General features: G+C 44.9%; 48 protein-coding genes (1 of these 48 running past the window's edge). 23 read left to right on the forward strand and 25 right to left on the reverse strand.

Annotated elements, in window-relative coordinates:
- Positions 1-222 precede the first annotated feature (222 nt).
- Together ACVBIL_RS01800 and ACVBIL_RS01805 are read right to left on the reverse strand one after the other, a co-directional pair.
- A complete protein-coding gene (locus ACVBIL_RS01800; RefSeq protein WP_447165281.1) occupies positions 223-1,479 on the reverse strand; it encodes a sensor histidine kinase in 1,257 nt (418 codons plus the stop codon).
- On the reverse strand, positions 1,451-2,119 hold the full coding sequence (locus ACVBIL_RS01805) for a response regulator transcription factor (protein ID WP_447165282.1): 669 nt from the start codon (positions 2,117-2,119) through the stop codon (positions 1,451-1,453). The genes ACVBIL_RS01800 and ACVBIL_RS01805 overlap by 29 nt, the downstream gene beginning before the upstream one ends.
- 93 nt (positions 2,120-2,212) lie before the next feature.
- Between ACVBIL_RS01805 and ACVBIL_RS01810 the strand changes: the two genes are divergently transcribed.
- The 3 genes from ACVBIL_RS01810 (at position 2,213) to ACVBIL_RS01820 (ending at position 6,655) form a co-directional block, all read left to right on the forward strand.
- Entirely contained in the window at positions 2,213-3,394 is a 1,182-nt protein-coding gene (locus tag ACVBIL_RS01810; protein ID WP_447165283.1) for a DUF5666 domain-containing protein, read from the forward strand.
- A 396-nt stretch (positions 3,395-3,790) separates the two neighbouring features.
- Positions 3,791-5,344 carry a methyl-accepting chemotaxis protein gene (locus ACVBIL_RS01815; RefSeq protein ID WP_447165284.1) on the forward strand — a complete coding sequence of 518 codons (1,554 nt, stop codon included), beginning with the start codon at positions 3,791-3,793 and terminating at the stop codon, positions 5,342-5,344.
- Between the two features lie 351 nt (positions 5,345-5,695).
- Positions 5,696-6,655: a LysR family transcriptional regulator gene (locus ACVBIL_RS01820; RefSeq protein WP_447165433.1), complete on the forward strand. Its 960-nt coding sequence runs from the start codon at positions 5,696-5,698 to the stop codon at positions 6,653-6,655.
- A gap of 396 nt (positions 6,656-7,051) precedes the next feature.
- On the opposite strand, the gene ilvY is transcribed toward ACVBIL_RS01820, so the two are convergent.
- Positions 7,052-7,924, reverse strand: a complete 873-nt coding sequence (ilvY, locus tag ACVBIL_RS01825; protein WP_447165285.1) for an HTH-type transcriptional activator IlvY — start codon at positions 7,922-7,924, stop codon at positions 7,052-7,054.
- Positions 7,925-8,137: 213 nt separating this feature from the next.
- Between ilvY and ilvC the strand changes: the two genes are divergently transcribed.
- The 7 genes from ilvC to ACVBIL_RS01860 all read left to right on the forward strand — a co-directional run bounded on the left by ilvC (position 8,138) and on the right by ACVBIL_RS01860 (position 18,495).
- A complete protein-coding gene (gene ilvC, locus ACVBIL_RS01830) occupies positions 8,138-9,619 on the forward strand; it encodes a ketol-acid reductoisomerase (RefSeq protein ID WP_447165286.1) in 1,482 nt (493 codons plus the stop codon).
- 573 nt (positions 9,620-10,192) lie between these two features.
- Positions 10,193-11,872, forward strand: coding sequence for an acetolactate synthase 2 catalytic subunit (ilvG, locus tag ACVBIL_RS01835; protein WP_447165434.1), 1,680 nt, complete (start codon positions 10,193-10,195; stop codon positions 11,870-11,872).
- A gap of 102 nt (positions 11,873-11,974) precedes the next feature.
- Complete coding sequence (gene ilvM / locus ACVBIL_RS01840) at positions 11,975-12,241, forward strand: acetolactate synthase 2 small subunit (protein WP_447165287.1); 267 nt, start codon at positions 11,975-11,977, stop codon at positions 12,239-12,241.
- 4 nt (positions 12,242-12,245) lie between these two features.
- Positions 12,246-13,175, forward strand: a complete 930-nt coding sequence (locus tag ACVBIL_RS01845) for a branched-chain amino acid transaminase (RefSeq protein WP_447165288.1) — start codon at positions 12,246-12,248, stop codon at positions 13,173-13,175.
- A gap of 374 nt (positions 13,176-13,549) precedes the next feature.
- Positions 13,550-15,397 carry a dihydroxy-acid dehydratase gene (gene ilvD / locus ACVBIL_RS01850; RefSeq protein ID WP_447165289.1) on the forward strand — a complete coding sequence of 616 codons (1,848 nt, stop codon included), beginning with the start codon at positions 13,550-13,552 and terminating at the stop codon, positions 15,395-15,397.
- A gap of 33 nt (positions 15,398-15,430) precedes the next feature.
- A complete protein-coding gene (gene ilvA / locus ACVBIL_RS01855; protein ID WP_447165290.1) occupies positions 15,431-16,984 on the forward strand; it encodes a threonine ammonia-lyase, biosynthetic in 1,554 nt (517 codons plus the stop codon).
- A 374-nt stretch (positions 16,985-17,358) separates the two neighbouring features.
- Positions 17,359-18,495 carry a pyridoxal-phosphate-dependent aminotransferase family protein gene (locus ACVBIL_RS01860; RefSeq protein WP_447165291.1) on the forward strand — a complete coding sequence of 379 codons (1,137 nt, stop codon included), beginning with the start codon at positions 17,359-17,361 and terminating at the stop codon, positions 18,493-18,495.
- Positions 18,496-18,573: 78 nt separating this feature from the next.
- Here ACVBIL_RS01860 and ACVBIL_RS01865 read toward each other — a convergent pair whose 3' ends face one another.
- The gene (locus tag ACVBIL_RS01865; RefSeq protein ID WP_447165292.1) at positions 18,574-19,506 is read right to left on the reverse strand and encodes a LysR family transcriptional regulator; all 933 of its coding nucleotides are present in this window, start codon (positions 19,504-19,506) and stop codon (positions 18,574-18,576) included.
- A gap of 496 nt (positions 19,507-20,002) precedes the next feature.
- Between ACVBIL_RS01865 and ACVBIL_RS01870 the strand changes: the two genes are divergently transcribed.
- A complete protein-coding gene (locus ACVBIL_RS01870) occupies positions 20,003-20,335 on the forward strand; it encodes a hypothetical protein (protein WP_447165293.1) in 333 nt (110 codons plus the stop codon).
- A 39-nt stretch (positions 20,336-20,374) separates the two neighbouring features.
- Here the strand turns inward: ACVBIL_RS01870 and ACVBIL_RS01875 are convergent, their stop codons facing one another.
- The 8 genes from ACVBIL_RS01875 to ACVBIL_RS01910 all read right to left on the reverse strand — a co-directional run bounded on the left by ACVBIL_RS01875 (position 20,375) and on the right by ACVBIL_RS01910 (position 29,146).
- A complete protein-coding gene (locus ACVBIL_RS01875) occupies positions 20,375-22,294 on the reverse strand; it encodes a methyl-accepting chemotaxis protein (RefSeq protein ID WP_447165294.1) in 1,920 nt (639 codons plus the stop codon).
- A gap of 42 nt (positions 22,295-22,336) precedes the next feature.
- A complete protein-coding gene (locus ACVBIL_RS01880) occupies positions 22,337-23,380 on the reverse strand; it encodes an inorganic phosphate transporter (RefSeq protein ID WP_447165295.1) in 1,044 nt (347 codons plus the stop codon).
- A gap of 11 nt (positions 23,381-23,391) precedes the next feature.
- Complete coding sequence (locus tag ACVBIL_RS01885) at positions 23,392-24,060, reverse strand: DUF47 domain-containing protein (RefSeq protein ID WP_447165296.1); 669 nt, start codon at positions 24,058-24,060, stop codon at positions 23,392-23,394.
- 101 nt (positions 24,061-24,161) lie between these two features.
- Positions 24,162-24,986, reverse strand: coding sequence for a hypothetical protein (locus tag ACVBIL_RS01890; protein WP_447165297.1), 825 nt, complete (start codon positions 24,984-24,986; stop codon positions 24,162-24,164).
- A 14-nt stretch (positions 24,987-25,000) separates the two neighbouring features.
- The gene (locus ACVBIL_RS01895) at positions 25,001-26,359 is read right to left on the reverse strand and encodes an OprO/OprP family phosphate-selective porin (RefSeq protein WP_447165298.1); all 1,359 of its coding nucleotides are present in this window, start codon (positions 26,357-26,359) and stop codon (positions 25,001-25,003) included.
- A gap of 341 nt (positions 26,360-26,700) precedes the next feature.
- Positions 26,701-27,969: a hypothetical protein gene (locus tag ACVBIL_RS01900; RefSeq protein ID WP_447165299.1), complete on the reverse strand. Its 1,269-nt coding sequence runs from the start codon at positions 27,967-27,969 to the stop codon at positions 26,701-26,703.
- A 56-nt stretch (positions 27,970-28,025) separates the two neighbouring features.
- Positions 28,026-28,496, reverse strand: coding sequence for a CYTH domain-containing protein (locus ACVBIL_RS01905; protein ID WP_447165300.1), 471 nt, complete (start codon positions 28,494-28,496; stop codon positions 28,026-28,028).
- 14 nt (positions 28,497-28,510) lie between these two features.
- Positions 28,511-29,146 (reverse strand): hypothetical protein, encoded by a 636-nt coding sequence (locus ACVBIL_RS01910; protein ID WP_447165301.1) that lies wholly within the window; start codon positions 29,144-29,146, stop codon positions 28,511-28,513.
- A 317-nt stretch (positions 29,147-29,463) separates the two neighbouring features.
- Between ACVBIL_RS01910 and ACVBIL_RS01915 the strand changes: the two genes are divergently transcribed.
- Both ACVBIL_RS01915 and ACVBIL_RS01920 read left to right on the forward strand, forming a co-directional pair.
- Positions 29,464-31,152, forward strand: coding sequence for an SLC13 family permease (locus tag ACVBIL_RS01915; protein ID WP_447165302.1), 1,689 nt, complete (start codon positions 29,464-29,466; stop codon positions 31,150-31,152).
- A 24-nt stretch (positions 31,153-31,176) separates the two neighbouring features.
- Positions 31,177-32,211 (forward strand): helix-turn-helix domain-containing protein, encoded by a 1,035-nt coding sequence (locus ACVBIL_RS01920; protein WP_447165303.1) that lies wholly within the window; start codon positions 31,177-31,179, stop codon positions 32,209-32,211.
- A gap of 21 nt (positions 32,212-32,232) precedes the next feature.
- On the opposite strand, the gene ACVBIL_RS01925 is transcribed toward ACVBIL_RS01920, so the two are convergent.
- Complete coding sequence (locus ACVBIL_RS01925) at positions 32,233-33,606, reverse strand: ATP-binding protein (RefSeq protein ID WP_447165304.1); 1,374 nt, start codon at positions 33,604-33,606, stop codon at positions 32,233-32,235.
- On the reverse strand, positions 33,607-34,290 hold the full coding sequence (locus tag ACVBIL_RS01930) for a response regulator (RefSeq protein WP_447163500.1): 684 nt from the start codon (positions 34,288-34,290) through the stop codon (positions 33,607-33,609).
- A gap of 231 nt (positions 34,291-34,521) precedes the next feature.
- On the opposite strand from ACVBIL_RS01930, the gene ACVBIL_RS01935 reads away from it, so the two are divergent.
- Together ACVBIL_RS01935 and fieF are read left to right on the forward strand one after the other, a co-directional pair.
- Positions 34,522-35,010 (forward strand): Spy/CpxP family protein refolding chaperone, encoded by a 489-nt coding sequence (locus tag ACVBIL_RS01935; RefSeq protein ID WP_447165305.1) that lies wholly within the window; start codon positions 34,522-34,524, stop codon positions 35,008-35,010.
- A 149-nt stretch (positions 35,011-35,159) separates the two neighbouring features.
- Positions 35,160-36,029: a cation efflux pump FieF gene (gene fieF / locus ACVBIL_RS01940; protein ID WP_447165306.1), complete on the forward strand. Its 870-nt coding sequence runs from the start codon at positions 35,160-35,162 to the stop codon at positions 36,027-36,029.
- 320 nt (positions 36,030-36,349) lie between these two features.
- On the opposite strand, the gene glnG is transcribed toward fieF, so the two are convergent.
- From glnG to ACVBIL_RS01955, 3 genes are all read right to left on the reverse strand, one after another.
- Positions 36,350-37,759: a nitrogen regulation protein NR(I) gene (gene glnG, locus ACVBIL_RS01945; protein ID WP_447165307.1), complete on the reverse strand. Its 1,410-nt coding sequence runs from the start codon at positions 37,757-37,759 to the stop codon at positions 36,350-36,352.
- 16 nt (positions 37,760-37,775) lie between these two features.
- On the reverse strand, positions 37,776-38,816 hold the full coding sequence (gene glnL, locus ACVBIL_RS01950; protein ID WP_447165308.1) for a nitrogen regulation protein NR(II): 1,041 nt from the start codon (positions 38,814-38,816) through the stop codon (positions 37,776-37,778).
- Between the two features lie 149 nt (positions 38,817-38,965).
- Positions 38,966-39,514, reverse strand: a complete 549-nt coding sequence (locus ACVBIL_RS01955; protein WP_447165309.1) for a DUF4124 domain-containing protein — start codon at positions 39,512-39,514, stop codon at positions 38,966-38,968.
- Between the two features lie 215 nt (positions 39,515-39,729).
- On the opposite strand from ACVBIL_RS01955, the gene ACVBIL_RS01960 reads away from it, so the two are divergent.
- Positions 39,730-40,404, forward strand: a complete 675-nt coding sequence (locus tag ACVBIL_RS01960; RefSeq protein WP_447165310.1) for an MliC family protein — start codon at positions 39,730-39,732, stop codon at positions 40,402-40,404.
- 211 nt (positions 40,405-40,615) lie between these two features.
- On the opposite strand, the gene ACVBIL_RS01965 is transcribed toward ACVBIL_RS01960, so the two are convergent.
- The 5 genes from ACVBIL_RS01965 to ACVBIL_RS01985 all read right to left on the reverse strand — a co-directional run bounded on the left by ACVBIL_RS01965 (position 40,616) and on the right by ACVBIL_RS01985 (position 44,611).
- Positions 40,616-41,239: a glutathione S-transferase family protein gene (locus ACVBIL_RS01965; RefSeq protein ID WP_447165311.1), complete on the reverse strand. Its 624-nt coding sequence runs from the start codon at positions 41,237-41,239 to the stop codon at positions 40,616-40,618.
- Positions 41,240-41,353: 114 nt separating this feature from the next.
- Positions 41,354-42,031, reverse strand: a complete 678-nt coding sequence (locus ACVBIL_RS01970; protein ID WP_447165312.1) for a type 1 glutamine amidotransferase domain-containing protein — start codon at positions 42,029-42,031, stop codon at positions 41,354-41,356.
- A 129-nt stretch (positions 42,032-42,160) separates the two neighbouring features.
- Complete coding sequence (locus ACVBIL_RS01975; protein WP_447165313.1) at positions 42,161-43,318, reverse strand: iron-containing alcohol dehydrogenase; 1,158 nt, start codon at positions 43,316-43,318, stop codon at positions 42,161-42,163.
- Positions 43,319-43,470: 152 nt separating this feature from the next.
- A complete protein-coding gene (locus tag ACVBIL_RS01980) occupies positions 43,471-44,082 on the reverse strand; it encodes a TetR/AcrR family transcriptional regulator (RefSeq protein WP_447165314.1) in 612 nt (203 codons plus the stop codon).
- A 76-nt stretch (positions 44,083-44,158) separates the two neighbouring features.
- A complete protein-coding gene (locus ACVBIL_RS01985) occupies positions 44,159-44,611 on the reverse strand; it encodes an Lrp/AsnC family transcriptional regulator (protein WP_447165315.1) in 453 nt (150 codons plus the stop codon).
- A 183-nt stretch (positions 44,612-44,794) separates the two neighbouring features.
- Here ACVBIL_RS01985 and ACVBIL_RS01990 point away from each other — a divergent pair, with 183 nt between their 5' ends.
- Together ACVBIL_RS01990 and ACVBIL_RS01995 are read left to right on the forward strand one after the other, a co-directional pair.
- Positions 44,795-45,970, forward strand: coding sequence for a PrnB family protein (locus tag ACVBIL_RS01990; protein WP_447165316.1), 1,176 nt, complete (start codon positions 44,795-44,797; stop codon positions 45,968-45,970).
- Between the two features lies 1 nt (position 45,971).
- Complete coding sequence (locus tag ACVBIL_RS01995) at positions 45,972-47,087, forward strand: aminotransferase class V-fold PLP-dependent enzyme (protein ID WP_447165317.1); 1,116 nt, start codon at positions 45,972-45,974, stop codon at positions 47,085-47,087.
- A 101-nt stretch (positions 47,088-47,188) separates the two neighbouring features.
- Here the strand turns inward: ACVBIL_RS01995 and ACVBIL_RS02000 are convergent, their stop codons facing one another.
- Positions 47,189-47,494, reverse strand: a complete 306-nt coding sequence (locus ACVBIL_RS02000) for a hypothetical protein (protein ID WP_447165318.1) — start codon at positions 47,492-47,494, stop codon at positions 47,189-47,191.
- A 244-nt stretch (positions 47,495-47,738) separates the two neighbouring features.
- On the opposite strand from ACVBIL_RS02000, the gene ACVBIL_RS02005 reads away from it, so the two are divergent.
- A complete protein-coding gene (locus tag ACVBIL_RS02005; protein ID WP_447165319.1) occupies positions 47,739-48,752 on the forward strand; it encodes a WD40/YVTN/BNR-like repeat-containing protein in 1,014 nt (337 codons plus the stop codon).
- A 104-nt stretch (positions 48,753-48,856) separates the two neighbouring features.
- Here ACVBIL_RS02005 and glnA read toward each other — a convergent pair whose 3' ends face one another.
- Positions 48,857-50,266, reverse strand: a complete 1,410-nt coding sequence (glnA, locus tag ACVBIL_RS02010; RefSeq protein WP_012157107.1) for a glutamate--ammonia ligase — start codon at positions 50,264-50,266, stop codon at positions 48,857-48,859.
- A gap of 703 nt (positions 50,267-50,969) precedes the next feature.
- Here glnA and typA point away from each other — a divergent pair.
- The 4 genes from typA to pdxY all read left to right on the forward strand — a co-directional run bounded on the left by typA (position 50,970) and on the right by pdxY (position 56,058).
- Entirely contained in the window at positions 50,970-52,778 is a 1,809-nt protein-coding gene (gene typA, locus ACVBIL_RS02015; RefSeq protein ID WP_447165320.1) for a translational GTPase TypA, read from the forward strand.
- Positions 52,779-53,255: 477 nt separating this feature from the next.
- Positions 53,256-53,423 (forward strand): hypothetical protein, encoded by a 168-nt coding sequence (locus ACVBIL_RS02020; RefSeq protein WP_447165321.1) that lies wholly within the window; start codon positions 53,256-53,258, stop codon positions 53,421-53,423.
- A gap of 7 nt (positions 53,424-53,430) precedes the next feature.
- On the forward strand, positions 53,431-54,882 hold the full coding sequence (locus tag ACVBIL_RS02025) for a disulfide bond formation protein B (protein ID WP_447165322.1): 1,452 nt from the start codon (positions 53,431-53,433) through the stop codon (positions 54,880-54,882).
- 312 nt (positions 54,883-55,194) lie between these two features.
- Entirely contained in the window at positions 55,195-56,058 is an 864-nt protein-coding gene (gene pdxY / locus ACVBIL_RS02030) for a pyridoxal kinase PdxY (protein WP_447165323.1), read from the forward strand.
- A 1,190-nt stretch (positions 56,059-57,248) separates the two neighbouring features.
- Here pdxY and ACVBIL_RS02035 read toward each other — a convergent pair.
- Positions 57,249-57,671: the end of a 4Fe-4S binding protein gene (locus tag ACVBIL_RS02035; RefSeq protein ID WP_447165324.1), read on the reverse strand. The gene runs 792 nt beyond the window's last position; only the last 423 of its 1,215 coding nucleotides appear in the window; the start codon falls outside the window, past its right edge; the stop codon is at positions 57,249-57,251.

The raw sequence follows: 57,671 nt of genomic DNA on the forward strand, positions 1-57,671 counted from the left end.
ATCAAAGGTTCATCGATGTAGATTTAAAGCCTGCGTTAGTTTCACGCCAATGGAACCCTTAACCTCTGTACATACGCTGGCCGCAGGCCATTGGAACCACGAATAACAAAATTTAGTTTGACGCCTCAAATGGCTATGAGGCGATAGGTTCACAGCTTTAGCTTTAAACGGTGCAACAGTTTCAACCACAGCGTCAAACCAACCACCAAAAAAAGGGAATAGCTAAAGGGCATCCCCTTTGGCAGAAAACACCAAAGTGGTGCAAAACTCAACCCCGTTATCTTGAGGCTGATAACTCCACCCCATGCGTTCACAGATGCGCTCGACAATCACCAAACCAACACCATAACCAGCATTGTAAGTTTCGTTACCGTCATGACGATTGGTGATCGTCAGCGTATGTCCAGTGAGTACAATCTTGATATCGCCAACGCTGTAGCTAAAGGCATTCTTGATGACATTGTTAAGCACGATAGCGATAAAGCTTTGCGGTGAATGTATTAACTTTGGATCATTCACGCTTAGGCTATAATGGGTGTCTTGCCTAGCGAAGAGCTCTTTCATTTCGCTGAGCTGGTTACCTAGTGCAGCCTCTAGACTGACATCTGCAAAATAGCGTTGGCTAATCGACTCCTTACCCAATAATAAAAAGGTTTCGGTGAGCACCTGCATCTCGTCACTGGCTCGCTGTAGCCGCTTAACTGCATTGACCGCTAGCGGGTGCTGGTCGGGGATTTTTGCCAACAACTCAGCTGAGCCTTTTATCACCGTAATCGGGGTTCTTAGCTCATGGGAGGCAAAGTGGCTGAACTCTTTTTCACGCTGAAAGAAGCCGTTGATATCATTGCGACTATCTAACAGCGTCTGCTCGATATTACGGGTTTCGACAAATTTGGTGTCAACACCAAAAGGCGGATCGTCGGGTGACATCTGGCTGATCTTTCGTTCAATAATGGTCAACGGTTTTGACAGCGTACGAATAAAGTACAGGCTATACACAGTCATAAACAATCCGATTATCAGACCAAGAAATATGATGTATTCGTGTAGATGTTCTTCATAGTCATCAAGGTAGTCATCGGCGTCATCTTGAAACAGTATGTACATTAACCCCTTGTTTGACGGGTGGGGCTTAACAATAAAGTGTTTATCTTCCTTTCCCAGTTGGTGTTCATAAAAGCCAGGTTTTTGGTAGGCTTTTAGCCACTCAGGAATCGACTTTTCACTCCAATAGGTTGTGAACTCGGTATCACTGGGTAGCGTTGCTTGTTCGCCGTGAGCTTGATAGTTACGACTATAGCGTGAGGCTTCAGTATCTAACCAGTGGTGTAAGCTGATAATTTCAATTTGATTCTCAGCGATGTAAATCACCGACCAAAACAAGCTGAACATGGTAAAGGTCATCAAACCGAAACTCCAACGGATCTTTCGGTAGATGCTAGGGAACTGCTTATGCTTTAAGGCGGTAACCTTGTCCATGTATTGTCTCTAATCGTGATTGTTCGAAGCCTTTATTAAGGGCTGTTCTTAGACCGTAAATATGGCTACGCAGTGCATCACTCGGTGGTGATTCATCTCCCCAAACCGCATCGCTGACATCTTGGCGGCTAACAACACTCGGCGCGCGTTTGATCAGCACTTTTAATATCTTCAGCTGAATACGACTCAGTTTAATGGGCAGTTCTGCGCGGGTAACCATATTAGTTTGGGTGTTAATATTGATATCAGCAAATGACAGTGTGCCGATATCTTGCCTTGGGCCGCGGTTACTCAGGGCATGCAGGCGCAGGCTGAGCTCCTCCATGGCAAAAGGTTTAAGCAGGTAGTCATCTCCACCGGCTTTAAATGCGGCGATTTTATCCTCAAGACTGTCTTTGGCGGTTAAAAATAAAATGGGCGTGTTGCAATACAGGTCTTCGCGTAGTTTGCGCACTGCGCTGATGCCATCAAGTTTTGGCATCATGATATCCATAATAATCACATCGTAACTATTTTCAGAGAGTAAATTGATTGCCGCTTCACCGTGATAGGCACAGTCAATCACCATGCCCTCAAGTTCCAAGTAGTCGGCGATGGTTTCACTTAGGTTATGGCTGTCATCAACAATTAGCACTTTCATAAATTATTTTTCTTTTCTTCACGATCGCTTCACGGTTCAAGTTTTAACATACGGCCATATTTGATAATCATCTTACAAAATAAGGGTATTTAGATGAAGAAAATAGCTTTAGTTTCAACAATTGCTCTGATTTTAACTGCTTGTGGTGGTGGAAGCGATAGTTCTTCTGACAATAGCGGTGATAACGGTAATGGTGGTGGTAGCATACCTACTGTACCGACAGCTCCGACAGCGGTTAAAGGCACGATTGATACAGTCGATGCAGCGCAAAACAAAGTTGTTGTAAACGGTTATAGCTATGATGTTGCTGGCGTATCTTACGGTGACGTTAAACTAAATATTAACAATTTGCAGCCTAACATGATGGTGCAGATTGGCGGCGCACAAAAAGCGGCTGCTGTTCAAGTAAGTCTTGAGCCAACTATTACTGGTAAAGTGACAGCAATCGACCCTGCTGCGGGTACATTTGCTGTTAACGGTATGACGTTGACTTATAAGTTATCTAACGAAATTCAAGTGGGTGACTGGGTAATGGTGTCGTCATTACCAACAGCTGATGCCGGTTACAAAGTGCTTTCAGTCGTTAAGTTTGAAAACGATGACCTAGTAAACCACTATGAAGTGGAAGGTCGTTTATCTAGCTTAGATGTGAATAATGAAACCTTTAAACTTGGTGCTGGTATCACAGTTGTTTATACCGGTGCACAAATCGAAGACAATGCGACACTAGCTAATGGCCAGTGGGTTGAAGTTGAAGGCTCTCTAGGTAATGGCGAGTTTAATGCGACTAGCGTTGAAGTTGAAGATTATAGCGAACTCGCTAACGACACTGAAGTTGAAGGTATCGTGACTTGGGTTGACGCACAGCAAACTGCGTTTGAACTTAACTATCAAGGTCGCTTTGTTGTTAATGCTCAAACTAAGTTTGAAGATGGTCCAAAGTCAAAGCTGGTACAAGGTGCTTTAGTTGAAGTCACCTCTGTTAAGCAAGGCACGCAGCAAGTGGCAACTGAAGTTGAGTTCGATGATGATAGCTCAACGGGTAACGATAACACTGGTAACTGGAAAGAGTTTGAACAAGAAGGTCAAGCTTCTGTGTTTGATTCTAGTACTCAGAGCTTTGTGATTAACGGCATGACAGTCTTCGTTGATGCTAAAACAGTATTTGAAGATGGTATTAAGCTAGACACGATTAACCAGCAACGCATCGAAGTTGAAGGTGTGGTGATTAACGGTCAAAACATCGCACGTGAAATTGAAGCAGATAACGACTAATCGTTTTCTTGCCTCGGATTATGTTTGCAACGGAAGTTAACAAACTGTCCTTTGAAAACACTTAGTGAAAAGAGTCCTGTAGGCTAGTGTAGATTTGATACTAGATTAGCCGATGAAAATGCCCTCCTTCTATGGAGGGCATTTTTGTATCTGCTTTTGCGAGGAGAAAAGGGCTGAATATATTGACCTAAAACGCGTTATTCGCTGTGCTGTCTCTTCTTCAAGAAGCTTGCTTTCAAGAACTTTGCCGCTTGTTATCATAAGCCTGCCAGCGTGCACAAAATAGCCCCCAATAATGCAACTGAAAATAAATAAACATATTTGTTTTATCTAATGTAAATATAAGTACTACACTGAAGCGGAGAGTTTTTAGGCCATTACATAAAGGATTATATTATGGATGAAGAGTACCAGTATCCCGCTAATTACAATTTAATTTCCATTACCACGCCTTCTAGTCATATCAAATACGCCAGTCCTCATTTTGCTGAAGTTGCGGGTTTTGAACCTAATGAGCTTAACGGGTTACCTCATAACGTGGTTCGTCATCCAGATATGCCTAAAGCAGCATTTAAAGACTTATGGGGCCATCTTCAATCAGGCAAGCACTGGATGGGAATGGTGAAGAACCGTCGAAAAGGTGGCGGTTATTACTGGGTGGATGCATTTGCTTCACCGATAAAAAATAATGGCGAAATTGTTGAGTTACAATCGGTTCGCTTTAAACCTGAGCGAATTCATGTCACCAGAGCAGAGTCGATATATAAGCAATTATCAAATGATAAAAAACCATTTCGTTTAAGCATGGGTTTGCGAACAAGGCTTTGGCAGCGCAGCGCTTTTTGTTATGTGATTGCCGCGCTTATTGCATACGCCGTTGCTATGTTCACCCAAAGTACCGAACTGACCATTGCTGCATTCTTTGTACTCGCAACATTAACCAGCTACTTATTAACTCGCCCCCTAGAACGACTCGCCAAGGAAGCGCGTAAAGATTTTAACAACCCGCTTATGGAATTGATTTATACCGGTAAGGTTAATGATTTTTCTGAGATTGAGTTAGCAATGAAAATGCGCCAGCAGCATGTTAAGGCACTCATTGGTCGAGTCAATATCTCTGTAATGGAGGCCTGCGACAAAACCTCAGATAATGCAAAATTAGCGACACAGAATAATCATAAAGTGACAGAGCACTTGAATACGCAGAAAACAGAGATTGAAATGGTCGCCACTGCGGTGAATGAGATGCAAGCAGCCTCGACTGAAATTTCCCAGAATGCACAGGGCACAGCCGAAGCCACGATGAAGACTCAGAGCACCATGTCGGATAACTTGGATTGTATTAATCAGGTGAATAAGTCGATGTTGGAGCTGGTCGAAGAGCTGGCTTCGATATCAAATACTGTTGTATCACTCGATAAGCAGACTCAACAGATAAGTTCAGTAATCGATGTGATTAATAGCATTGCTGAACAGACCAATTTATTAGCATTAAATGCCGCGATTGAAGCGGCCCGAGCGGGCGATTCAGGCCGTGGTTTTGCTGTGGTATCAGATGAGGTGCGTACCTTGGCGCAGCGGACTCAGGTGGCAACAACAGAAATTCAAACTGCGATCGAACAGATCCAAGATAATAGCCAAGTTGCGGTTAAGTCTCTAGAAATCGGTAATGACAAGTCGAGTAAAACAGTGAGTATTATCAATACATCACTGGCCAAAATTGGTGAGTTAGAGGAACTTATAGAGGGCATTGTTGAGCGTAACCAGCAGATTGCCGTGGCGATTGAAGAGCAGGTCTACGTGTGTAATGAAGTGAACACCAATGTACAGATGGTGAATTGTAAGGTGTCAGAATCTTATGATCTTATTACCGTCACCAATACACTCAACCAAGAAGTTGAAAACAGCACCACTGAATTATCCGATACCATTCGAAACTTCAATATGTAGCCTTGTTGGTCCAGTCTGCTATTACGGCATTTGTAAATTTAAATGCCGTAATAGCAGACGGCAGCCACCGAGTGGCTGATGTTAGATGCACGGCATTGGGTATTTATAGGCTTGTGGCTCCAATTTTGACAAATACAAATACAAATACAAATACAAAAGCGACATAACAGTTTGTTTGAATCTTCTTCCCTTCCAGATAACTCCGAGCTGGCTCCATGCTTATACCGACAGCCATTATATTGATTGGTGATAGTTGGCAAGTCTCGCTTTTATTCGAATGAATACCCATAGCGTAAATTTGCAAACTCTTTATTATAGTGAGATATAACTTAGGCTATCCCTAGAAGGTTGATTGTGAAACAGCTGGACTTCAATTTACTCAGAGTGTTAGAAGTGCTGCTCGAAGAGCAGAGTGTGACTGCGGCGGCCTCACGGCTACACTTGAGTCAATCTGCGGTCAGTAAGCAGTTGAGTAAGCTACGTGAAACTTTTGATGATCAATTATTTGAGCGAACAGCTTATGGCTTAAAGGCCACGCCTCGGGCACTGCAATTAGCGCCAGAGCTACGGAGCGTGCTGCAAAAACTGGATCAATTTACTCGTCCTAGCACCTTTGAACCCGCCGAGAGTCAGCGTCGTTTTCGTATGCATATCGTCGAAACAGCTTACTCACTGACTTACCCCTATTTTATGCCAAAGCTGCTAAAACAAGCGCCGCAGGTGAGCATTAATGGCCATACTTGGTCGCATTCTAGTATGGAACAGTTATTACGCTGTGAAATTGATATGGGCATTATCTGCCGTGAGTGGGATAAACGTTCTTTGCTGCATATGAATAACTTGCCGGAGGAGTTAGGCGCGGCAGAGCTTATTCGTGACTACCCAGTGTGTTTGTTAAGACGCGATCACCCTGCGCTAAAAGAGCCATGGAACTTAGAGACTTTTCTCAAATACCGTCATCTGCAGGTAGCTTTTGGTGGTTTGGAGCATTGGCTGCTCGATGACGTATTACGTTTAGATCACTTGCAGCGTGATATAGCGGTCAATATGACCGACTTTAATTGCGCAATGGATTTATGCGAAAACAGCGATCTGATCTTGTGTGCGCCGCGAAAATATATCCAGCAGATGATGGTTAATTATGACTTGGTCTGCCTCGATGTGCCTGTGCATGTTGAGCCCGGTGCCTATGTGTTAGTTTGGCATAAACACTTTAACCTCGACCCGAGCCATAGCTGGCTGCGTAACTTAATTATTGATGGCGTACAGGCCCATACAAAAAGTGTGAGTAGCGAACAGCTTTCTTTTTAAAGCATATATCGCTCGCAGGAAAGCCTCAATAAGTGGCAATGCCGATCACTTAATGCCGTTACTCAGAGAAAATTTGATAACCATTACAGACTTCGAAAGACAAGAATGAACCACGGAGAACACGAAGAGCACGGAGAAGAGCAATGCCGAGCTTTTGCTTTTCTTCGTGTCCTCTGTGTAGCAAACGAAGTGAGCGCTTCGTGGTTTTTGGCTGTTAACGCAAAGAACCCCGTTTGTGTTGGAGCCTTAGTTTTTTGTTTTGAATCAGGTTTGGGCTTAACTTGCCTACATGACTTAATCAGTGGCTGTTGTAAGCGTTTACTCTTACAACAGCAACCTAATTCAATATGAGCAGATATGGATGGCGTATGACTCTAATATCAATGGCGTACTCGGTTATATCGCTTGCAGAAAGGCTGCTATTACCGGTTCATCGAGCCGCTTACTCTTACAACAGCAGCCTAGCTCAAAGGGCGGAATATCAATAGGCGAGGTCAGTAACTGAATGCGGTCTCTGACTGGGCTATTGTTGATCACCACCTCTGGCGTAATACTCACGCCACAGCCGAGCGCCACCATAGAGGCGATCGCCTCTTGCCCCGATACCTGAGCATAGATATTGGGAATTAACCCCAATGACTTAAACCAGTTATCGATACGTTTTCGACCAGGCCCATGTTCTGGCACGATAAAGGGCAGCCTGTCCCAAGGGATATAAGATTCGGTTAATAGTTTTTGTACTTGGCACCTAAAGGTCGGTGCGATAATCGACAGCGGCACATCGTCTATCTTGGCAAAGTGCAGGTTTTCGGGAAACGGATCGGGCAGGGCGGCGATGGCGATATCGGCGCGGTTGTTGCGCACCTCATTAACCGCATTGGCAGCATCTCCTGTGGTAAGGGCTATCTCAACTTGTGGGTGCTCACGTCTAAACCGATCGAGTAATCCCGGCAGGTGACTATAAGCGGCCGTTACCGAGCAATATAGATTGAGTTTACCTCTGAGGATATCCTGCTTAGGATCTATTTTAATTTTAAGCTTTGCCCACTGATCTAAGGTTAACTCGGCAAAGTGTCGATATTCCACTCCAGCATTGGTGAGCGTCACACTACGGTTATCGCGTTGAAACAGCTGCGCGCCGACCTCCTCTTCTAACCTTTGCATCGCACGGCTTAAGGTCGATGGGCTTACATGCATCGCTTGGGCGGTTCTAGCAAAGTGCAAACTATTGGCGAGATGTAGATAGAGCTTGATAGTACGAATATCCAAAGTGATCTCTCCGATAGTCCAATTTACTTGGTGGGTATTGCTCAGGTTTATATTAACAATGATGACCCTAGTCATATTGCACAAAACGCAACGTGATGTTTCGAATATATCATTTTAAGCAATAAGATGCTTGCGCTATAGTGAATTCAATCACAGCGTGACTCGCTATTGAGTCAGCCCGTTTAACTATCCAGAATCAAGGTGGTATATCAGATGGCTAACTATTTTAACTCTCTGAATTTGCGTCAACAATTACAGCAGCTGGCACAATGCCGCTTTATGGATCGTAGTGAGTTTAGCGAAGGCTGTAACTTTATTCAGGGTTGGAACATCGTCATTCTTGGTTGTGGGGCTCAAGGTCTTAACCAAGGCTTGAATATGCGTGACTCTGGTCTAAACATCTCTTTTGCATTACGTGAGCAAGCGATTAGCGAGAAGCGTGAGTCTTACCAAAAAGCGACGGGCAACGGTTTCCGTGTCGGTACTATCGAAGAGCTGATTCCTGATGCGGATTTGGTGTTAAACCTAACGCCAGATAAGCAGCACACTAACGCCGTTAACACGGTTATGCCGTTGATGAAGCAGGGCGCAACCTTATCTTATTCTCACGGTTTCAACATCGTTGAAGAGGGAATGCAGGTTCGTTCAGATATTACCGTCATCATGGTTGCACCTAAGTGCCCTGGTACTGAAGTACGTGAAGAATACAAGCGTGGCTTTGGTGTACCAACACTGATTGCAGTTCACCCAGAAAACGATCCTAAGGGTGAAGGTTTTGATACTGCGAAGGCTTACGCAAGTGCAACCGGTGGCGATCGCGCCGGCGTTCTACACTCCTCTTTCATCGCTGAAGTTAAGTCTGATTTGATGGGTGAGCAAACCATTCTTTGCGGCATGCTACAAACGGGCGCCATCTTAGGTTATGAAAAGATGGTTGCCGACGGCATTGAGCCTGGTTACGCGGCCAAGCTTATTCAGCAAGGCTGGGAAACCACCACTGAAGCGCTGAAGCATGGTGGCATCACTAACATGATGGACCGACTATCAAACCCAGCTAAAATCAAAGCCTTTGATATGGCCGAAGAGTTAAAGGTTATTCTTAAGCCATTGTTTGAAAAGCATATGGACGACATCATCGGCGGTGAATTTTCTAAAACTATGATGGCCGACTGGGCTAACGATGATGCCAACCTACTTAAGTGGCGCAGCGAAACTAACGACACTGGCTTTGAGAATGCACCGACGTGTGACGAGCATATCGACGAGCAGGCTTATTTCGATAAAGGTATCTTCTTGGTCGCTATGATCAAAGCGGGTGTAGAACTCGCATTTGATACCATGGTTGCGGCTGGTATCGTTGAAGAGTCGGCTTATTACGAGTCTCTACATGAAACGCCACTTATCGCCAACACGATTGCACGTAAGCGTTTGTATGAGATGAACGTAGTGATTTCAGATACGGCTGAGTACGGTTGTTACCTATTTAACCATGCGGCATTACCACTACTAAAAGACTATGTTGCAAGCATGTCTGCTGAGTACTTGGGTGGCGGTTTACAAGACAGCAGCAACGGCGTTGATAACCAGCGACTCATCGAAGTTAATGCGGCTATTCGCGGCACTGCAGTTGAAGATATCGGCGCTGAGCTTCGCGGTTACATGACTGAAATGAAGCGCATTGTAGAAGAAAGCTAATCGCTTTCTAACCAAGAGTCTACGCATCGATTTGTGCAGACTCTCGGTGTCTTAAACGGAATTTCAGATAAAAAGTTATATCGACAAATCATTAACGATTAACAACTTAGTGACAGTAATTAAGTCAGGCAGAGCATCAAATGTCTACTGAGGTTGGCGGACTAGACCGCTTGCACAAGATGATAAATTTTGATGTTAACAAGTTTTTATTGTGTTTTTTATAGGCTTTGTGGTATTTCTTAATAGTCGATTTTTAGACGACACCGAATTTAAGCAAAGTCCCAGATTAGGAACCCAGTCGAATATGTTTAAACAAGCTGCCCAGCTGATTATTGTGATTATTACCGTCGTGATTATTAAATCACAGTGGGGGCTGCGCATATTGAATCGACACACCTAACCTAGGTTTAAGATTGCAAAAACCCCCGCTCCGCAAGGAACGGGGGTTTTTTCGTTTAAGGGCTTAGGTAAGGTAAAGCTTCTATCTAAGTCCTTAATAAAAAGTTAATTGTAGTGGAGCGCTGATATATGGAACAAGGGCCGATGGAGCACAAGCAGATGGATCATAGTCAAATGGAATCGGGGCAGATGATACGAGGCGCAGATGCCGTCATAAAGGCGATTGCAGCACACGGCGTTACCACTGTGTTTGGCTATCCTGGTGGGGCGATTATGCCTATCTACGATGCGCTCTATGGTAGCTCGGTAGAGCATCTTCTTAGTCGTCATGAGCAAGGCGCAGCATTTGCAGCGGTAGGTTACGCTAGAGCAAGCGGTAAAACTGGAGTTTGTTTTGCTACATCGGGCCCCGGCGCAACCAACCTTGTGACCTCATTGGCTGATGCCTTATTAGATTCAGTTCCTGTTGTTGCTATCACCGGCCAAGTATCTACTAGCGTAATCGGCACTGATGCCTTTCAAGAGATTGACGTGCTAGGTATGTCACTGTCGTGCACTAAGCACAGCTTTATGGTGACCCATGTCGATGAGCTTGTTCCTACTCTGTACAAAGCGTTTGAAATTGCTGCTTCTGGTCGCCCTGGCCCCGTATTAGTTGATATCCCTAAAGATGTGCAAATTGCCATGCTTGAATATAAGGCGCCATTGCAAGCGGTTAGCGTTGAGCCTGAGCACACCGCCGAACAGCTTAATGAGGCAAACCTGCTGATTGAGCAAGCTCGTCAGCCGATGTTGTATGTGGGTGGCGGCGTAGGTATGGCCAGCGCGGTTGAGCAGTTACGTGATTTTATCAAAGTGACCGGTATTCCATCGGTTGCCACCCTAAAGGGGTTAGGCGCTATTAATCCAAATACATCAGGTTATTTGGGCATGCTGGGTATGCACGGTTCTAAAGCGGCTAATTTAGCGGTGCAAGAGTGTGATTTATTGATTGTGGTTGGCGCTCGTTTTGACGATAGAGTGACTGGGCGCTTAGCCAGCTTTGCTGAAAATGCCAAGGTGATCCATCTGGATATCGACGCCGCTGAGCTTGGCAAACTACGTCTACCTGAAGTGGCCATCGCGGGTGATTTGCGCCAAATCCTGCCAGCGCTAACTCAAAACCTAGGTGAGCAGTTTGCCCCATGGCAAGCCAAGGTTGCACAGATGAAGCATAAGCACCAATGGCGTTATGACCGCCCGGGTGAGCTTATTTACGCGCCTGCCATGCTCAATCGCCTAGCGCAAAAGTTGCCACAAGACAGTGTGGTGTCCTGTGATGTAGGCCAGCATCAGATGTGGGTAGCGCAGCATATGTTCTTTAATCGCCCCGAAGATCACCTATCAAGTGCAGGCCTTGGCACTATGGGCTTTGGCTTACCTGCAGCGATTGGCGCTAAAGTTGCCCGCCCCGACGCTATGGTGGTTGCGGTTTCGGGTGATGGTTCTTTTATGATGAATGTACAAGAGCTGACCACCATCAAGCGTAAGCGTCTACCGGTTAAAATCTTACTTGTTGATAACCAAAAGCTTGGCATGGTTAAGCAGTGGCAGCAGCTGTTTTTTGAAGAGCGTTACAGTGAAACCGATCTGTCTGATAACCCCGATTTCGTCAAGATGGCGTCGGCATTCGATATCCCGGGACGTAACATTACCAAAACCTGTGAAGTTGAAGCTGGGCTCGATGAACTGCTCAATAGTGAAGGCCCTTTTTTACTGCACGTATCGATAGATGATGCCCATAACGTATGGCCGTTAGTACCGCCAGGGGCGTCAAACCAAGACATGATGGAAGAGATGGATAAGCAAACTTAACAGCAAGACACGGCGATTTTGACACACAATTAGTATTAAAGCATGAGCATTAAAGCATGAGCATTAAAGCATGAGCGATAAAGCCAGATGGAGAGCCTAAATATGAACAACTACTCATTAGCGTTAAACGTGCAGCAAAGACCAGAAGTGTTAGAGCGCGTGCTACGCGTAGCTCGCCATCGCGGATTTAAAGTCGCTAACCTCAGCATGCAGCTCAATAGTAATAACAGTGCCAGCATCGACATGCTGGTGGAAAGTGAGCGCGAAATCGGTTTGCTAACCAACCAACTAAATAAGCTTATTGATGTGATTGATTGCCAAGTGCTGGTAAGCAACACCGCAGAAGCATTTGCACAAGATAAAGGGTGAGAATATGGCCGCTAAAACAGCAGAGTTAATTTGGTTCAATGGTGCAATGATGCCTTGGGGTGATGCTAAGGTTCATGTCATGTCTCACGCGCTGCACTATGGCACGTCAGTATTTGAAGGCATTCGTGTTTACGATACTCAGCGGGGGCCTGCAGGGTTTCGTTTAACAGAGCATGTTCAGCGTCTATTTGATTCTGCCAAGATTTACCGTATGCCTATTCCCTATAGCTTCGATGATGTCATGCAGGCATGTCGAGACGCTACATTGGGCAATGGTTTAAAAAGTGCATACATCCGCCCCTTGGCCTTTTATGGCGATGTCGGTATGGGGATCACGCCACCTACTGATGCTCAGTGCGACTTGTTAGTAGCCGCATTTCCGTGGGGTGCGTATTTAGGTGAAGACAGCATGGATGCGGGGGTGGATGTAGCCGTGACCTCTTGGAACCGTTTAGCGCCTAACACCATTCCAACTGGAGCCAAAGCGGGCGGGAATTATCTTTCTTCGCTACAGATCTCTACTGAGGCTAAACGCAACGGTTTTGATGAAGGCATAGCGCTCGATACAAACGGTTTAGTCAGTGAAGCGGCCGGGGCGAATATTTTTGTCATTAAAAAGAACAAGATCTACACACCACCGGCAACAGCCGCTATTCTGATGGGACTGACTCGGGACAGCATTATTACTCTTGCACGAGATAAAGGTTATCAAGTGGTTGAAGAGCAGATGTCACGCGAGTTTCTCTATCTTGCCGATGAGATCTTTATGACAGGCACAGCGGCCGAAATTGTTCCTGTACGTAGTGTCGATCGCATCGAAGTCGGCAGTGGCAAGCGCGGCGAGATCACTAAAGAGATCCAGCAGAGCTTCTTTGGCTTATTCAGCGGGGAAACCGAAGATAAATGGGGTTGGTTGGAGACTTTAGAAGGTTAAAAGCAGGCCCTAGGTGCTAGGAAAAGCTAAGAAAGGTCCTAGGAAAGCACAGGCTAAGACGAACGCTGCGCTGACGGATAGCGGAACGTTCGCAGGCTCACTGACGGAAAATGGAAAATGGAAAATGGAAAAGCAGAACCTAGAACCTAGGTGCTAGGAAAAGCCAAGAAAGGTCCTAGGAAAGCATAAGCTAAGATGAACCGCGTTCGGAAAGGCCGGACAAGCCAAGACGGTAAAGAGCCGGAAAAGCTTAGACGAAACACAAAAGCTGAGAACGATATCTCAGGTTAACGAATTAGAAAATTGAAGGTGAGACAGATTTTTTAGGGCCTAGGACCTAGGACCTCAACCCTTCTTTAAAAAAGGATAAAGTAATGCCAAAACTACGTTCAGCAACCAGTACCGAAGGCCGTAATATGGCGGGCGCACGTGCATTATGGCGCGCAACGGGTGTTAAAGATAACGACTTCGGTAAGCCGATTATCGCTATCTCTAACTCATTTACTCAGTTTGTACCCGGCCATGTGCACCTAAAAGATATGGGCTCCTTGGTTGCGGGCGCAATTGAGGAAGCGGGCGGCATTGCTAAAGAATTTAATACCATCGCAGTCGATGACGGTATTGCGATGGGGCACGGCGGCATGCTGTACAGCTTGCCTTCGCGTGAGCTGATCGCCGATAGCGTGGAGTATATGGTTAATGCTCACTGCGCCGACGCATTAGTGTGTATCTCAAACTGTGACAAGATCACCCCTGGCATGCTGATGGCATCACTCAGACTGAATATCCCGGTGATATTTGTCTCTGGCGGACCGATGGAAGCGGGTAAAACTAAATTGTCTGACAAGATAATTAAGTTGGATCTGGTCGATGCCATGGTTGCTGGTGCTGACTCTCGCGTATCGGATGCTGATAGTGAACAGATTGAGCGCAGCGCGTGTCCAACGTGTGGCTCATGCTCGGGCATGTTTACCGCTAACTCAATGAACTGCCTAACCGAAGCGCTAGGCTTGTCATTGCCAGGCAATGGTTCAATGCTTGCTACCCATGCCGATCGCCGCGAGCTATTCCTTGAGGCGGGTCGCCGTATTATGGATTTAGCGACTCGTTATTATAAGCATGATGATGAGTCGGCACTGCCGCGCAACATAGCGAACTTTAACGCATTTGAAAATGCCATGACGCTTGATATCGCCATGGGTGGCTCAAGCAATACCGTACTGCATTTATTGGCGGCGGCGCATGAAGCTGAAGTCGATTTTACCATGGCGGATATCGACCGTTTGTCTCGCCTAGTGCCCCATCTTTGTAAAGTGGCTCCGGCAACGCCTAAATACCATATGGAAGATGTACACCGCGCGGGCGGGGTAATGGGTATTTTGGGTGAGCTTGACCGAGCGGGTTTATTACATAATGACGCCTACCATGTTGCTGGCGAAAACCTTGCGGCGGTATTGGCTAAATATGATATTGCTCAAAGTGATGACGCCGCAGTACGTAAGTTCTTTTCGGCGGGCCCTGCAGGCATTCCAACCACAAAAGCCTTTAGTCAAGATTGCCGCTGGGACAGTGTGGATGATGACCGCAAAGAAGGCTGTATTCGTAGTCGTGAGTTTGCCTTTAGCCAAGAAGGTGGCCTCGCCGTATTAGCGGGCAACGTCGCCCTTGATGGTTGTATTGTTAAGACCGCGGGTGTTGAAGTTGAAAACCATACCTTTATCGGTAGTGCTCGGGTTTACGAGAGTCAAGATGACGCGGTTGCCGGGATCTTAGGTGGTGAAGTGGTTGCGGGTGATGTAGTGGTGATCCGTTACGAAGGCCCTAAAGGCGGCCCCGGCATGCAAGAGATGCTCTATCCAACCAGTTACTTAAAATCACGCGGCTTAGGCACTCAATGTGCGCTGATCACCGACGGCCGTTTCTCGGGTGGCACTTCGGGTTTATCTATCGGCCATGTCTCTCCCGAAGCGGCAGCTGGTGGCACTATTGCTCTAGTACAAACAGGCGATCGCATTGAGATTGATATTCCTGCTCGCTCAATCAAGCTGGCAATAAGTGATGTAGAACTCGCTGCGCGCCGTACAGCAATGGAAGCATTAGGCGCGGATGCGTGGAAGCCACTTGGCCGTGTAAGGCAAGTATCGATGGCGCTTAAAGCCTATGCATTACTCGCAACCAGCGCCGATAAGGGCGCGGTGCGCGATACCAGTAAATTGGTGTAATCAATTTCACTGGATTAAGAGAAGAGGTCGTTTATGTTGGCTCTAGCATCACAATCGCAACTGGATTTAGCCCATTATTATTTGCAGAAAATTTTGCTGTCATCGGTTTATGATGTGGCAAAAGTCACCCCCCTATCGAGCTTAAATAAGCTATCGGCGCGTCTGGGATGTCAGGTTTTTTTAAAGCGTGAAGATCTGCAGCCGGTGCACTCTTTTAAGCTTCGCGGTGCTTACAATAAGATTGCCGAGTTAACTAAAGATGAGTGCGAGCGTGGCGTGGTGTGTGCCTCTGCGGGTAACCATGCTCAAGGCGTGGCGATGTCGGCGGCCGCACGTGGAATAAGCGCGGTTATCGTGATGCCAGAAACAACGCCCGATATTAAGGTGGATGCGGTTAGGCGTTTAGGCGGTGAGGTGGTGCTCCATGGTCAAGCATTCGATCAGGCCAATGCTTATGCACAGGACTTGGCGAAGAATGAGGGGCGAGTCTATGTCGCGCCTTTTGATGATGAAGCAGTTATCGCTGGTCAAGGCACGGTGGCACAAGAGATGTTGCAGCAGCAGCGCGATCTTGAGGTGGTGTTTGTGCCTGTTGGCGGTGGTGGCCTGATTGCAGGGGTTGCCGCTTACTACAAGGCGGTGATGCCACAGGTGAAAATTATCGGCGTTGAGCCAGAAGATTCAGCCTGTTTAAAAGCGGCACTTGAGGCTGATGAGCGGGTAATATTACCTCAAGTTGGCCTATTTGCTGATGGTGTGGCGGTTAAACAAATTGGCGCCGAGCCGTTTAGATTAGCTCGAGAGTATGTCGATGATGTGATCACCGTGAGCTCAGATGAGATCTGCGCCGCGGTGAAAGATATCTTCGAAGATACGCGCGCGATTGCCGAGCCGTCGGGGGCACTGTCGCTTGCTGGGCTGAAAAAGTACATGGGTAGCACAGGTAAGGGCGAGAAAGTGGGCGCGATTTTAAGTGGCGCTAACGTCAATTTTCATAGTCTACGTTATGTGTCTGAGCGCTGTGAACTCGGCGAGCAGAAAGAGGCGATTTTGGCCGTTAAAGTGCCTGAACGACCCGGTGTGTTCCTGCGTTTTTGTGAGCTGCTAGGCAAGCGAGCCATGACCGAGTTTAACTACCGTTTTAGCAGTCGTGATAAAGCTGTGGTGTTTGCCGGCATTCGTCTGACTCAAGGGCAAACTGAACTGGATGAAATTATCGCTAATCTTGAGTCTGAAGGCTTTGAAGTCAAAGACTTGTCGCAAGACGAAACCGCCAAGCTGCATGTGCGTTATATGGTGGGGGGGCATCCACCAGAGCCGTTAGAAGAGCGTTTGTTTAGCTTTGAGTTCCCTGAGCATCCAGGCGCCCTGTTTAAGTTTTTAACTACCTTGCAGAGTAAGTGGAATATCAGCTTATTTCATTATCGTAACCATGGCGCCGCTTATGGTCGTGTGTTAGCGGGCTTTGAAGTGCCAGAAAGTGATGCTTTGGCTTTTCAACAGTTCTTAACAGAGTTAGGTTTTGTCTATCAGGAAGAGACTGATAGCCCGGCTTATCAGCTGTTTTTAGATAACCGCAGCCAGTAGAACTTAATCTGTAACGGAAGTTAGCGACATACGTCCGTAATAAGTAGGCAGTAAAGGCAGCATAGCGTTTCTATGCTGCCTTTTTTATTAAGCTATCTTGAGCCTATCCTTATTTTTTTGACTCAAGTCGATACAATCTTTATCAGCTATCGACTTGATATTTTCTGGGCTTTTTTTGTAGTATGGCTCGCGTCGGTTTTTTATACTGACGCATACCGATTGCTATTACATAATGGTATGAGATAAAACCACAATAATAATATTTCACTAAAGACTGACTAACACGTAGGGGCTTGGCGATATTTGTCGTTATAGCAGCATGGCAGCAGTCAAACCTTAACCTTATCAATGCGCCTAGTTTTAGAGGAAATATCATGTTACCTGCACCTTTTATCGAGCCTTTTAGTCCGCCACGTCGAACCTTGATGGGGCCTGGACCTTCAGATGTATATCCTGAGGTGCTCGCTGCTCAATCTAAGCCAACAATCGGCCACTTAGACCCGCTATTTGTCGAGATGATGGATGAGCTTAAAGCGCTTATTCAATATGCTTTTCAGACTGAAAATGAGATGACTCTAGCTGTCTCTGCGCCAGGTAGCGCTGGCATGGAAACGTGCTTTGTTAATCTGGTTGAGCCCGGCGAGAAAGTGATAGTTTGTCGCAACGGTGTGTTTGGCGATCGTATGCGCCAGAATGTTGAGCGCGTTGGCGGCGTGGCCGTCGTGGTTGATAATGAGTGGGGTGAGGCGGTTGATACCGACCAAGTAGCCAGTGCATTGGCGGCCAATCCTGATGCTAAGTTCTTAGCCTTTGTCCATGCTGAGACTTCAACGGGCGCATTATCAGATGCTAAAGCCTTATGCGCACTGGCAAAACAACATAATTGCTTATCAATTGTCGATGCGGTTACCTCTTTAGGCGGCGTGGAGCTACTTGTTGATGAATGGGGCATAGATGCTATTTATTCAGGCTCTCAGAAGTGCTTATCTTGTGTGCCTGGATTATCGCCGGTGTCATTTTCACCTGCGGCAGTGGCTAAGTTAAAAGCACGTAAGACACCAGTACAAAGCTGGTTTTTAGATCAAACCTTGGTAATGGGTTATTGGGATGCGTCTAGCGATGGTAAGCGAAGCTACCACCATACCGCCCCGGTTAATGCGCTTTATGCGCTACATGAATCGCTACGCTTATTGTCAGTTGAAGGGCTTGAGCTTGCATGGCAGCGCCATGCCGATATGCACCAAGTGCTGCGTCACGGACTACAGCGTTTAGGGCTTAAATTTGTGGTGGCAGAAGAGCAGCGTTTACCGCAATTAAATGCGGTGTATATTCCACAAGATATTGATGATGCCAAGGTTAGAAAGCAGTTATTAGAAAACTACAATCTTGAGATTGGTGCTGGTCTTGGTGCGTTAGCGGGTAAAGCTTGGCGTATCGGTTTGATGGGCTATGGTGCACGCCGTGAAAACGTGGCGTTGTGTTTGAAAGCGTTGGAAGAAGTATTGGCTTAGTAAACGCTTTAAGTTTGCTATAAAGGCCGCTCATTACGTAATGAGCGGCCTTGTTGTTTTTGCTATATCTGTAAACCGTTATAGATTTTGTGGCGTCTGGGATAAAAGGCGTTGAGTGGCCTTAATAATTTCATCTCTTAACCACTTCTGTGCCTTATCTTGCTCGCAGCGAGAATGCCAAAATAGGTTGTAGTCTAAGCTTTGTAGTTTAAACGGCAGCGGCTTTACTTTTAGTCGATGACGCTCGGCGGCAATCGCAGCCATGCCTTCAGGTAACGTAATGATTAGTGGGTTGATTGATTGCAGCGCCAAAGCGCTATCTAAATGTGGCGTTCTAAGCAGCTCCTTACGCGCAGGATATTGGCTAATGGCTTCATCGAGCAGGGCTTTTACGCCGTCGCTAATCGCAATCGTGGCATGGGGATAATGCAGATAATCTTCTAAGCTGATATCGCTATTAGCCAGTGGGTGATTGGGAGACAGTAAACAACTGACGCCGACCTTCCCGAGAAAGGTGTGCTGCAGATTCCCAGTTTGACCAATGGCGCGACAAATTGCCATGTCAGCCCCTTTAACACTGAGCTGTGCCTGTAGCTCTTTTTGTTGTACAGGCACGATCTCTAACCTGATCTGTGGTGCTTTTCGGTAAATATCGGGCAGGATAAATGGTACTAACGCCTGCATGGCGTAATCTGTCACCGCGATTGAAAATTGTTGCTGGCACTCCTCGGGCACAAAAGCTTTTGGAGTCAGCAGTTCTATGAGTTGCCCGGTTGGCTGACGTAGCTGCTGGTAACATTCAAGCGCAAAAGAAGTGGGCACTAATTGCTGTCCGACACGTGAAAATAGCGGATCGTCGAGCATCTCTCTTAGGCGCGACAGAATACGGCTGGTGGCCGACTGACTTAGATGTAAGCGTTTGGCTGCTTGGGTGACACTGCGCTCTTCAACCAGAATTTGCAGCGCTATCAATAGGCTTAGATCCTGGCGGTAGATCTCTTCTAATTCCATAATGTCCTTTGCGGGTCATACTCAGCGATATTCGCTTTTTAATGTGACGTGATAATTTGATAGTTTAATGCACTCAATCCTAATGATGGCATAGAAGTGAATAGGCGGAAAATAATATCCTCAAATGCTGGTGAACACTCTGATTTGAGGTGAAATATCAGCTTGTTGCTTACAAAGATTTAACGCATGCTTAGGTTATGGCAAGTGCTGTTCAAGGCTCAATAATCGCTAAAGTTCAGTGATGGTCATAAATCAAATAAAATAGTGTTAAGTCAGAGCTATATTGGCTTTGTTTTTTGATATCTTGCGATTGCTCAGGGTTTGGAACGAGTTCCAAAACACCCCTAAAGTAGTAAAAGGCTCAAACATTAGATCTAGCTTTGAGTTTATAAATGTTATTTTCTTGTTTTAAATAAAGCCTTGCTCAACTCCCGTTTTGGAACGGGTTCCAGCCCTATGATTATTGCGTCTAATAAAACTAATAGGGTGATGACAGATGAGCAATAACAATCTGCTAGAGCAGGTAACTGACGACAACCGTGCTGCATTTAAGCAAGTGTATGGCGAGTATATTCAATGGAATAATGAGTTAATTAAAGCTGTCGGCGTCGTCGAGGGCTTTAACCGCGCAGAGCTGGTTGCCAACTATCTGCGCGGCGCTCAAATCAACTGCGACGATACGGGCAAACAATATGATGACGCAGGTTTGTACTATCAATTTAGCTATGCCCTTGCGCAGTTGATGGGACACTCAGATAAGCGTATTCCTAAACAGACAGATTACGCAAGCTGGTTGGTCAAACTCGAACCTGCGGCAAACGCTGCTTAAGCATGGTTTGCCGCGGCTAAATTTTAGAGGCTTTTAGTCTCAAAGGGTAAACTTTTTACAGTCATCAGTGAGTTGTGTGCTTAGCTGGTTAAGCTGGGATGATTGCTCTGCGACTTTATCTGAAACTGTAGTTAAATCTAGGCTGACTACTTCTATCTGGGCGAGGTTGTGAGTGAGCTCAGAGGTGGCATCGGCTTGCTCTTTGCTGCCAGAGGCAATAGAAGCAAGCTGCCTAGTTGAGTCATTCATCTGTCTCATAATATGATCGAACTTTGCTTCGGTTTTTTCTGCAATATCGTTACCTTGTGACATCTTTTCTAGTGAGTTATCGACCAGCTTTATGGTTCTAGACGCCGCCGTTGCAGTGCGGTTAGCTAGGCTACGAACTTCATCAGCGACTACAGAGAATCCGCGGCCAAACTCACCAGCTCGGGCGGCTTCAATTGCTGCATTAAGGGCGATTAAGTTGGTCTGTTCGGCGATATTGGTGATCTCATTCATGATACTGGCGATTTCACTGCCTGAATGATTAATGCTCTCGAGTGAGACAAGTAGTGACTGCATCTGTTCATGGCCAGCATTCGCTTGCTTGAGGGTCTCGACTCCTTGCGAATTCATACTATCTGATGAGCCAGCGGTGATTTGGGTTTGGCTTTCAATTTCATGTAGAGCCGAGCTCATAGATGAAACTAGGCTTAGCTGATGACTGGAGCCTTTTGACAGCAAGGCGCCATCTGCGCTTAGTGCAGTAGAGGTTTGCTGAATCGCATCAGAACAGGTTTTCACAGAGTGCACGAGAGTGGAAAGGTGGTTGAGCATTTTGGTTAATGCATGCCCAAGTAGGTCTTTCTCTCCGGCTAATGTGACTTGGCAAGAGAGGTCACCTTGAGCGATGGTTTCAGCCGTATTGACTTGCTGGCGTTGATTATCGATTAAGTTAGATAGCGCATTGGCAATGTGACCCAATTCATCTTTTCTGTGGAGTAACCGCTGCCAGGCACCGCGATCTAAATGGCTTAATTCAATATCCCCCACTGAAAGATCGGTAATGGCTGTGGAGACAGTGCCTAGACCTTGGGTTATTAGGTTGACGAGTTTAAAAATTAATAGCGAAATAATGATAATAGCCGCTATAGCAACAATACTGCTTATGACGATCAACTTGCTTTGATTCGCTTTAATAGCCTGCTCTTTCACAGCACTAATCACTTTCCAGCCACTAACAGGATCCTGTTTTACCCAGCCTAAGTAATTTTCTCCTTGTTCTGTAAATTCGATGAGCTGATTATTCGTTTTACATAAATTGGTAAAACTATGCTGGCCTTCTGTAAGAGAGTTTACAGCTCTATGTGCGATGAGTTGGCATTCCCGCGATAAAATAAACGAGTTGCTGTCACTGTCGATGTTACCGATATCGACATGGTCGCGATAGAAATTATCTAGGGGAACGCTCATAAAAATTAAGCCGTTAGGAGCAACCTTTGCTGCAATGGTGACTAATAACTTGCCATCAACACGACTTCTTACAGGGTCCGATATGACCGCTTGGCTATTTTTATTGGCTAGGGCTATATAACTCATTTTTGAATAGCTTTTACCTAAACGTTTAGGGTTGCTTACGGCAATGGCAATATGTTGCCCATCAAGTAGTGCGACGTTACGAGCCCCCACCTGCTCACCTATGGCTTGTAAATGTTCAGAGGCTGCTTGGCGAAGTGAAGGCTCATCTAGTGCCATAGAGATAAACGGGCTATTTGATAATGCATTTATAGTCGCGAGCTGACTGCTTACCCAGGTTTCGATATTTTTTTGCAGTAATGCACCGTTACTTTTAATGGTGTTTGTTGATGCTTGTTCTAAGGCGTTCAGGCTTATATGAATCGTTGCAAAGGCGATTGCGATGAAACCGGCTGCCACCATTGGTATAAGAAGTATGTTGAATCTAAGGCGTAACTTCATAAGTCTTCCTGCTTATTTCGTATTCGAAGTGCTAAATTTAGCTTATATAACAACCTGATTAAAGAGGTTCTGAATAATAAATAACCCAATAAAACAAGCAATTGCTGACATGATTGGGGTGATCATCCAGCCCACAATAATTTTTAGAAGCACTTTCCACTGAATGGGTAAACGTTTTAGTAGTGCGATACCGATAACCGCACCTATAACCGCTTGAGAGCTAGATACTGGCACTAGGGGAATCGCGGGTAAACCTATGCTGACAAAAGCGTTTGACAAGCTTTGAGACGAGAAAATAAATAGCACGATAGAGTGAGCCATAACCACGACCCAAGCGGTGATTGGGGTCATTGCAATCAGGTTGTCACCGACGGTGAGCATGACTTTTTTTGAGTAAGTAAATACACCTATGCTGATAGCGACCGAACCAATAAAGAACAGCTGCATCGAGGGGCTAAATGAGATGCCAAACAGGTCCATTGGATCGATAGGAGTGCTCAGTACAAATACCCCCATCACATTGGCAATATTGTTTGCTCCTAAGCTATATGAACCAAAGGCTCCAGCGACAATGAGCCCGATCCGGGTCCAGTTATCTAATTGAAATAGCCCAGGGCGGATGCGTTTAATCGCGGCCGATACACACTTGAAAAGGATAACGGCAGTAATTGCAGCGAGTATTGGGCATAGTACCCACGTACTTAAAATTTTTGTTAGTGTGTCAGGATCTGTTTCCATACCACTAAATAAGTTCCAGCCGATGATAGCACCGACAATGGCTTGCCCTGTAGAGACAGGTAAACCGGACTTTGTCATAAAGTACACAGTGGTTGCCGCAGAGAGGGCGACAGTAAATGCGCCGCCAAGCGCTGATACTTTGCCTAAGGCACCTAGCGTATGTGAAGCGCCCGCTCCACTGATCACCGCACCGAGAATAACCATAACAGAGCAGATAACTGCAGCCGTTGAGAACTTGACCATCTTTGAACCAACGGCTGTGCCAAATACGTTGGCGGCATCATTGGCACCTAAAGACCAACCGAGAAATAAACCACTAGAGAGAAAAATCCATATTGCGATATCCATACCTTTAACTCCTATTGAACGCGTTTAAGGGTGTAGATCGCAATACGGTCGCTGATATCTTCCGCCAAATTAGCCACTTGATCGATGCGGTCACAGAAATAACGTAGTTGTATCTTGTTGACTAAAGGTTGCTCGGTTTCAAATAGAAGTACTTTGGTTCGCGTACACAAGCGATCGGCTTCACTTTCGAACGCAATGACCTTGGTATGATACTCCTGCACTCGCTGTAGATCGGTGAAAAAGCTTTTAGCGCACAGCAGTGTGTGGTCTATGGTTTCGCCTACGATAGCGAGGAAATTAAGTAGCTCTTTCTCTATCTCTTGAGGAATAAGTGGCTGTTCAATCTTTAGGTGTAAGCCAATGGTTTCTTGTTTGTTGATTAGGCGGTCGGTTAAATCAATCAAGGAAGCGACATCGGAGCGTAAATCAGGGATTAGGGTTTTACGATATAGAGTTTGTTCAATCTCTCTTTTTAGCAGGTCAGCATGGTGCTCAATACTTTGAAGTTCTGCTAATGCTGTTTCAAATTCAGTACTTTTAGGACCATAGGTTAAATAGTTTTTCCACATCTGCATGGATTTATGATGTGAAAGGGTTACCTGATCGAAGAAGAGATAAACTTTAGTTTCTGTTGATTCGCTCTGGGAAAGAAGCGTAGTGAGCCGAGAAAAACCAAACATGGGATCTCCTTATTGTTATTAGAGGGCTTTGTAGGTGACGCGAGGGGGAGACCAGATACTACTAAGGGAGCGGTTTAGTCGTATCTGGCCTGATTTAGGGTTTAGTTAAACCCTTTTGACATCTTAAAGGTTGCAGTGGTCTTGGAGCCTTGATTCTCACTTGGTAAGTTAACTTTCTTTACCTCCTCAGAGAGGTAGTTATAAGCTTGTTCAAGGTGTGTTTTATCACTTGAGTGACCCTTGAATGAAAACTCAGTGAAAGTGATCCTTGGCTTGCGGTAATAAGGCGTCCACAATTGGAAATCTATTTCCAAGTTATCAAAGCGAGGATCTTTTAAGTTACCTTCCCAGCCGTGAGTTCTCATCACCAAAGTCTGCTTTAATTGCTGCTTGTGGTCTTGATAGATGGGTTCAACAATTTCCCATGCCGTAGCGTTTCTTTTTAACACCTTAAACACAGCGTCCATGTCGACATTTTTTACATCAATATCAGCGGGTGAGTAGGGAATATCATAACTAACACTGTAAGCTGACTTATCTTTGGTAAAGTCGATTTCAGCTTTCTTGTAATTACTTAGCTCACCGAATGCCTCTGGGTTAGGCGCTCTTAACTTGACTGTAATCTTGCTTTTACGAGGCTTAGTTACGTGCTCTCTGACTCGGATTTGTATGTTGTCAGCCTTAAATGCTCTGTCGGCCGTATCGATGTAAGTCACTAACTTCACCGAGATATCATCATCCAAATCAACAAAGTTAAAAGTCTTTTTAAATGCTTCGGTTTGTTTGTTGGCGGCGTAAGGCATCGTTGTGCCAACACCAGTATTAACGTGGTACTCCAGCGATGTAAATGCATCCGGTGATAGAGCGTAGGCGCTGCCGCTAAGGCATAAGTTAATAGCACCAATCAGTAGTAAATTATTTCTCATTACTGTTCCTCCCTTTAAAATGCAAACTGTAGGCGAGCTTGGATAATATTGGCGTCTTGATCGTACAGCACTACGCCATTGATATCAGTATATGGCGCTACATATTCAGCTTGAGTATGGACATAGTTAAACTGGGCTTTAAGGTTGTCTTCTAAGTACCAATTAATACCAAACACGTAGTCAGTTTTTTGGCCTCCTTCGATACCAGCATCTACGTCATCAAAGTTAGCGTAGTCATATCGTGCTGCGACTTCCCAAGCCCCCCAGCCGCCAGCAGAGATAGGATTTGAAGGTTGCACGCCTTTAAAGGTGCCTTTTTTGCCACTGTAGCGCCACTGTTCACCGGTAATGGTGTAAACGGCTTGGACGTAGTAAGCGTCGACATTGGCTTTTGGATCTGCAGTTTGGTCAATTGATGCACCTACATATTCAGACTGAAATAGGAAGTTGCGGTACTGATAAGCGAGCTCGGCACCGTAGTGAGTACCTGATTGAGACTTGATTTTGCCAGTATTAATAATGCGTTCTGATGGCTTGGTATTGGGGCGTGCACGATAGCGTAAGGCTTTTTCAGCATCATCATTTAAGTCAATGTAGAGTCCACTTGCACCTATGTGAAGTAGGTGGCCATTACGGTCAATAGGTGCCATTGTGAAGCGTGCATTGAAGACATTCATCTCTGCATGACTTTGATCTTCGGTAGAGAAAAACTCATTTTCAGTGGTGATGCCGTAGCCTACATGTAAATTATAATTGTTGCCGACATAGCGCCATTGAACACCAAGTGCACGGTCTGGTGCAAATACATCTGTAGCGGCACGTTCTAAGAAGGCGAGGTGGGCTGAACTACCTGTGGCTTCCATACCGAATGCATACTTTTGAAAACCAAGCTTAAGACTTGAATCGTCCCACCCCTTATAGACCACGTTTGCATCTTTTACTTCAACTTCGGTGAGTCCGTCAAAGTCGAACTCTAGCTCATATTCCCAAACATTAGAGAAATAGCCTTCAATACCAAAGCGTAAACGACGAATGCTGGCATCGGTGAACTTATCATTATACTCACCATCAGTATCATATAAGCCATCAGCTTTTACGTAGTCGGCTTGAATACGTGCTTTAAACTCCATGGTTGAACGGCCATCTTTTGAGATAAGTTCAGGGCTTGGAGAATCTTTAGAGAACTTTACGCGGTCAACTTGATTTGCAGCATCTTTTGCTTCAATTAACTCCATTTCAAGTGCGTTTAGTCGCTCTTCAAGTTCCATCACTTTATCTGTTTCAGATGCCATAACAGCAGATGAAAAACATAAGATCGATGCGGAAATTGCTAGCGCAATAGGTGAGCTTGGAAACATCTTGTTATTGTTCATAATACTCTTCCTTCTGTAACTTCTTATTGTATTCGCTTGGTGTTTAACATTTATAAAATTTCGATGTGTTAAGGGTATGCCTTGTATGTGAATAAAAACATGATCAATGTCAACTAATTGCAACTAAATCGTACAAATCGTTTTGAATTGTCGTTTTGTTGATGTTGATCTGTTTTTGTGTGTATGTTGGGTTTATGTTGCGTTTTGCTTGGCGTGAAATATGTGATAACTCTAGCCAAAGCTGATCCGTTTTTATCCCGCTAAAGCTTGATAGGTCAAGGGCAGAAAGCTAATTACTTATGCACTGCCCCTACTTTTGGTCCCAGCGTAAGGCGCTGCTTTTACTGTTTATTTTCAATCTTATGAATTCCTTTACGACTCACGTAAAGTTTATAGTGGTAGTGGTGCACTTCACCGTTATGCTGCAGCGCTATCACCAGATGTATGGTGTGTACTTTATGGACTTTTGTTTGCTTGATTTGAGACTCACTCTCATACCAGTGTGGACTAATAACTTTAGGTAGAAGGCGTAAGGATTTACTTAGGTTGACTGTCAGTTCATCTAAAAACTTTTTTTGTTCATTATTTGTTGTTGGGGAGAGGTAACTTCGCTGATGAACAAAGGCAACATCCAGTCGATCTCTTTCTGAATGATTAACACGCTTGAGAATAGTGACAATCGAATCACTCAGCTGTTGCTGTTGTTGCCGGTAATAGGTTTCTTTGATGTCAATAATTCGGGTGCCATCATTGGCATGAAAGCGATAGTGATGTTGGAAAAAGTGGGAGAAAAACTTTTCCATTAAATAGTTACGCCCTAGCTCTTTAATGCGGTCTTTAAAAATATATGAAAGTACTAACGAGATAAAAAAGGGTGTTGAAAAGTTGCCGAATGCTTTTTGGGTCGCAAAGGCAATGCCAGTGGCAAATGCCATGGCTAACGCTGCGGCGAGGCCAAAAATAAGCTGTTCGGCAACCGCTCCATCTTGGAGCTTTTTTCGTTTCACTTTGTAAGGAGTATTAATGATGCGTCGCCCCATATGTAAGCGGCGTAGTAGCTTTTCTCTATCATCATCACTACGACTGGTTAGCTTTAAATTTTGAGTGTCAGCATACTGTTTAATCTTGGCGAGCAATGGGTCGATATTGACTTGTTCAGGCTTAGGCTTCTGAGATTTACTCTTTAATAAAGCTTGGTTGAAGTAATAAACTAATTGATGGTTAGCAAGTAGATATAATTTATGGTGAGTTAGCTGACTTTCTTTGTCATGAATACCTTGAAATGACTCGATTAGCTCAGCCACTACTGTGAGTTGCTGGGGCTCAGCAGTAAGCAGTATTTGATTTATTCCAGTCACAAAATTAGACAGTGCAGTAACATATTTTTTAGCGTTATCTTGTGCCTTGGCATAAGCATATTGTCGCAACAGTAAGAGGTCGTTTTTAATGATTTCAATGCTGACGGATTCTACTCGAACTAGGGATTGTTTCTGCAGTAGGTTTTGGTAAAAAAAAGTGGGAGAAAATATGTCGCTATGATCGCTTAAAGGAGCTGGGTAAAAGTAATAAACTTGTACCTTGGCACTTTTTATTTGGGCGTCAATTTCCACTTTTATCTTTAAGTGGTATTGGTCTACGATCGATAGCGACAGCATGTGCTTATCTGTTACCAAGTGGTATAAGGCTGCTTCATAAGCATCGAGTTATAGTAACGGGGATCCCCGGTAACCTCTTCACCTAACCAGCTTGGCTTATTAACCGTTTCAGATTCTTCAGTTAGCTCGACTTCTGCGACAGTAAGCCCTTGGTTGCTCTGATAAAACTCATCAACTTCGAAGATGTGATTGCCATGCTCGACTAGGTAACGAGTTTTATCAATCACGCCAGGCTCACAGATTTCTAGTAGTTCTTTAGCTTCCTGTAACGGGATTTCATTTTCCCACTCATATCGAGAGGCTCCCGATTCGTTGCCTATACCTTTAATGGTTAAAAACCCTTTGTCTCCTTTGACGCGTACTCTTACCGTTCTTTCCGGAACACTGCTCAAGTAACCTTGAGTAATTCTTACCGAGCGGGCTGTTTGCTGCTTGAACTCATCGCTGTTGACTAGATATTTACGTTCGATTTCTTGTGCCATGATTAAGTCCCTAATTAGTTTGCTAATGGTAAGTTTTTCATGCCGATGACACGCTTAATTGCTTGCAGATAATTGATGTTTTCAACACCTTCTAACTTGAGATCCTTGATAGTACGCTGAATGTCTTCGAGCTCGGTTGACTCACTATTCACGCTGACGATTCGCGCCCCGTTAACGAGCACGTTTGCGACTTCACAAATGGTGTCATTCACCATATAGCCATAGCGTTCTTTGTGGATTTTCACTGCTTGTAGATCTGGGTGGTCATTGATGAGGTCGAGAAATTCTTCAAAGCTATATTGCTCTTTGTTTAGCGCTGGTTGTTCAACCATAAATGCGGGAAAGATCTCTTCTAGCAGTTGAGCTGCACTGATAGGGAACTCTGCTTTTAACTTAGGATCCCACTGCTCTAAACCATCAACGGTTTGTACGTAAGACTTTACGTCCATTTTTCCATCTCGAATCTTGGTGTTATTGAGATCATTAGTACGAGACATGATATAGATTTCGTCGCTTTGTCTATGCCAAACCTTTTCAGGTACAGGAACAGAAAGGCGTGCCATACGTGTTGAAGCTTCAGTGAAGTCCTGACCAAAAGTTCGGAATTCGAAACGTGGTTTTGAAACTTCGCCAATTTTTAGTTCTGACATAAAACGATCCTCGATATTTTTCTTGGGGTTGGTATGTCATTTACAGTACGCACTTTTAAAAAAAAAAAACCGATCAAGATCAAGTTTTGTTAATAAAGTCACAACCTAATCTTACATGATGTGTTTTTGATGTTTTTGTTTTCATTTGTAAGCTTTTGAATTTAAATGATTAAAATTAACTGGATTTGTTTGCTGTTTTTCGTGCGATTTATTTTGGTAAAAACTAAGTTGCTCGTATGTTGATCTGGATCCTGTTTTGTAAACACATTTACGAGTAATGTCTATGTAACGACTACCTAATGAAGGGCACAGTTAAGATGACTCAAGGAAATGTTAATACAATAGAATCGCTGCAGATGTCGGCAGGGCGGGAACATAAAGCCCCCGTCAATGATGGCGTAGAGGCAAATGAGGAAGCTGTAAACAGTGCCGATCCACTCGATATGAATCAATATCGAATGGAAACACTGCCGATAAGAAGTAAAAGCGTGTTTGAGCTGTGGCTTGCTAAGGGGGGAAGTTGGATTGCACTCGCGGTATTTAGTTATATGCTGCTGAGTGAGCCGGCATCATTTTTGGTTAACTTTGATCCAAGTACCTTAAGTAAAACTGCTGCTGAACATTTTCAAGAAGTCGGGGCTGTACTATTTAGTTGGCATGGGCAGGCGATGTTTGCCATTTTTTGCACAGCAGTGATCTTGTGGATTACCGAACCTATCCCTAATTACTTAACCTCTTTGATGGTGATTATTGCCATGGTGCTTACCGGAGTATTGCCAGAAAAAGTGGCTTATGCTCAGTTAGGCCATCCTATTATGTGGCTCAATATTTTATCCTTCATTCTGGCGTCTATGTTGGTCTCTTCCGGCGCCGCTAAGCGTTTTGCACTTTGGTTTATTTGTCGTTTTGGTACCAGTGCCACTCCCATTTTTTATAGTTTTATGGTGATAAACCTCGCCCTGTCGGCATTTATCTCAGCGACAACGGCAAAAGCCGCGATTTTGATGCCGATATTTATGGTGATCGCTGCGGTATATGGCGCAAGAGGCGGTAATAATAAGAATAATTTTGGTCGAAATTTAGTGCTGCAAAATCTGTTGCAGATTAACCTTTGTGCTGGCGCCTTTGTTACAGGATCTGGTGCTAATTTGCTTGCTGCAAGTTTAATTGCGGGGGCAATAGGAGGAAGCTTCTTTTTTGCTGATTGGATGATTGTGGCCTTGCCGATTGTGGTTTGTATGATTGTCATCGGCTGGTTAATTGCGACTAAAATCTTTTTCCCTCTAGCTCCAGAAGAGCGGTTGCCGCAAATTGATGGTGGTATGGAACGGTTAAAAGGTGAATTAGCCAAAATGGGACCCGTTTCTTTTAGAGAAGTGAAGTCTCTTGTGATTTTTGTGACCATCTTAATATTCTGGGCGACCGATAAGTACCATGGTATTAGTGCAACCGCCATTGCCTTTATTGGGGCCATTGTAGCCTTAATGCCAAGACTGGGTGTGGTTAACTGGAACCAGGTGGACGTACCTTGGCATCTGTTGCTGTTCTCTGCAGGTGCTTACACTTTAGGTGCAGGGTTTAAGCAAACAGATTTACCTAATTTGGCGGTAAACTTCAGTCTAGAGTATTTTGGTTTAGATGAAACAACACCCTTTGGTGTATTTTATATATTGCTGACAGGAGCCATGCTATTTAGCTCATTGGTATTCCAGTCAAAAACCATGCGAACCATGCTGTTTGTGCCAATTGCTATCGGAATTGCACAGCGCTTTGATTTTTCGATTATGAGTTTGGCACTTCCGGTAGCATTGCTGATTGAGCATGTATACGTGTTGCCATTTAACAGTAAGCCTGCGTTGTTGCTATATTCAACAGATCAATACAGCTTGAGCGATACCTTTAAATTTGGTTTCACAATGCTAGTAATTGGTTGGGCTGTGAGTATTTTTATGGGCGAAACTTGGTTTAGGTTGTTAGGCTATACGCCTAATGGTGTGTTTGGTTAGAGTTTCTGCGTAATGAGATAAGCTATGAGCATAAAAAATAATGAAATTCGTAGCAAGTTAGCCTTACTTCAGCTAGCGACAGAGCTAGGAAGTATTAGCAAAGCTTGCGAAATTATGGGCTATAGCAGGGACAGTTATTATCGCTTTAAAAAGCAATATGAGGCTGTTGGTGAAAGAGGCTTAAAAAACCTGTCTCGTAAGAAGCCAGCTATTAAAAACCGAATGTCTCAAGAAGTTGAAGAGCAGGTGATTGAGATTGCACTAGATTACCCTAATTACGGTCAAGCTAAAGTGGCTGAGCTACTGACAGCTAGGGGCTGTTGTATTTCAGCTAGCGGCGTACGCACAATCTGGTTGAGGCATAATCTAGAAACAAAGAAGAACCGCTTGCTGGCTCTACATACCAAGCTTAAACAGGACCAGTTATTAAGGCCGATAGAGCAGCAACATATAGAGCAGATCTATAAATTAGACCCTAATGACCCAAATTTCGAGTGTCTCTATCCTGGAGATATTTGTGTGCAGGATACTTATGAACTAGGGCTTGTTACGCCATTAGGTCAGTTATATCTACATAGTTTTGTTGATGGTTATAGTCAGTACGCTATTGCTGTTGTGATGGAAGATAATAGCTCTACAGCAGTTGTTACCTTTCTAAAAGAGTTTGTTTTGCCTTGGTATCGCGACAACAACATTGAAATTAATAGTATCTTGACCGATAGAGGTAGTGAGTTCTCGGAGAGAAAAAGTCCTGAGTTTAGTCTAGCGCTGATTGAGAATAGGATTAATCATATCCAGATGCGTGCCTATAATGGTCCTGTGGTAAATGGTCTAGCGGCAAGGTTTCAAACCTTTTCTTACAACGAGTTCTTTGAGCCTTATTTAAAAAGGCATAACGTGACATCTTTAGCCCAGCTTAATGATGAGTTTACTCACTGGCTGGCGAACTACAATCAGCAGCAGCCTTTATCAGGCCGTTATACCTTAGGTAAAACGGCAGCAGAAGTGTTACGTTTAAGCCGCCACTTAATTGATGGGCATCAAACGGCAAATAATTAACGCACTCAAGCAATATTCACTTCAACTTGAAAAAGGCAAGCTAATACTTATTTTCAATCCGTGAGCTTGATGGTTTTCAGCCGTTATCCTACCTTGATGGGCTTGAATGGCGGCTTTGGCAATTGCCAGCCCTAAGCCCCAGCCGCCGGATTCCCTGTCTCGCGCCGATTGTGGACGGTAGAAAGGCTCGAAAATCGCTTCTAAGTCGGCTTCGTCGCTAATGCCTGGGCCATCATCGATAATCTCAATTTGTATGCTGCTGCCACTGGCAAATGCTTGAATCGAGACTTGCGTGTTGGCATAGCGGATGGCGTTACGCAGTAAGTTCTCAACCGCTCGGCATAAAGGCCGAGGGTAAAGCGGCAGCGTAATTGATTCATCTATGTCGATATGCAGCTGCTTTTTTTGCTGCTGAGCTTCGAAATCGGCATCGTCTAATACCTGGCTTAAGATTTCAGCAAGCTCAAGGCTGCGCTTATTTTCGTTAGCGTTAAGCTTGACTCTAGACAGCTCTAACAGCTCGGCAATCATCTGCTCAAGTTGATCTGCTTCATACTCAATCCGCTCGGTTTCAGCTGTTTCTTGGCCTTTTTTACGGCTTAGCGCTAAAGACAATTTTAGCCTTGTCAGTGGTGTGCGCAGCTCATGAGAGATATCGCTGATCAACCTTTGTTGGCTCTTAACCATATTTTCAACCGAGTCGGCCATACCATTAAAGGCTTGAGCAAGCTGGCCAATTTCATCGTTTCGCTGGGCTGTTGCCATATCGACCCGGTGACTTAAATCGCCTCCGGCAAGTGCATCAGCACTGCGTTTGAGTGAGCGTAATGGCTTACCTAAATGCCAGGCAAATAAGCCACATAATAACCCTGATAGTAAAATCGCGATGCTAAGGGTTAAGATTTTATTATCGATAAAGAAGAAGAACCAGGGCCGTGGATGATGTTCTGGTAAACGGCCATATAGGCTGAAAGGCTTGCCCTCAACGTCAAAGTTATAGGGGCCGAAAATTAGCTCGTCTTTAAATTGGTGTTTAATCGGATGGCCAGCTTCATCGGCCATCAGCATAAAGCGTCTTAAAGCTCGAGATTGTTTATGGGTATTGAGTACCTTGCCGTACTCATCGACCAAATAGATGCGGGCCGGCCGGCCTTTAAACTCTTTAAAGCGGCTTAAATGTTTGAGCTTTTCAGTGCCCAGAACCTGCGGATTTGCACTAATACGCTCGGCACTTTTTTCAAGCATACGTTCAAGCGGAGGTGGCAGTGCTGATTGATCATGGTTTTGCTGCAACAAAGGCAGCAGCCCAATGAGCGCGATGATCAGTGAGCTACAGAGCCAAAAGCCCAGTAGTAATTTAACGAATATATTATTGGGGGTTTTTCTCAGCTGCATTTAAGGTAACCAGATATAGCCTTTACCACGAATCGTTTTCACACGTGGGCGGCCATCGTCTCGTTCAGGCATCTTCTTGCGTAAGTTAGAAAGATGCATGTCTAAACTGCGGTCAAAAGGCATCAGTTTTTTACCGAGCACTTTTTCGCTTAAGACTTCTTTGCTGGCCAGTTCTCCGGCATGCTTAACCAATTCAAACAGTAAGCTAAATTCAGTGCCGGTGAGAATGATGAGCTGATCTTGGCAGTGCACCTCTTGGCGTGCGGGATCTAAATTAATATCGCCGTACTGATGTGTTGTCTGCGGGGCTTCGTTTGATTGAATATGAGTACGACGGATAATGGCACGAATACGTGCAACCAGTTCACGGTCGTTAAATGGCTTAGGCAGGTAATCATCGGCACCGATCTCTAAACCCACTACACGGTCGATTTCATCACCTCGGGCAGTTAGCATCAGCACCGGTGTTTGTTTCTTGCTGCGCAGCGCACGTAACACTTCAAATCCATTGAGTTTAGGTAGCATTACATCGAGTAAAATAAGGTCGAATTGTTGCTCTATGGCCAGATCTAACCCTGACTGCCCATCGTGGGCAAGTGTCAGTTCAAAGCCTTCAAGCTCTAGCAGTTGCGCAAGCAATTCAGATAGACCTAAGTCATCATCTATCAATAATATACGGCTCATATTTACCCTTCTAAAGTACTCTTACTATGGCGAGTATACCCTGTTTGATGTCAATTGCAGTTTAGGAGTGTAATTCAACGTAAAGAACAGAGAACCTAGGCATTATTGAGCCTCATTTAAACAGCTTTACAGAGCTTTACGCTGTACAAACCCAAGCTTACATTGAGTAGACTAAACTGATAAGCGTCAAATCAAGCTTAGCAGTGCTGAGCAAATTTAAATGAGGCTACCATGATGAAAAAGAATACATTGAAAGCAGGTTTGCTTGCCATAGTGGCCAGCACCGCACTACTCACCGCAGGTGTCAATGCTGCCGATGACCAAGATGGCTCACGTGATGGGCATGGTAAGAATGGCCATCACCAGATGCAAAGCGAGCGTGGCGGCCATCACGACCTGCGCAAGATGTTTCGCGGTTTGGACTTAACCGATGAGCAGAAGACTGAGATGAAAGCGCTATTTAGTGCGCATCGTGACGAGATGAAACAAAATCGTCCTTCTAAAGAGGCGCGTGCGGCACAAAAACAGCAGATGTTAGGTTTTATTACTGCAGCTAGCTTTAACGAAGCTGAAGTGAAGCAGGCATTGGAAGCTAAACAAGAAGCGCGTCAGCAAAAAGCTGTCAATATTCTTAAGCTACAAAACCAAGCGTACCAGTTGCTAACCCCTGAGCAGCAAGAGAAATTCAAACAGCGTTTTGCTAAGCATCATAAAAGATAGTCGCTCAACTGTGTTGCTTACTCATCGACTCAATAGTTTTTTTCTATTGAGTCGATCGATATTAACTTGAGGAAAGTCATCCGATTTTTGTTCAAGTTGTTATAAACTTAAAGTCTGTGTTTCCCTTACTTGAACAGTAAACAGATTTTATGAATGACACTTCCCAATATGATTTCTGGGTTAAGCTGGCCAGCCGCGCAGCCGTTGCGACAGCATTAACCCTTATTACCATCAAACTTGCAGCATGGATGTATTCTGGTTCCGCCAGTATGCTGGCTTCATTGACCGACTCCTTTGCTGACGCGCTTGCATCAATCGTTAACTTTATTGCAATCCGCTACGCTATCGTGCCTGCGGATCAAGATCATCGCTATGGGCATGGTAAAGCTGAGCCGTTAGCCTCGTTAGCGCAATCAGCCTTTATTTTAGGTTCAGCTTTCTTTCTGATGTTGCACGGCAGCGAACGCCTGATTAATCCGGTAGAGGTGCAGCACGCCACGTTGGGGGTGATTGTTTCTGTTATCGCAATTTTGCTGACACTGGCATTGGTTATGCTGCAGAAAAGAGCCTTAGCTGCGACCTCAAGCACTGTTGTTGAAGCCGATGCGCTGCATTATAAGTCGGATCTATTCTTAAACGCGGCGGTATTACTGGCACTGGTTTTATCTCAATATGGCTGGTGGTGGGCTGATGGTTTATTTGCGGTATTAATTGCGTTGTTTATTGGTCAGCAAGCAGTGGGACTGGCTTATCGTTCGGTGCAGTCTTTGTTAGATAGAGAACTTGATGATGAGACTCGGGAGAGAATTACGCGTTTAGCTAAGCAAGATCCTCAAGTCAAAGGGATCCACGACCTACGGACTCGTGAGTCGGGTAAGACCATGTTTATTCAGTTTCATCTCGAACTCGACGGGACGTTGAGCTTGCATCAGGCCCATAAAATTGCGGTGGAGACCTCCGAGCGGGTGCGGGCAGAGTTTGTGGAGTCAGAGGTGATTATTCACCAAGATCCTGTATAGCTACGAGCTTAGAAGTAAAGAATTCACCTTCAGAAGAAGGTGGCTTTGCTCACCAGTTACAAATCAGAAATCTAAGAACCAAGCACAAACGGGGTTCTTTGCTTTACAAGCTATAAACCACGAAGCGCTCACTTCGTTTGCTACACGGAGGACACGAAGAAAAGAAAATGCTCGGGATGGCTTTTCTTCGTGCTCTCCGTGACCTCTGTGGTCCATTCTTTTCTTTCAAAGTCATAAGACTTTTCTGAGTAACCACCTTAAGTGAATGGCATTAATCCTGTGGCTCTCCTTTTTGTTGCAAGCCGTTATTGATGGAGGCGTTAATCCATCTCAAGCTCTTTTAGCTTGCGGGTTAGGGTATTGCGGCCCCAGCCTAAGCGCTTGGCCGCTTCTTGCTTATGGCCATTAGTATGTTTAAGCGCGGTTTCCAGTAATATCCGCTCGAATGCGGGCTGCACTTCGGTTAGCAAGTCGCTATCGCCATCATTTAAGCGCTGGTCGATAAACAGCTTCAATGCGCCTTGCCAGTCATCACTGTCGCTGCTCTGTGCGTTATTAAGCTTAGGCTCTTGCAGTAACTCTGGTGGCAGATCCAGTGGCAAGATCTCTTGCCCCGAAGCCATTACCGTTAACCAGCGGCAGGTATTTTCAAGTTGGCGCACGTTACCTGGCCAAGGGAGTTGCGACAGCTTGGTCGCGGTCTCTTTGGTGAGCACTTTAGGCTCAACGCCGATCTCTTTGGCGGCAATCATCAAGAAGTGACGTGTCAGCTGAGGAATGTCTTCTCGGCGCTGAGACAGCGGCGGCAGGTGTACGCGGATCACGTTTAAGCGATGAAACAGGTCTTCGCGAAAGTCACCTTGGTGAACTAACTGCTCAAGGTTTTGGTGTGTCGCGGCGATAATGCGTACGTCGACCTTAACTGGCGAGTGGCCGCCAACACGGTAAAACTGTCCATCAGCTAATACGCGCAGCAATCGTGTTTGCACATCGAGCGGCATATCACCAATTTCATCTAAGAAGAGTGTCCCGCCATTTGCTTGCTCGAAACGGCCTTGACGAACGCTACCAGCCCCCGTGAAGGCGCCTTTTTCATGGCCAAATAGCTCAGATTCAATTAAGTCTTTAGGGATGGCTGCCATGTTGATGGCAATAAACGGCTTACCTTTGCGTGGGCTATGTTTATGCAATGCGCTGGCGACTAACTCTTTACCTGTACCAGATTGGCCATTAATCAATACGCTAATTGAAGAGCGTGAAAGGCGGCCAATGGCTCTAAAGACTTCCTGCATTGCTGGCGCTTCACCAATAATTTCAGGCGTGGCAACGAGTGGCTCTTCAGCGGTGATACTTGAGGACTGCTCTTTTGCATGGGTGAGTGCACGGTCGACTAAAGAGATGGCCTCATCAATATCAAAAGGCTTAGGTAGATACTCAAATGCACCAGCCTGATAAGCACTTACCGCACTGTCGAGATCGGAATGCGCGGTCATGATGATAACGGGAATATGCGGATAGTGATTCTGTAATCGCTCCAGCAGAGTCAAACCATCGGTACCTGGCATGCGGATATCTGACACAATCACTTGTGGTTGCGCCGTCTCTAAGGCTTGCCACAGAGACTCGGCAGCGGCAAAGCTTGCACTGCTAAACTTAGCACTTTGTAACGCTTTTTCTAATACCCAACGTATAGAGCTATCGTCGTCGAGGATCCAAACTTGTTCAGTCATTGAGTGTTTTCCTCTATTAACTATTGATGGGTAAGGTAATGGTAAATTCGGTGTGGCCAATGGTTGAGTCGCACTCAATTCGACCACCGTGTAAACGGGCAAAGTTATGGGCGATGGACAGCCCAAGCCCGGAGCCTTGTTCTCGTCCCGTCACCATAGGGTAAAATAGGGTATCCATTAGGTCTGGTTGAATACCTGGACCATCGTCGATGACCGATAGCATCAGCACTAACTTGTGACGCTGTGTGCCGATAGTAATTTGATGCTGAGTGCGAGTTTTAAGGCGAATATTGCCACCCATAGGCTCTAGAGCTTGTATGGCATTTTGTACGATATTTAAAATGGCTTGTTGCAGCTGATCAGGATCCATTTCAATGTCTGGGATCGAAGGGTCATAATCCTGAGTGAGCTCAATATTGTCAGGTAAGGTGACATTGACCAGCTTGACCACCTTTTGGATCACCTCGTGGATATTGTACAAGCTATGCTGGGTGGGCATTTGTGGGCCAAGCAGGCGATCGACTAGATTACGCAGTCTATCAGCCTGCTCAATAATCATGTCGGTAAACTCATTCAGTTGAGGCTCTTTTAGCTCGCGTGATAGCAACTGCGCAGCGCCACGTAATCCGCCTAATGGGTTCTTGATTTCATGGGCTAGATTTCGCACTAAATATTGCGCAGCCTGCTGCTGAGCATCTTGGGTCAACTGTTGATGGATGCGGCGTTGTTGATCTACTTGGCGAAATTCTATCAGAGCAAGGTTCTGTTCTTGCTCAAGTGGCGTGAGCGTGACATCGACCGTATGTTGCTGACCATCAAGGGTGACTAAAGAGACCGTATTAATACTCAGGCCTTGACCATCGAAAATAGCCAATTTTAGCACTTGAGGATCGACACCCAGCAATTGGTAGTGTTCGGGTAAGGGGTGTTCGCTAAGGCGGTTACTGCCCACACCGAGCAACTGCTCGGCGGCCGCATTCACGTAGAGTAACTCAAGCTCTTCATTGGTAACGATTACCGCCGTTACTAAATGGTTGAGCAATAAACTTGTATCCATCAGCTACTCCGAATTATGCACATGCACCTGTTTGGGCATTTCAGTTGAACGCACCACTATGGTGCACCAAAGTGGTGCGCCCTGCAACTGGACTTCATCGGAATGTAGACTAAATCAATATAACCCTAAGTTTTTATATTAAAAGGTATTTACCCGTTATCTCTAGGCTGAGGTTTTAAGCGAGCAGGCCCATAAATCGACGTCCGATGAAGAAATATCGTTCTGGTAGAAGTCGATGCAATTATTTTGCCGTTCTGATCGAAAGCCTTAACAGCAAAGGTATGTTCACCACGATTAATGTTTTTCAGCTTAAATATGCCGATGGTTTGCTTACTGCCTATCTGATTGCCGTCCATGTAGAGCGCTAATTGATGTGCTGCTGCGAGCTGCGGAGTGATATTGGTGATAATGGTAATATCGCCATCATTGCTACGGATAGACTCTTCTTCAGTTGGAGAGGCAATACTCATTTTATAAAGAGGCTTAACGGCTTCGGAATCGCTTGTCGTGCCGGGGAGTACGGTGACTTCTGGTAATTTAAGACTGTTTTGAGTGTTCTCTTTAAATTCGACCACTTCAGCATTTTTTACCGGTTCATCAGAGAAATGAACCTTACCATTTTCATCGACCCACTTATAAACCGTCGCATGAGCAAGCGTTGTAACCAGTAGCATAAGTAGTATAAAGCCAGCACGCATTGTGACATCCTTTGTTACAGGGTTTGATACCGAAGATTAGCTGTTTTAACATAAAAAATCATGAACTTTGTGGTGATTTTGTACCGTGCAGAAGTTGACGCTCTTGAGTGATAAGCTCATTTCACTTGATTGGCATCTTGTTGATAGCCAGTTTTTAGCAGTAAGATGGCTATCAATTAGCTTAGATTATTGCAGGCAAAACATAAGGATAACAGATGCAAAAAACGATGTTAGTGAGTAGCCTACTGTTGTTGGCTGCATGTGGTTCGCCTCAAACGACTCAAACAGCTCCAGCGGTAGCGGCAGCCAGCAGTGCTGCCGCGACGGTTGATGGCCATCAACATCTTGCTCCGGCTTTTGATTGCGCTATGGCTCAGGGACAAGTTGAAACCTTAATCTGCAGTGATCCCGAGTTAGCGGCATTAGATCTGAAGATGGATCAGGTTTATAAGGCGGCAGTTGTTAATATTCCCGCAGCAGAGCAGCCTAAAGCGATGCAAAGAGGTTGGATAAAAGGTCGTAATGATTGTTGGAAGGCGCAAGATGTACGTGAGTGCGTATTACAAAATTATCAAAGCCGGATTATTGAATTACAGATCCAAGGTGGATTGTTAGAGGCGCCTGCAGCCGTGGTTTTTGACTGTGACAATCAGCCACAGATCAGTGCGGTGTTTTACACTCAACTAAATCCGGTGACAGCGGTATTTACATTTGCTGAACAGCAACTACTTGCAACTAATGTACGCAGTGGCAGCGGCGCTAAATACCTGGGACGTAACTTTGAATTTTGGGAGCATCAAGGCGAAGCCAGCGTGCAGTATTATGGTGAACGTTACCAGTGCCAGTTACGTAAGTCAGTGCCTGCTACTAAGTTAGTACCAGTTCCGTAAGTCAGTGCCTGCTACTAAGTTAGTACCAGTTCCGTAAGTCAGTGCCTGCTACATAAGCCAGTACCAGCGACATAAGTTAATGTTAGTCACGTAAGTCGACGGCGCACTAAAGTGAATCGTTAAACTGAATATAATAATGAGCTTAGGTAAAAAGCAGCCTTATGGCTGCTTTTCTATTTATTATCAATTTTTAGCTTTTGACAGCTAACAGCTAGCTTCTATCGTAATCTTGCTCAATCTCGCCAGCCTTAATGCTATTGGCGTGCTGACTTAGCTGCTTAGCGTAAGTCGCAATATGCGGGTACTTTTCAGCTTCACCACTGGCTTCGAGTAGCTCTACGATAAATGACATCATAATATCGGCGCCGGTCAGTTTGTCGGCGACAAGGTAACGTTTACCTTCAAGCGATTGATTAACGAAGCTAAGCACTTTGTCAGTTTCAACTGCGGCGTAGCCTTCTAAAAAGTTGGTTTGGCAGCCGTCTTTGGCGACAAACATTCTCAGTAATAAAGGCAGTATTGCTGAGCTTTCAGCAAAATGTAGCCACTGTAGATACTCAACATAATCTTGGCTGGCCCTTTCTGGTGCGAGCGTTCCTGCTGCATGGGTATCGATAAGGTATTGGGTAATCGCGCCTGATTCAGCAATCACTTGCTGCTGATATTCAATCACAGGTGACTTGCCTAGTGGATGAATGGCTTTGAGTTCATCTGGCGCTAAAAAGGTCTGGCTATCTCGCTGATAGGCTTTTATTTTATAATCGAGTCCGAGCTCCTCAAGTAACCAGATGATACGTTTTGAGCGAGACTTATTTAAATGATGCAGAGTGATCATTGCTGGTCCTTACAATTAATAAGCGCTATTAAGAAGTACTGGGCGGAAGGTTGAAAGCGGCGCGAAGATGAACGCGCCGTAACTTATGTAGTCCAAAGTGTAGTCAGAAGCGAGTTACTTTAGTTGCTTGATAATCTCGTCAGCAACCACCTCTGAAGAGGCTGGGTTTTGGCCTGTGATTAAGTTGCCATCGACCGCGAGGTAGCTGCTCCAGTCATCGCCTTTGCTATATAACGCGCCATTTTCAATCATCATATCTTCCACTAGAAAAGGCACGATATCAGTTAGCTGCACTGCAGCTTCTTCACCGTTAGTAAAACCTGTTACTTGTTTGCCTGCAACTAAAGGTGTGCCATCGGGGTTTTTCACATTTTTAAGCGCCCCCGGTGCATGACACACTAGTCCTACAGGCTTTTTAGCCTGATAGAAGGCTTCTATTAATGCAATAGAGTGAGTATCGTTAGTGAGATCCCATAATGGCCCATGACCACCTGGATAGAAAACAGCGTCATAATCAGCTTGGTTTATCTCAGCTAACACTTTAGTGGTTGCCAGTTGCTGCTTCGCCTGTTCATCTTGATTGAATCTATTGGTTGCTGCCGTTTGAAAATCAGCTTGTTCACTACTTGGATCTAGCGGAGGCTGACCGCCAGCAGGAGACGCTAAAGTGACAGTAAAACCGTTATCTTTAAAGCGATAAAAAGGACTGGCAAATTCTTCTAACCAAAAACCTGTTTTCAGGCCAGTGTCGCCAAGTTTGTCGTGTGAAGTCAGTACCATTAATACGTTCATATTTGTTGTCCTTTTTATCTGTTGGTTTACTAGCTGCTAGTTAAGGGCGATTAGCGCAATAGCTATCAGCTAGCTGAGGTCTCTCATCGTGTGTTGATATTGTTTAACTTAGTCGTTTATTTACGCTTTTTACAGATTGCGCTCTAAGATCTTACGGCTCATAGCAAGATCGACATCTTGCTTTTCACCTAAAGCTGTCATGCCGTGAGCTTCAAGTTTACTGATGATCGCGTCGATACTGCTACTGTCTAAATCGTAGTCTGATAGGCGAGTATTAATGCCCATAGCTTCAAAAAAGTCGCGGGTCTTACTGATCGCCGCATCGATGATTTCATCAACCGAGCCTTGGTTAATTCCCCAAACGCGATCGGCATATTGCAGTAACTTCTCTTGCTTAGCTTCTCGGCGAACATCAAGCATACCCGGTAAAATCATCGCGATAGTACGGGCATGGTCAACACCGTAAAGCGCGGTGATCTCATGGCCAATCATATGTGTGGCCCAATCGTGTGGCACACCTTTACCTATTACACCGCTGAGCGCCATGGTCGCCACCCACATCAGGTTAGCGCGCACATCAAAGTCATTAGGTTCGCTTAATGCTTTTGGACCTAATTCGATAAGAGTTTGTAGCAAGCCTTCGGCGAATCTGTCTTGCACTGGCGCATTAACCGGGTAGTTAAGGTATTGCTCTGTGATGTGAATAAAGGCATCGACAACGCCGTTGGCGACTTGGCGCTCTGGCAATGTGAAGGTTTTGCTTGGGTCTAATACTGAAAATTTTGGAAAGACGTGATTGCTCATAAAAGAGAGTTTAGCTTGGAACTCTTTACGAGTAACCACGCTGGCGCTGTTCATCTCAGAGCCGGTGGCTGGCAAGGTCAGAACCGTACCGAATGGCATTGCTTGAGTGACCTTAGCGCCCCAGCTTAAAAGAATGTCCCATGGCTCACCTTCAAATAGCGCAGCCGCCGCAACAAACTTGGTGCCATCGATAACCGAACCACCACCAACAGCTAAGAGGAAGTCGATATTTTGCTGTTTTACGACGTCGACCGCTAGCATCAAGGTTTCGTAGGTTGGATTGGCCTCGATACCACCAAACTCAACGATCTCACGTTGCTTAAGCGCCGCTTTTACTTCATCGAGTGTGCCAGTACTTTTGGCGCTATTGCCACCAAATAGCACTAAGACTTTAGCATCTTGTGGTACTAGGTTATCCAGTTCTGCAATCTTACCCTTACCGAAGCTAATGTGGGTTGGGTTGTAATAATCGAAACTGTACATAATGGTTCCTATTAAACGACGTAATGAAATGGGTCTGTGGTTTATATTTAATAGACCAGTCGTCTAGTGAGTAGTTAAAAAATACCCGCCATTAACAGACATAAGCATAGGCGGGATAGATAGATTTGTTGGCTATTTCAGCACCGTTGCTTTCAATGTGACTCTTTCAATAACGAGACTGGATGTGCCAACAGGACTTTGGTCACCTGCAATACGCGCGAAATAACATTTGGATCTCGAGATAATTTGTTTCTTAAGCTGGCACCTAACCACATCTGATATAAGGTTTCTGCGGTATCGGCGGCATTCATTTCCGGGATAGAAGCATCGTTAATACCTGCTTCAATACAAGCAGCAAGGCGAGCAATCACCGCCGACGAGCCTTTGTCTAAGGCGAGACGCATTGACTCAGAAAGATCGGCAACTTCGGCACTGAGCTTGACCACTAAGCATTTCTGGTCAATGCAGGCATCACTTTGGGTGCTTTGCCAGCGTAACCAGTAGCTCATCAATCTCTCTAAGCCTGAGCCATTCTCTGGCGCAAATAGGCTGTCGATAGTGTTTAAGTAGGTTTTAAAGTAGCTGTTAATGATCTCTTCACCAAACAACTCTTTGGATTTGAAGTAGTGGTAAAAAGAGCCTTTAGGCACATCGGCAAATTTTAAGATCTGCGATAGGCCGACGTTAGAAAAGCCTTTGCTCGAAATCAGGCGATAGCCTGAGTCGATAATATGCTGACGTGTTTGTTGAGGAGCTGTTTTCATAGTAAGCAGCCTAACACAATTAGACCGGTCGTCTAGTGAATTATTCTTTCTATATTTTTGAGCAAGTTGAATGCCGCTATAGCGGCAATGTATTACGCGAGAAGTTTTGCTTTAACACGACGGTAGATTCGATCCCGGCGATACAATTTAGACTGCCAAGTGATTTTTTTACGAAGCTTTCATAACTGAGTAGGTCGCTGGCAACGATTTTTAACAGGTAATCATGAGCACCAGTAACCACTGAGCACTCCATGACTTGCTCTAGATTTTCCATGCTGTCTTCGAACACGATCGCATGTTTATCTGAGTTTTCTTTCAATCTGACAAAGGCGTAGACCATGACATTGAGTCCTACTTCTTTGGGATCGATTTGTGCCGCATAACCGCTAATCACACCCGTTTGTTCTAGCTTTCTCACGCGGCGAAGGCAGGGGGTATCCGACATATTTAACTTGGCAGCGAGCTCGCTAATCGCGATACGGCCTTGACGTTGTAATATGGCGAGTATGTTGCGGTCCTTGTTATCCATAGGAGGCCTTTTTATTTTTCGTGGTGAAAATCGGTATCAATTAACCATTTTATAGGGGATCTCGACCTTAAATGGAAGCTATTCGCGCCAGTTTATCGATTTACACCATAGGGATCCTGCTAGGCTAAGTGACTATGGATTACTGCACAGTCTCATCGAAAAAATAAAAATAAGGACTAACAGATGACGCAAAATACCCAGGCATTCGATCATTGGATCCGCACGCGCTTTGTTGAACTCAATAGTGAGCTTGAATCTCTTTATACTGAGCAGAGCGATAGGGCTAATGTTGAAGGTGTTGGCGAGCATTTAAAGCTGCAACTTGAATCTGAAGGGCGCGAGCTGATAGCCAGTTTGCTGGTCGAGGGAAATACTGACGAAGGCTTTGATCATGCTTTTGATCTGCTTGGTAATGTTGGCCTGTATATGGCGGCATGCCGTAGGCACGAAATTACCGAGCCTTCACGAGAAACCGTCTCGCCCCTCACTGAAGCATCCACACTTGCCATGCATATTGGCGCCTCTATTGGCGTGACCCCAAGATTTGCCACCGCGCACCTCACAACTCATAACCGTGCACATCAAGGTGTGTATAAACGCTTTACCGATTTAGATGCTGAGAAGCTGTTTGTTGATTACAACACTAAAGGCATTTTAGCTTACAAGCGTGCCGCCGATGCACTGTTAAAAATCCAGCCGTTAGGCATAGATCATCCTATTGCTTACGATCTGCTGGTAGCCGCTAAGCAGGCATTGAAGGATGTGATTGAGTCAAATCGAGTCCTGTTTCAACAGCTTGATGCCGATGATTTTTTCTACTGCGTGAGACCCTATTACAAACCTTATCGTGTCGGTAGCCAAGTCTATCGCGGCGCTAATGCGGGAGATTTTGCCGGGATTAACGTTATCGATATGCTGCTGGGATTATGCGCGGCCAATGAGCCGGGTTACTCGCAGATGTTGGTAGACAAATTTCTGTATATGATGCCTGAAGATCAACGTATTTTACGTGACTGTATGCGTCGTACTAGCTTTATGGATGAGTTACTAAGCATGACTCATTTTAGGCATGAGCCTTGGTATCAACAAAATCTTACGTTGTTTCTTGAGGTGTGCACTTTGCACGGCGAAACCGCGATTCAGCACCACAATGAGCTGGTGACTAAGTATATTGCTCAGCCTTCAAAGAATATGCAGCAGCAACATATGTCAAAAGTGACCGCGAGCGGCCCACCTTTAGCTGTATTACTCAACTCATTAGAGAAATTACGTGATAGACGTGCAGCGGTTAAACGCAGTGACATCCGAACTCGCTTTGATGACATTTTAACGCTAAAAGCGAGTCTGGAGGCCGAGTAATATGCAGTCTTTTAAAGATGATTTTTGCTTAGCGCCAGGGAGTTACCTGCTGAACCATTCGGTGGGGCGGCCATTAAAAGATGCCGAGCAAGCGTTCTCAAAGCAATTTTTTTCGCCTTGGCAGGTGTCTGGGAGGGAGCCGTGGCAAGACTGGTTACAGATCATTGAACAGTTTACTGCCAATTTAGCCAAATTGTTTAATGCACGAGCGGAAGAGTTTTGCCCTCAGGTGAACCTCTCTAGTGCACTGACAAAATTGGTGATGTCGCTAGAGCAGCTAAGCCATAAAAATGCAGTAGTACTTATGAGCGAAGTAGACTTTCCTAGTATGGGATTTGCGCTTAAAAAATCCCTGCCACAGGGCTGTGAGTTACGTTTTATTCCAAAAGAACTGGATATAACTGATGCTGAAGTTTGGCTATCGCATATCAGCACCGATATCGATTTAGTGTTTGTCAGCCATGTGTTTTCCAACACTGGGCAACTGGCGCCGCTAGAACAGATTATTAGCGCTGCTAAGTCTAATAATGCATTAAGCCTTATTGATGTGGCGCAATCAGCAGGTATTGTGCCGCTCGACTTACAGACTTTACAGCCTGACTTCTTAATAGGCTCAAGCGTTAAATGGTTATGTGGTGGTCCTGGCGCGGCTTATTTATGGATAAACGCAATGCATATTGACCATTGCCAACCCAAAGATGTGGGCTGGTTTAGCCATGAAAATCCATTCGAATTTGATATCCATGATTTTCGCTATCATAGCAGTACACTTAAGTTTTGGGGCGGTACGCCATCGATAGCCCCCTATGCGATAGCGGCCCATAGCATAGGTTACTTTGCCAATATCGGTTCTCATAAGCTTCGTGAGCATAACCAATGGTTGATTGATGTTGTTGCTGAACAGTTTGAGCAGGAGTTTGTATCTCCAAGGCTTGAGGCAAAGCGAAGTGGTACGCTAATTTTAGATTTTGGCGCTAAGCAACAACAGATATTAACGGCATTGCAGCAGGCGAATGTGAGCGTGGATCTGCGTAGCCCAGGTATTCGTGTGTCACCGCATATTTATAATGATATGGCCGATATGGAGCGCCTATTAGCTGTGATTAAAAGTTGTTGATGATTAAAGCGGTGGATGTCATGAGGGGGCATAGATAATTAAGCAGGCACTGAAAAGTGCATAGCAGGCGTTAAGGTTAAGGTCTGCTATGCACTTTCAATTTAAGGCTTTACAGAGTTTAAATACACTTTGCGGTAATTAAATTCTTGATTGAGATGGTTCAATTCACCAATAGAAAGCTTAGTGAGCAATGTTGCACCTTTGTCGTCAGTGACGAACTTTTTGGCGGTGCGATTAACAAAATCTACCACATAAACACTATCGCTTTGCTGTGCTACTGCCGCTTTAAGTGCCGTTAGGCTTGAGCAATCGTTACATTCTGTAATTGGGCTCATGCCTGCAAGACTTGTAGTAGAAAGTAGTAGTCCTGCACTTAATAGTGCTACTCGAGTTATTGTTCTTGTCATAGTAGGTTCCTTATTACTTGAATGGTGATCTTCGTCACACTTTTAATTTAGGCGATAGTTTAGACAGTGTCCAGTAGTATTTGTTATTAAATTGTTGTTTAATAATGCTTTGTTTAGGCGTTACTAATTTTGCTAAGGCGATTTTAATCGATAAAAATGAGTCAAATTAGGCGCTAAATGGGGCTTACCTATCACTGATGATTGCTTGATGGTAATCATCAGGATGTGCTTTTAAGGAAGTTTAATGAAGATATTCATGCTGTTACTTAACCTATGTTGTTTCAGTGCTTCAGCCATGGATTGGGATGTTCAAACGCTAGCTGCTGATGCATCTTTTAGGGGCAGTGCAGTACGAGATGGTATCGCTTGGGTAACGGGGAGCGATAACCGTGTCTATATTTCCAATGATCAAGGTAACACCTGGCAAGATGTATCAGTTAAAGATCAGCCTTTGACTGACTTTCGCGATATCGAGGTGTTCGATGCCAATACGGCAATTGTTATGGGGGCGGGTGAAGGGGATTTATCTAAACTGTACATCACCGAAAACCAAGGCCTAAGTTGGCAGTTGCTGTTTGATAATCCAGATGAACTCGGTTTTTTCAACTCAATCGCTTTTTGGGATCGCAATAATGGCTTATTACTGGGTGATCCTGTTGGTGGCTGCTACGTCATATTACGCACCTCTGATGGCGGTAAAACTTGGCAACGAGTTGCTCAAGGTGAGTTGCCAAACATGCTCGATAAAGAGGTCGCTTTTGCTGCCAGCGGTAATACCTTAATTGTTGGCAAGCGCGGCAGAGCGTGGTTTACCAGCGGAGGCTATAGCAGCTCTGTCTACCGCAGCGCCGATTCAGGCAAGCATTGGCGTCGGCGCCCACTCGCGCTTTATGATGATACTCAAACTGCCGGTGGCTATGCGCTGGCATTTAATCATCTAGATGATCTATTTGTGCTGGGAGGCGATTACCTGCAGCGCGATAAACATGCTGCCAATATGGTCTATAGCAAAGGTTATGTTTGGCATAAAGCGACTGGTACTACACCTGGGCTACGCACCGCTATGGTGTGTTATCAAGAAACCTGTATCGCTACTGGTAAGCTATCGACCGATATCTCAACAGACCACGGCTATAGCTGGCAACCGCTGTTAATTAATGGGCTGGCTCAGGGATTTTTCACCCTAGCAATAGAGGGAAACACCTTAGTGGCTGGTGGGCATGATGGCCGAGTCAGCATGTATCGTTTTGATGATTAGTTGTTTTTCGAGATTACATAAGTGCAATAAAAAAGCCCCAAACATGACTGTTTAGGGCTTTAAGGCTAACCACTTGCTTGTGGTTAGTGAGTCAACTCAGAGGATTACAAGCTGTAGTAAAGCTCGAATTCTACTGGGTGAGTTGTTTGGTTGATACGCTCAACGTCTGCAGACTTTAGTTTGATATAAGAATCGATAAAGTCGTTAGTGAATACGTCGCCACGAGTCAGGAACTCACGGTCAGCGTCTAGACACTCAAGTGCATTTTCTAGTGAAGTGGCAACAGTTGGAATTTCAGCCGCTTCTTCTGCTGGAAGATCGTATAGATCTTTATCCATCGCTTCACCTGGGTGGATCTTGTTCTGGATACCGTCAAGGCCAGCCATTAGCATTGCAGAGAATGCTAAGTATGGGTTAGCCACTGGGTCACCAAAACGGATTTCGATACGACGACCTTTTGCACTTGGTACCACTGGGATACGGATAGAAGCGCTGCGGTTAGCTGCAGAGTAAGCAAGCATCACTGGCGCTTCAAAGTGTGGTACAAGACGCTTGTACGAGTTTGTCGATGGGTTAGCAAATGCGTTGATTGCACGAGCATGCTTAATGACACCACCGATGTAGAATAGAGCTGTTTCGCTCAATCCGCCGTACTTGTCACCCGCGAATAGGTTAACGCCGTCTTTCGCTAGAGACTGATGCACGTGCATACCGCTACCGTTGTCACCAACGATTGGCTTAGGCATAAATGTCGCGGTCTTGTTGTAAGCGTGAGCAACGTTATGAACAACATACTTAAGTACCTGAACTTCGTCAGCCTTAAGGGTTAGCGTGTTGAAACGTGTTGCGATTTCGTTCTGACCCGCAGTTGCTACTTCATGGTGATGCGCTTCAACAACTTGGCCCATCTCTTCTAGTACTAAACACATAGCACTACGGATGTCTTGTGATGAGTCAACAGGTGCAACTGGGAAATAACCCCCTTTAACGCCTGGACGGTGGCCTTTGTTGCCGCCTTCATAGCTAGTACCTGAGTTCCAAGCCGCTTCTTCAGCGTCAACCTTGTAGAAACAACCTGACATGTCAGCGCCGAACTTAACATCGTCAAATAGGAAGAATTCTGGCTCTGGGCCAACTAATACAGTATCAGCAATACCCGTTGAACGTAGGTAGTCTTCCGCTTTCTTAGCAATAGAGCGTGGGTCACGGTTGTAACCCGTCATAGTGCCTGGGTTTAGGATGTCACAACGGATGTTTGCAGTGGTTTCTGCCGTGAAAGGGTCAAGTACAAAGCTTGCTGGATCAGGCATCAATACCATGTCTGATTCGTTAATACCTTTCCAACCTTGGATTGAAGAACCGTCAAACATTTTACCGTCTTCAAAGAAGTCAGCATCTACTTGGTGAGTTGGGATTGTAACGTGCTGCTCTTTACCTATCGTATCGGTAAAACGTAAATCAACAAACTTAACTTCTAATTCTTTTAGTTGTTGTAAAACTGATTCTGCTGACATTCTAAAGTCTCCGAGTAGGGTAAAGGGTCGTCCCTTTGTTTTATCTTTAATGTTTAGCGCTTAATGCGATTCTGGCTTTCATAAAGCGAGACTCGTGCCAATATCTTAACCGATTGATAATTTTGGTTAAATTGGTTTTCGCTGCCGAAATTGATATTAGCTTTGCACTGTTATGGTGCGGGCTGCGGATCGATATGGTGCACGCGCTATAACGGTGCGCTCGCAATTTAGCCTGCAATTTACTGTTGGCGTCTCGCTTTAAATCGTTACACAGAATAGCTAAGGCATAAGCAATTTTATAGGGTGTAAGTCAAGGAAATAGCATCCGAATGTCGATAAGTGTTATTGAGATTAAAGACAGTCATTTAACTGCGGGAATATTGAGCGTATTTTAGTGGCTTGTCAGCAGAAAGAACCGCCTAAAACAGCCAAAATGTTGAATATAGTGGAGGACTTTAAGCTGACAGACACTATTAGTGTCATAAGGGGGATGTATAAAAAAGTGTATGAAAAGCGGACGTTAAGGCGAAAAAAACCAATGCGAATAGGTTATTTTTAACGATTGGTCAAAAATAATCCTGTGAGATAGTGACGAGCTAGAGTAGAATGTCACGCTTTTTATTGCAACTACTATACTAGATTGGTTTTAGTCGTTGTCAGTAACCCCCCCCTATATTTTATACCGATGGTAAGAGGTTTAGCCGTGTTAGAGAATTTACGTAACATCGCCATTATTGCACACGTTGACCATGGTAAGACTACCTTGGTTGATAAGTTGCTGGCGCAGTCAGGAACCCTTGAGTCTCGAGGAGAAGCCACTGAGCGGGTGATGGATTCAAATGATCTTGAAAAGGAACGTGGTATCACGATTCTGGCCAAGAACACTGCCATCAAGTGGAACGATTACCGTATCAACATCGTTGATACCCCTGGTCACGCCGATTTCGGTGGTGAGGTAGAGCGTGTTCTATCTATGGTTGACTCAGTATTACTACTAGTTGACGCAGTAGATGGTCCAATGCCACAAACTCGCTTCGTGACTAAGAAAGCTTTCGCTCAAGGCCTAAAGCCAATCGTTGTTATTAACAAGATTGACCGTCCAGGCGCACGTCCAGATTGGGTTATTGACCAAGTATTTGACTTGTTCGACAACCTAGGCGCGACTGATGAGCAACTAGACTTCCCAATCGTTTATGCTTCTGCACTAAACGGTTTTGCTTCATTAGATCCAGACGAAGTTAGCGCTGACATGACGCCGCTATTCGAAACGATCGTTGAAAAAGTTTCTTCACCAGATGCTGATGCTGATGGTGATTTCCAGATGCAAATTTCGCAAATCGACTACAACTCATACGTGGGTGTTATCGGTATTGGTCGCATCAAGCGTGGTAGTGTTAGAACTAACCAGCAAGTGACTATTATTGGCGCTGACGGCAAGAAGCGTAACGGTAAAGTCGGTCAAGTATTAGGTTACATGGGCCTAGACCGTAACGAAGTTGAAGTTGCAAACGCTGGTGACATCGTTGCAATTACTGGTCTTGGCCAATTGCTAATTTCTGACACTGTTTGTGCAACGACTAACGTAGAAGCATTGCCTGCATTGTCTGTAGATGAGCCAACACTAACCATGACTTTCCAGGTGAACACTTCTCCGTTCGCTGGTAAAGAAGGTAAGTACGTTACTTCACGTAACATTCTTGAGCGTCTACAACAAGAACTAGTACACAACGTAGCATTGCGCGTTGAAGAAACTGACAGCCCAGATCGTTTCCGCGTATCAGGCCGTGGTGAGCTTCACCTTTCAATCTTGATTGAAAACATGCGTCGTGAAGGTTACGAGCTAGCTGTTTCACGTCCAGAAGTTATCGTTAAGCAGATCGATGGCGAGATGTGTGAGCCATTTGAAAACTTGACTGTTGACGTTGAAGAGCAACATCAAGGTTCTGTTATCGAGAAGCTGGGTATCCGTAAAGCTGACATGAAAGATATGCAGTTAGATGGTAAGGGTCGTGTACGTATCGACTTCGTTATCCCTAGCCGTGGTCTAATCGGTTTCCAAACTGACTTTATGACAGCCACTTCGGGTTCAGGTCTAATTTACCATTCATTCGATCATTACGGTCCAGTGAAAGGCGGTGATATTGGTCAACGTGCACGTGGTGTATTGATCTCTAACGCTACTGGTAAAGCACTGACATTCGCATTGTTCAACCTTCAAGCTCGTGGTCGTCTGTTTATTACACACGCATCAGAAGTATACGAAGGTCAAGTAGTTGGTCTTCACGCACGTGCTAACGACCTAACAGTTAACTGTTTGAAAGGTAAGCAGCTAACTAACATGCGCGCATCGGGTACTGATGAAGCACAGGTACTAACTCCGCATATCGAAATGACACTAGAGCAAGCGCTTGAGTTCATCGATGATGACGAATTAGTAGAAGTAACACCGCTGAACATTCGTGTTCGTAAGCGTTACTTGACTGAAAACGAGCGTAAGCGTCATAACCGTTAATCGCTTTGTTTAGCTTCAACCTGTAATTAGGTTAAGTATTTTAAAAGCCCTGAACATGCAAATGTTCAGGGCTTTTTTGTTGGCTGCGGTTTGGTGTTTTTAGTGGTATTGCTCACTCTATACCCAGATCTATGTTTTAAATCCCATTAATTCATGCTTTTAGCCTAGGCTCACAACTCGTTTTAGAGTGTGAATCTCCGCTAGCTTGTGAGTTAGTCTCAAGCGCTAGTGCTCACTAATTTAGCGATAAATGAACCCAGTTAGCAAAAATAAGAATGCGCTAATACTCATTTGGAGGTATGGCGGTTACGGCACATTATTTTAATTAGATTTACCGTAATTTAGTCGCAGCTTTAGTAACTTGCACTGCCAATTTACAAAGTATTGCTGCGAATAATGCAGACATTTTTGAGCCGCTATATGGCTTGCTAAGCGCATTTTTGAATTGAGTTCTAGTGGACTCTATTGGAGAAAGTTGTGGAATTTTTACTTTTTTGCCTCATTTTTATTGCTTGTTTCTTGGTTGCCTTTAAACCTCACAAACAAAAAATGGCACATATCTTTTTAGCTCTGAGCATTTTAATGAGCATGGGTATTTGGTTGATCGCTACTTGGGGCATGTTAGTTCCTGCCGGTAACTTGTGAGAACACTATGATGAATGAATTAACAATAAACAGAATTGTATCATTAGCGGCATTGGCGCTAATCGCTCTACCGGTCGGTATTGCCTGTATCATTTTAGGTTTTGCCATGGGTGACACCCCATGCATTCTTTGCTGGCAAGAGCGCACCGCGATGGTGCTAGTATCGCTTATCGCAATTTTTATTATGCGTTATGGCTTAAAGCCAAAGTATATTGGCGCGCTAATTATTACCGCAGTATACGGATTATGGGCGGGTTACCGTCATAGCTCGGCGCATATTCTACGTGATATTGGCCAAGGTTTTGGCCCTGCTATTTTTGGCGTACACACTTATGTGTGGGTGATTGTGGTCTTTGCCATTATCTTACTATTTGCTGGCGTATTAATGTTGCTGCAAGGCGACAAGCTGGTAGAGAAGAGCGATAGTAGCGAATGGAGCATGCTAAACAAAGTTACTGTTAACGTATTCTTGGTTATTATCGGCTTTAATATCGTGCAAGCTTTCACGCAAACAGGACCATTCCCGTATATCGGTCAAAGCGACCCTGTACGTATGACGTTTGACTCAGAAAAAACAATTTGGTCAACGGCTAACTGGCCAAAACTGTCTAAGTTATCAGCGCGCGGTGCTTACTCGATTGAAAAGCCAGACTTTGCTGCCATGACGCAAAATGATGCGACTCAAGTGGCAGCGAGCGCAGAACTTAATGTGCTTGAAAGCGTCGAGTTGCCAGCAGATATCTTTGGGTTAGCAACGGGTATCAGTTATAACCCACAAAGCCAACTATTTGCAGTCGTGACCAGTAATAACTGGGTTTACTTCTTAAATACTGAGCTGACTAAAATTCTAGCTAAAGTGCAGATTGATGCGGCATTCTCAGCTGAAATATCTAACCTTGCAGGCGTGACGTTTGACGGTGAAACCTCAGTATTAGTAACAGCAGATCACAAGAGTTTTGTGCGAGTTGAGTACGACCCAAGTGTGAAGTTTGATGATACTTACGGACGATTCATCGAAGGCACCGATGGCGTGCGTGAATTGAAGCGCAGCCGTTTCGCTACGGTACGTGCTAAGTACAACTACGTTGCTAACGTAGGTTGGGACGCGAATACCCAAGAGTATTTAATGGTGACCTTGCCAGATCTTAAGCGTAATAACTTTGTGGTATCACGTTTAAGCGGCAAAGATTATGAGCTAAACAGTGAAGCCATTATTAGCATCGATGCTAAAGCGTATCCTAATGTGACTGGTATTAGTGTTATTAATGATAAAGCTTACTTGCTAAGTCATTCTGCCCAGCAGGTGCTTACCATGGATTTAGCGACAAATACCGTAGTTGCTGCTAACGATATTGCGGGTCTGAATAACCCACAAGCATTGACGTTGGTGAATAACCAGTTTGCAGTGTTAGATGCAACGGAAGGTAATAACCGCGTTAACTTCTATCAAGCTCAGTAGCCATTTAAACAATTTTTTAAACCGCTCTGAATAGATAAAGCCCTTAATTAACCATTAAGGGCTTTTTTAATGGTTAAACTCAGCTGATATAGGTTGAAAGACTGACTATTGGCGAGCTAGATAATTAATATCAGTACCTATATCAGTGCAATTGATCACAGGCTGATTAAGTTTGAGATTACTAATTTAGCCGAGTTGTTATAATTGACAAAAATCTACACTGTTGCCTAAAAGTGCTGCAATAAGCGCTCAAAGTAAGCAGTGATAGAGCATTCCCAATTAAATCGCGAATAAAATTAAAGGTAGTGATCAATGAAGCGGATCTTATCCATTCAGTCCCATGTGGTATTTGGCTGCGCTGGCAACAGTAGTGCCGTATTCCCGATGCGTCGTCTAGGTATGGAGGTATGGCCAATTAACACGGTGCAGTTCTCTAACCATACTCAGTACGCACAAGGATGGGCCGGGATGATTATGCCCGCGGGTCAGATCACTGAATTAGTGCAAGGTCTAGATAATATTGGAAAATTACAAACCTGTGACGCCCTGCTAAGTGGTTATTTGGGCAGTGCCGAGCAAGGTGCTGAAATCGCCGCTGCAGTGAAAAAGATGAAAGCATTAAATCCAAATGCGATTTATTTTTGCGATCCGGTAATGGGTCACCCAGAAAAGGGCTGCATCGTTTCTCCGGGTGTGCAAGAGTTTCTAAAAACTCAAGCCTTGGCAGAAGCCGACATTATCGCGCCTAATTTGTTAGAGCTGGAAACGCTTACCGATACTGAATTGCATAATCTCGATGAAGTGATCGATGCTTGCGAGAGTTTGCTAGCCAAAGGCCTTAAGATGGTGGTAGTGAAGCATCTTGCAAAAGCGGCAACCTGCAAAGAGCAGTTTGAGATGTTGCTGGTGATAAAAGGCGGCAGCTACCTAGTATCGCGTCCTTTATACGAATTTGAGAAACAACCTGTGGGCGTTGGTGATTTAATCAGTGGCTTGATGTTAGCTAACCTGCAAGCGGGCTTTAGCCCTGTAGCGGCATTTGAGCGCACCAATGCCTCCGTCGATGCCGTGCTATTAGAAACCTTTAATCAAGGCGCTTATGAGCTGCAATTAATCGCTGCTCAAGATGCGATAGCATCACCAATCATTACGCAGCAGGCTAAGCGAGTTAACTAATTCAAGTTTATTCGTATATAAATTAATAGGTGGAATTTAATGAGCCTGTCCATGAATGGACAGGCTCTTTTCAGAGCCGTTACCGCAAGCTCTGGGCTCATATTTTATCGTCTTAGCTTTAAAACAAGGTACTAGGTACTAGGTACTAGGACGCTGCGCTTCGAGGACGGGCTGCGCCCTACTAGGAACAACAAAAGAAAAAGCAATACCTGTGCACTTAGTTAGCTTTTCGGCTTTCTGTAGGTCGGCATTTATGCCGGCAAATTCTTTATATAAACCAAGCTTGATGGGCTAAAGCCCAACCTACTGAAAAAATATACTTTCCCATCTTAGCTTTAAAACAAGGTACTAGGTTCTAGGACGCTGCGCTTCGAGGACGGGCTGCGCCCTACTAGGAACAACAAAAGAAAAAGCAATACCTGTGCACTTAGTTAGCTTTTCGGCTTTCTGTAGGTCGGCATTTATGCCGACAAATTCTTTATATAAACCAAGCTTGATGGGCTAAAGCCCAGCCTACTGAAAAATATACTTTCCCATCTTAGCTTTAAAACAAGGTACGAGATTCTAGGACGCTGCGCTTCGAGGACGGGCTGCGCCCTACTAGGAACAGCAAAAGAAAAAGCATCACCTGTGCTTTTTCTAGCTTTTCGGCTTTCTGTAGGTCGGAATTTATGCCGACAAATTCTTTATATAAACCAAGCTTGATGGGCTAAAGCCCAACCTACTGAAAAAATATACTTTCCCATCTTAGCTTTAAAACAAGGTACGAGATTCTAGGGCGCAGCGCTTCGAGGACGGGCTGCGCCCTGCTAGGAAAAGCAAAAGAGAAAAGCACCAGCTTTTACCGTCTTTGTCTTTCCTAGGATCTGCTTTTCCTAGTACCTTCTTCGCTTTACATTGTAGGTCGGCATTTATGCCGACAAATTCTTTATATCAACCAAGCTTGATGGGCTAAAGCCCAGCCTACTGAAAAAATATGCTTTAAGAGAAGGTACGAGATCCTAGGACGCTGCGCTGCGAGGTCGGGCTGCGCCCTGCTAGGAACAGCAAAAGAGAAAAGCACTTCTTAGCTTTTCCATTTTTCCGTAAGCGCAGCGCTCCGTAAGTGACGGAGTCACGTTCTCTAGGCCGCAGGCCGTTCGTCTTAGCTCTTCCTAGAACCTGCTTTTCCTAGGACCTAGCACCTTCTATCAATGCCCAATCCTATCCAAATGTTGAATCAAATACATACGTGCCTCAACCTGTGTCTCGCTGTGCCAGAATCCGCCTAGGTAAGCGAATAATGGCAATAGAAACATGATGGTTAGCAGCATAACCGTTAAGCCGCGGGCAGACAGTTTCCAACCGTTACGAGTACTCAAACTGAGTGCCTCTTTTTTAGGGCAAGCCGATATACAACGCATACAGGCTTGGCACTCATCTGAGCGAATGTTGATTTGGTTATGCACCTTGATATTAGCTGGGCAGGCGCGGCTACACTTATCGCAACTCATACCTTTGGTTTCGATTAAACAGTGTTTCGTATCACGGCGAATTTTAAAGGGGCTTAAAAAGCTGAGTAAGCCTAACAGCGCCCCATAAGGGCAGATGTAGCGGCAAAATCCTTGGCGACG

The sequence above is a fragment of the Shewanella sp. 125m-7 genome (assembly GCF_052977045.1).

Excerpts from the sequence above, each read along its gene's own strand:
- ACVBIL_RS01800 (WP_447165281.1), bottom strand. The coding sequence starts at position 1,479 with ATGGACAAGGTTACCGCCTTAAAGCATAAGCAGTTCCCTAGCATCTAC.
- ACVBIL_RS01805 (WP_447165282.1), bottom strand. The coding sequence starts at position 2,119 with ATGAAAGTGCTAATTGTTGATGACAGCCATAACCTAAGTGAAACCATC.
- ACVBIL_RS01810 (WP_447165283.1), top strand. The coding sequence starts at position 2,213 with ATGAAGAAAATAGCTTTAGTTTCAACAATTGCTCTGATTTTAACTGCT.
- ACVBIL_RS01815 (WP_447165284.1), top strand. The coding sequence starts at position 3,791 with ATGGATGAAGAGTACCAGTATCCCGCTAATTACAATTTAATTTCCATT.
- ilvC (WP_447165286.1), top strand. The coding sequence starts at position 8,138 with ATGGCTAACTATTTTAACTCTCTGAATTTGCGTCAACAATTACAGCAG.
- ilvG (WP_447165434.1), top strand. The coding sequence starts at position 10,193 with ATGGAATCGGGGCAGATGATACGAGGCGCAGATGCCGTCATAAAGGCG.
- ilvM (WP_447165287.1), top strand. The coding sequence starts at position 11,975 with ATGAACAACTACTCATTAGCGTTAAACGTGCAGCAAAGACCAGAAGTG.
- ACVBIL_RS01845 (WP_447165288.1), top strand. The coding sequence starts at position 12,246 with ATGGCCGCTAAAACAGCAGAGTTAATTTGGTTCAATGGTGCAATGATG.
- ilvD (WP_447165289.1), top strand. The coding sequence starts at position 13,550 with ATGCCAAAACTACGTTCAGCAACCAGTACCGAAGGCCGTAATATGGCG.
- ilvA (WP_447165290.1), top strand. The coding sequence starts at position 15,431 with ATGTTGGCTCTAGCATCACAATCGCAACTGGATTTAGCCCATTATTAT.
- ACVBIL_RS01860 (WP_447165291.1), top strand. The coding sequence starts at position 17,359 with ATGTTACCTGCACCTTTTATCGAGCCTTTTAGTCCGCCACGTCGAACC.
- ACVBIL_RS01865 (WP_447165292.1), bottom strand. The coding sequence starts at position 19,506 with ATGGAATTAGAAGAGATCTACCGCCAGGATCTAAGCCTATTGATAGCG.
- ACVBIL_RS01870 (WP_447165293.1), top strand. The coding sequence starts at position 20,003 with ATGAGCAATAACAATCTGCTAGAGCAGGTAACTGACGACAACCGTGCT.
- ACVBIL_RS01875 (WP_447165294.1), bottom strand. The coding sequence starts at position 22,294 with ATGAAGTTACGCCTTAGATTCAACATACTTCTTATACCAATGGTGGCA.
- ACVBIL_RS01880 (WP_447165295.1), bottom strand. The coding sequence starts at position 23,380 with ATGGATATCGCAATATGGATTTTTCTCTCTAGTGGTTTATTTCTCGGT.
- ACVBIL_RS01885 (WP_447165296.1), bottom strand. The coding sequence starts at position 24,060 with ATGTTTGGTTTTTCTCGGCTCACTACGCTTCTTTCCCAGAGCGAATCA.
- ACVBIL_RS01890 (WP_447165297.1), bottom strand. The coding sequence starts at position 24,986 with ATGAGAAATAATTTACTACTGATTGGTGCTATTAACTTATGCCTTAGC.
- ACVBIL_RS01895 (WP_447165298.1), bottom strand. The coding sequence starts at position 26,359 with ATGAACAATAACAAGATGTTTCCAAGCTCACCTATTGCGCTAGCAATT.
- ACVBIL_RS01905 (WP_447165300.1), bottom strand. The coding sequence starts at position 28,496 with ATGGCACAAGAAATCGAACGTAAATATCTAGTCAACAGCGATGAGTTC.
- ACVBIL_RS01910 (WP_447165301.1), bottom strand. The coding sequence starts at position 29,146 with ATGTCAGAACTAAAAATTGGCGAAGTTTCAAAACCACGTTTCGAATTC.
- ACVBIL_RS01915 (WP_447165302.1), top strand. The coding sequence starts at position 29,464 with ATGACTCAAGGAAATGTTAATACAATAGAATCGCTGCAGATGTCGGCA.
- ACVBIL_RS01920 (WP_447165303.1), top strand. The coding sequence starts at position 31,177 with ATGAGCATAAAAAATAATGAAATTCGTAGCAAGTTAGCCTTACTTCAG.
- ACVBIL_RS01925 (WP_447165304.1), bottom strand. The coding sequence starts at position 33,606 with ATGCAGCTGAGAAAAACCCCCAATAATATATTCGTTAAATTACTACTG.
- ACVBIL_RS01930 (WP_447163500.1), bottom strand. The coding sequence starts at position 34,290 with ATGAGCCGTATATTATTGATAGATGATGACTTAGGTCTATCTGAATTG.
- ACVBIL_RS01935 (WP_447165305.1), top strand. The coding sequence starts at position 34,522 with ATGATGAAAAAGAATACATTGAAAGCAGGTTTGCTTGCCATAGTGGCC.
- fieF (WP_447165306.1), top strand. The coding sequence starts at position 35,160 with ATGAATGACACTTCCCAATATGATTTCTGGGTTAAGCTGGCCAGCCGC.
- glnG (WP_447165307.1), bottom strand. The coding sequence starts at position 37,759 with ATGACTGAACAAGTTTGGATCCTCGACGACGATAGCTCTATACGTTGG.
- glnL (WP_447165308.1), bottom strand. The coding sequence starts at position 38,816 with ATGGATACAAGTTTATTGCTCAACCATTTAGTAACGGCGGTAATCGTT.
- ACVBIL_RS01955 (WP_447165309.1), bottom strand. The coding sequence starts at position 39,514 with ATGCGTGCTGGCTTTATACTACTTATGCTACTGGTTACAACGCTTGCT.
- ACVBIL_RS01960 (WP_447165310.1), top strand. The coding sequence starts at position 39,730 with ATGCAAAAAACGATGTTAGTGAGTAGCCTACTGTTGTTGGCTGCATGT.
- ACVBIL_RS01965 (WP_447165311.1), bottom strand. The coding sequence starts at position 41,239 with ATGATCACTCTGCATCATTTAAATAAGTCTCGCTCAAAACGTATCATC.
- ACVBIL_RS01970 (WP_447165312.1), bottom strand. The coding sequence starts at position 42,031 with ATGAACGTATTAATGGTACTGACTTCACACGACAAACTTGGCGACACT.
- ACVBIL_RS01975 (WP_447165313.1), bottom strand. The coding sequence starts at position 43,318 with ATGTACAGTTTCGATTATTACAACCCAACCCACATTAGCTTCGGTAAG.
- ACVBIL_RS01980 (WP_447165314.1), bottom strand. The coding sequence starts at position 44,082 with ATGAAAACAGCTCCTCAACAAACACGTCAGCATATTATCGACTCAGGC.
- ACVBIL_RS01985 (WP_447165315.1), bottom strand. The coding sequence starts at position 44,611 with ATGGATAACAAGGACCGCAACATACTCGCCATATTACAACGTCAAGGC.
- ACVBIL_RS01990 (WP_447165316.1), top strand. The coding sequence starts at position 44,795 with ATGACGCAAAATACCCAGGCATTCGATCATTGGATCCGCACGCGCTTT.
- ACVBIL_RS01995 (WP_447165317.1), top strand. The coding sequence starts at position 45,972 with ATGCAGTCTTTTAAAGATGATTTTTGCTTAGCGCCAGGGAGTTACCTG.
- ACVBIL_RS02000 (WP_447165318.1), bottom strand. The coding sequence starts at position 47,494 with ATGACAAGAACAATAACTCGAGTAGCACTATTAAGTGCAGGACTACTA.
- ACVBIL_RS02005 (WP_447165319.1), top strand. The coding sequence starts at position 47,739 with ATGAAGATATTCATGCTGTTACTTAACCTATGTTGTTTCAGTGCTTCA.
- glnA (WP_012157107.1), bottom strand. The coding sequence starts at position 50,266 with ATGTCAGCAGAATCAGTTTTACAACAACTAAAAGAATTAGAAGTTAAG.
- ACVBIL_RS02025 (WP_447165322.1), top strand. The coding sequence starts at position 53,431 with ATGATGAATGAATTAACAATAAACAGAATTGTATCATTAGCGGCATTG.
- pdxY (WP_447165323.1), top strand. The coding sequence starts at position 55,195 with ATGAAGCGGATCTTATCCATTCAGTCCCATGTGGTATTTGGCTGCGCT.